Annotated in this window: 51 protein-coding genes, 1 tRNA gene and 2 pseudogenes (1 of these 54 running past the window's edge); 39 read left to right on the forward strand and 15 right to left on the reverse strand. The window is 44.6% G+C overall.

The features are described 5' to 3' along the window. The first annotated feature begins 561 nt into the window (after positions 1–561). The 4 genes from thrS to rnr all read left to right on the forward strand — a co-directional run bounded on the left by thrS (position 562) and on the right by rnr (position 7,320). The gene (gene thrS, locus JMX98_RS05925; RefSeq protein WP_201585287.1) at positions 562–2,496 is read left to right on the forward strand and encodes a threonine--tRNA ligase; all 1,935 of its coding nucleotides are present in this window, start codon (positions 562–564) and stop codon (positions 2,494–2,496) included. 23 nt (positions 2,497–2,519) lie between these two features. Continuing rightward, entirely contained in the window at positions 2,520–3,023 is a 504-nt protein-coding gene (infC, locus tag JMX98_RS05930) for a translation initiation factor IF-3 (RefSeq protein WP_105244391.1), read from the forward strand. A 634-nt stretch (positions 3,024–3,657) separates the two neighbouring features. Continuing rightward, complete coding sequence (locus JMX98_RS05935; protein ID WP_201585289.1) at positions 3,658–4,902, forward strand: toxic anion resistance protein; 1,245 nt, start codon at positions 3,658–3,660, stop codon at positions 4,900–4,902. Between the two features lie 141 nt (positions 4,903–5,043). Further along, a complete protein-coding gene (gene rnr / locus JMX98_RS05940; protein WP_201585291.1) occupies positions 5,044–7,320 on the forward strand; it encodes a ribonuclease R in 2,277 nt (758 codons plus the stop codon). A gap of 79 nt (positions 7,321–7,399) precedes the next feature. Here rnr and JMX98_RS05945 read toward each other — a convergent pair whose 3' ends face one another. From JMX98_RS05945 to hisA, 3 genes are all read right to left on the reverse strand, one after another. Beyond that, the gene (locus JMX98_RS05945; RefSeq protein ID WP_201585293.1) at positions 7,400–7,681 is read right to left on the reverse strand and encodes a hypothetical protein; all 282 of its coding nucleotides are present in this window, start codon (positions 7,679–7,681) and stop codon (positions 7,400–7,402) included. 258 nt (positions 7,682–7,939) lie between these two features. Beyond that, positions 7,940–9,595 (reverse strand): mechanosensitive ion channel family protein, encoded by a 1,656-nt coding sequence (locus JMX98_RS05950; protein WP_201585294.1) that lies wholly within the window; start codon positions 9,593–9,595, stop codon positions 7,940–7,942. Between the two features lie 257 nt (positions 9,596–9,852). Further along, entirely contained in the window at positions 9,853–10,590 is a 738-nt protein-coding gene (hisA, locus tag JMX98_RS05955; protein ID WP_201585295.1) for a 1-(5-phosphoribosyl)-5-[(5-phosphoribosylamino)methylideneamino]imidazole-4-carboxamide isomerase, read from the reverse strand. A 1,075-nt stretch (positions 10,591–11,665) separates the two neighbouring features. On the opposite strand from hisA, the gene JMX98_RS05960 reads away from it, so the two are divergent. From JMX98_RS05960 to JMX98_RS06015, 12 genes are all read left to right on the forward strand, one after another. Next, a complete protein-coding gene (locus JMX98_RS05960) occupies positions 11,666–13,018 on the forward strand; it encodes a Na(+)-translocating NADH-quinone reductase subunit A (RefSeq protein WP_201585296.1) in 1,353 nt (450 codons plus the stop codon). 5 nt (positions 13,019–13,023) lie between these two features. Beyond that, on the forward strand, positions 13,024–14,259 hold the full coding sequence (locus JMX98_RS05965) for an NADH:ubiquinone reductase (Na(+)-transporting) subunit B (RefSeq protein ID WP_201585297.1): 1,236 nt from the start codon (positions 13,024–13,026) through the stop codon (positions 14,257–14,259). After that, on the forward strand, positions 14,240–15,136 hold the full coding sequence (locus JMX98_RS05970) for a Na(+)-translocating NADH-quinone reductase subunit C (protein ID WP_201585298.1): 897 nt from the start codon (positions 14,240–14,242) through the stop codon (positions 15,134–15,136). The genes JMX98_RS05965 and JMX98_RS05970 overlap by 20 nt, the downstream gene beginning before the upstream one ends. A 1-nt stretch (position 15,137) precedes the next feature. Next, complete coding sequence (locus tag JMX98_RS05975; protein WP_075101260.1) at positions 15,138–15,809, forward strand: NADH:ubiquinone reductase (Na(+)-transporting) subunit D; 672 nt, start codon at positions 15,138–15,140, stop codon at positions 15,807–15,809. Continuing rightward, positions 15,809–16,417 carry an NADH:ubiquinone reductase (Na(+)-transporting) subunit E gene (gene nqrE, locus JMX98_RS05980; RefSeq protein WP_075101261.1) on the forward strand — a complete coding sequence of 203 codons (609 nt, stop codon included), beginning with the start codon at positions 15,809–15,811 and terminating at the stop codon, positions 16,415–16,417. The genes JMX98_RS05975 and nqrE overlap by 1 nt, the downstream gene beginning before the upstream one ends. 121 nt (positions 16,418–16,538) lie before the next feature. Next, positions 16,539–17,774: an NADH:ubiquinone reductase (Na(+)-transporting) subunit F gene (gene nqrF / locus JMX98_RS05985; protein ID WP_105244401.1), complete on the forward strand. Its 1,236-nt coding sequence runs from the start codon at positions 16,539–16,541 to the stop codon at positions 17,772–17,774. 301 nt (positions 17,775–18,075) lie between these two features. After that, positions 18,076–19,161 (forward strand): FAD:protein FMN transferase, encoded by a 1,086-nt coding sequence (locus JMX98_RS05990; RefSeq protein WP_227680055.1) that lies wholly within the window; start codon positions 18,076–18,078, stop codon positions 19,159–19,161. Between the two features lie 121 nt (positions 19,162–19,282). Beyond that, positions 19,283–19,528, forward strand: coding sequence for a (Na+)-NQR maturation NqrM (nqrM, locus tag JMX98_RS05995; RefSeq protein WP_075101264.1), 246 nt, complete (start codon positions 19,283–19,285; stop codon positions 19,526–19,528). Between the two features lie 377 nt (positions 19,529–19,905). Continuing rightward, positions 19,906–21,156 carry a CynX/NimT family MFS transporter gene (locus JMX98_RS06000; RefSeq protein ID WP_413786520.1) on the forward strand — a complete coding sequence of 417 codons (1,251 nt, stop codon included), beginning with the start codon at positions 19,906–19,908 and terminating at the stop codon, positions 21,154–21,156. Positions 21,157–21,255: 99 nt separating this feature from the next. Beyond that, positions 21,256–22,041 (forward strand): arylesterase, encoded by a 786-nt coding sequence (locus JMX98_RS06005; RefSeq protein ID WP_201585303.1) that lies wholly within the window; start codon positions 21,256–21,258, stop codon positions 22,039–22,041. Between the two features lie 67 nt (positions 22,042–22,108). After that, positions 22,109–22,810 carry an ABC transporter ATP-binding protein gene (locus JMX98_RS06010; protein ID WP_105244405.1) on the forward strand — a complete coding sequence of 234 codons (702 nt, stop codon included), beginning with the start codon at positions 22,109–22,111 and terminating at the stop codon, positions 22,808–22,810. Then, positions 22,800–25,397, forward strand: coding sequence for an ABC transporter permease (locus JMX98_RS06015; protein ID WP_227680052.1), 2,598 nt, complete (start codon positions 22,800–22,802; stop codon positions 25,395–25,397). The genes JMX98_RS06010 and JMX98_RS06015 overlap by 11 nt, the downstream gene beginning before the upstream one ends. A 306-nt stretch (positions 25,398–25,703) precedes the next feature. Here the strand turns inward: JMX98_RS06015 and JMX98_RS06020 are convergent, their stop codons facing one another. Both JMX98_RS06020 and JMX98_RS06025 read right to left on the reverse strand, forming a co-directional pair. Next, positions 25,704–26,327, reverse strand: coding sequence for an RloB family protein (locus JMX98_RS06020; RefSeq protein WP_201585305.1), 624 nt, complete (start codon positions 26,325–26,327; stop codon positions 25,704–25,706). Then, the gene (locus JMX98_RS06025; RefSeq protein WP_201585306.1) at positions 26,327–27,679 is read right to left on the reverse strand and encodes an AAA family ATPase; all 1,353 of its coding nucleotides are present in this window, start codon (positions 27,677–27,679) and stop codon (positions 26,327–26,329) included. Before JMX98_RS06025 ends, JMX98_RS06020 begins: the two co-directional genes overlap by 1 nt. Before the next feature lie 363 nt (positions 27,680–28,042). On the opposite strand from JMX98_RS06025, the gene JMX98_RS06030 reads away from it, so the two are divergent. Further along, positions 28,043–29,371, forward strand: coding sequence for a valine--pyruvate transaminase (locus JMX98_RS06030; RefSeq protein ID WP_201585307.1), 1,329 nt, complete (start codon positions 28,043–28,045; stop codon positions 29,369–29,371). A 78-nt stretch (positions 29,372–29,449) separates the two neighbouring features. Here the strand turns inward: JMX98_RS06030 and JMX98_RS06035 are convergent, their stop codons facing one another. The 4 genes from JMX98_RS06035 to hisB form a co-directional block, all read right to left on the reverse strand. Continuing rightward, complete coding sequence (locus JMX98_RS06035; protein WP_201585308.1) at positions 29,450–30,382, reverse strand: DJ-1/PfpI family protein; 933 nt, start codon at positions 30,380–30,382, stop codon at positions 29,450–29,452. Between the two features lie 281 nt (positions 30,383–30,663). Continuing rightward, on the reverse strand, positions 30,664–31,053 hold the full coding sequence (locus JMX98_RS06040; protein ID WP_201585309.1) for a hypothetical protein: 390 nt from the start codon (positions 31,051–31,053) through the stop codon (positions 30,664–30,666). A 127-nt stretch (positions 31,054–31,180) separates the two neighbouring features. After that, positions 31,181–31,816: an imidazole glycerol phosphate synthase subunit HisH gene (gene hisH / locus JMX98_RS06045; protein ID WP_201585310.1), complete on the reverse strand. Its 636-nt coding sequence runs from the start codon at positions 31,814–31,816 to the stop codon at positions 31,181–31,183. Positions 31,817–31,960: 144 nt separating this feature from the next. Continuing rightward, positions 31,961–32,620, reverse strand: a complete 660-nt coding sequence (gene hisB / locus JMX98_RS06050; RefSeq protein WP_227680053.1) for an imidazoleglycerol-phosphate dehydratase HisB — start codon at positions 32,618–32,620, stop codon at positions 31,961–31,963. A gap of 386 nt (positions 32,621–33,006) precedes the next feature. On the opposite strand from hisB, the gene JMX98_RS06055 reads away from it, so the two are divergent. Next, positions 33,007–33,429, forward strand: a complete 423-nt coding sequence (locus JMX98_RS06055) for a hypothetical protein (protein WP_198336293.1) — start codon at positions 33,007–33,009, stop codon at positions 33,427–33,429. A gap of 147 nt (positions 33,430–33,576) precedes the next feature. Beyond that, a tRNA-Phe gene (locus JMX98_RS06060) sits at positions 33,577–33,652 on the forward strand. An 83-nt stretch (positions 33,653–33,735) separates the two neighbouring features. Here the strand turns inward: JMX98_RS06060 and JMX98_RS06065 are convergent. Further along, a complete protein-coding gene (locus JMX98_RS06065) occupies positions 33,736–34,092 on the reverse strand; it encodes a hypothetical protein (protein WP_201585311.1) in 357 nt (118 codons plus the stop codon). A gap of 190 nt (positions 34,093–34,282) precedes the next feature. On the opposite strand from JMX98_RS06065, the gene JMX98_RS06070 reads away from it, so the two are divergent. Together JMX98_RS06070 and JMX98_RS06075 are read left to right on the forward strand one after the other, a co-directional pair. Continuing rightward, a complete protein-coding gene (locus JMX98_RS06070) occupies positions 34,283–34,783 on the forward strand; it encodes a DUF4385 domain-containing protein (RefSeq protein ID WP_105244414.1) in 501 nt (166 codons plus the stop codon). Between the two features lie 231 nt (positions 34,784–35,014). Then, complete coding sequence (locus JMX98_RS06075) at positions 35,015–35,698, forward strand: phosphoglycolate phosphatase (RefSeq protein WP_201585313.1); 684 nt, start codon at positions 35,015–35,017, stop codon at positions 35,696–35,698. Positions 35,699–35,769: 71 nt separating this feature from the next. Here the strand turns inward: JMX98_RS06075 and JMX98_RS06080 are convergent. Next, positions 35,770–36,483, reverse strand: a pseudogene (locus JMX98_RS06080) (ATP-binding protein); the annotation flags it as partial. Positions 36,484–36,553: 70 nt separating this feature from the next. Between JMX98_RS06080 and JMX98_RS06085 the strand changes: the two are divergent. The 18 genes and pseudogenes from JMX98_RS06085 (at position 36,554) to JMX98_RS06165 (ending at position 56,258) form a co-directional block, all read left to right on the forward strand. Then, positions 36,554–37,201: a TnsA endonuclease N-terminal domain-containing protein gene (locus JMX98_RS06085; protein ID WP_192518606.1), complete on the forward strand. Its 648-nt coding sequence runs from the start codon at positions 36,554–36,556 to the stop codon at positions 37,199–37,201. Beyond that, on the forward strand, positions 37,191–39,206 hold the full coding sequence (locus JMX98_RS06090; RefSeq protein WP_192518607.1) for a Mu transposase C-terminal domain-containing protein: 2,016 nt from the start codon (positions 37,191–37,193) through the stop codon (positions 39,204–39,206). The genes JMX98_RS06085 and JMX98_RS06090 overlap by 11 nt, the downstream gene beginning before the upstream one ends. Then, positions 39,206–40,099 (forward strand): TniB family NTP-binding protein, encoded by an 894-nt coding sequence (locus JMX98_RS06095; protein ID WP_192518608.1) that lies wholly within the window; start codon positions 39,206–39,208, stop codon positions 40,097–40,099. The genes JMX98_RS06090 and JMX98_RS06095 overlap by 1 nt, the downstream gene beginning before the upstream one ends. Beyond that, entirely contained in the window at positions 40,057–41,214 is a 1,158-nt protein-coding gene (locus tag JMX98_RS06100) for a TniQ family protein (RefSeq protein ID WP_192518609.1), read from the forward strand. Before JMX98_RS06095 ends, JMX98_RS06100 begins: the two co-directional genes overlap by 43 nt. Next, a complete protein-coding gene (locus tag JMX98_RS06105; protein WP_192518610.1) occupies positions 41,192–42,622 on the forward strand; it encodes a hypothetical protein in 1,431 nt (476 codons plus the stop codon). The genes JMX98_RS06100 and JMX98_RS06105 overlap by 23 nt, the downstream gene beginning before the upstream one ends. A gap of 133 nt (positions 42,623–42,755) precedes the next feature. Next, a complete protein-coding gene (locus tag JMX98_RS14290) occupies positions 42,756–42,881 on the forward strand; it encodes a DUF5131 family protein (RefSeq protein ID WP_225739088.1) in 126 nt (41 codons plus the stop codon). After that, positions 42,860–43,225: pseudogene (locus JMX98_RS06110) on the forward strand (DUF5131 family protein). The gene JMX98_RS14290 and the pseudogene JMX98_RS06110 overlap by 22 nt, the downstream one beginning before the upstream one ends. A gap of 90 nt (positions 43,226–43,315) precedes the next feature. Further along, positions 43,316–45,466, forward strand: a complete 2,151-nt coding sequence (locus tag JMX98_RS06115) for a type VI secretion system Vgr family protein (RefSeq protein WP_192518611.1) — start codon at positions 43,316–43,318, stop codon at positions 45,464–45,466. 12 nt (positions 45,467–45,478) lie between these two features. Further along, complete coding sequence (locus JMX98_RS06120; RefSeq protein WP_192518612.1) at positions 45,479–46,831, forward strand: DUF2169 domain-containing protein; 1,353 nt, start codon at positions 45,479–45,481, stop codon at positions 46,829–46,831. Further along, positions 46,821–47,174 carry a DUF4150 domain-containing protein gene (locus JMX98_RS06125; protein WP_192518613.1) on the forward strand — a complete coding sequence of 118 codons (354 nt, stop codon included), beginning with the start codon at positions 46,821–46,823 and terminating at the stop codon, positions 47,172–47,174. Before JMX98_RS06120 ends, JMX98_RS06125 begins: the two co-directional genes overlap by 11 nt. 6 nt (positions 47,175–47,180) lie before the next feature. After that, the gene (locus tag JMX98_RS06130) at positions 47,181–52,004 is read left to right on the forward strand and encodes an RHS repeat-associated core domain-containing protein (protein WP_192518614.1); all 4,824 of its coding nucleotides are present in this window, start codon (positions 47,181–47,183) and stop codon (positions 52,002–52,004) included. Positions 52,005–52,016: 12 nt separating this feature from the next. Continuing rightward, positions 52,017–52,517 (forward strand): hypothetical protein, encoded by a 501-nt coding sequence (locus JMX98_RS06135; RefSeq protein ID WP_192518622.1) that lies wholly within the window; start codon positions 52,017–52,019, stop codon positions 52,515–52,517. Between the two features lie 397 nt (positions 52,518–52,914). Then, the gene (locus tag JMX98_RS06140) at positions 52,915–53,691 is read left to right on the forward strand and encodes an RHS repeat-associated core domain-containing protein (protein WP_227680056.1); all 777 of its coding nucleotides are present in this window, start codon (positions 52,915–52,917) and stop codon (positions 53,689–53,691) included. Between the two features lie 2 nt (positions 53,692–53,693). After that, entirely contained in the window at positions 53,694–54,248 is a 555-nt protein-coding gene (locus JMX98_RS06145; protein ID WP_192518615.1) for a hypothetical protein, read from the forward strand. Between the two features lie 150 nt (positions 54,249–54,398). After that, positions 54,399–54,695 carry an IS630 transposase-related protein gene (locus JMX98_RS06150; protein ID WP_320157761.1) on the forward strand — a complete coding sequence of 99 codons (297 nt, stop codon included), beginning with the start codon at positions 54,399–54,401 and terminating at the stop codon, positions 54,693–54,695. After that, the gene (locus JMX98_RS06155) at positions 54,646–55,188 is read left to right on the forward strand and encodes an IS630 family transposase (protein WP_201585316.1); all 543 of its coding nucleotides are present in this window, start codon (positions 54,646–54,648) and stop codon (positions 55,186–55,188) included. The genes JMX98_RS06150 and JMX98_RS06155 overlap by 50 nt, the downstream gene beginning before the upstream one ends. A gap of 181 nt (positions 55,189–55,369) precedes the next feature. Next, complete coding sequence (locus JMX98_RS06160; protein ID WP_201585317.1) at positions 55,370–55,846, forward strand: Panacea domain-containing protein; 477 nt, start codon at positions 55,370–55,372, stop codon at positions 55,844–55,846. Then, entirely contained in the window at positions 55,839–56,258 is a 420-nt protein-coding gene (locus JMX98_RS06165) for a hypothetical protein (protein WP_201585318.1), read from the forward strand. Before JMX98_RS06160 ends, JMX98_RS06165 begins: the two co-directional genes overlap by 8 nt. 463 nt (positions 56,259–56,721) lie before the next feature. On the opposite strand, the gene JMX98_RS14070 is transcribed toward JMX98_RS06165, so the two are convergent. The 4 genes from JMX98_RS14070 to JMX98_RS06180 form a co-directional block, all read right to left on the reverse strand. Next, positions 56,722–56,844 (reverse strand): excalibur calcium-binding domain-containing protein, encoded by a 123-nt coding sequence (locus tag JMX98_RS14070; RefSeq protein WP_227680057.1) that lies wholly within the window; start codon positions 56,842–56,844, stop codon positions 56,722–56,724. Beyond that, entirely contained in the window at positions 56,792–56,914 is a 123-nt protein-coding gene (locus JMX98_RS14220; protein WP_263972656.1) for a hypothetical protein, read from the reverse strand. Before JMX98_RS14220 ends, JMX98_RS14070 begins: the two co-directional genes overlap by 53 nt. A 100-nt stretch (positions 56,915–57,014) precedes the next feature. Then, positions 57,015–57,419: a hypothetical protein gene (locus JMX98_RS06175; RefSeq protein ID WP_225739089.1), complete on the reverse strand. Its 405-nt coding sequence runs from the start codon at positions 57,417–57,419 to the stop codon at positions 57,015–57,017. After that, positions 57,412–57,671 carry the 3' portion of a hypothetical protein gene (locus tag JMX98_RS06180; RefSeq protein ID WP_201585319.1) on the reverse strand. The gene runs 1,450 nt beyond the window's last position, so 260 of the gene's 1,710 nt are visible here — the last part of the coding sequence; its start codon lies beyond the right edge, outside the window; it ends in the stop codon at positions 57,412–57,414. Before JMX98_RS06180 ends, JMX98_RS06175 begins: the two co-directional genes overlap by 8 nt.

Below are 57,671 nucleotides of genomic sequence, written 5' to 3' on the forward strand. Positions count from 1 at the left end.
ATTAAATAGATATTGATGATAAATTCGTCTATGGGCATCTCACAACTCCATTGTATTCTTGGTCGAAAACAATAGATTAGTGAGGTGCTCTTCTTTTTTCAATCACTTTCGAAGTTGAGAGTGGGGTTCAATAAATACTTATATAGTCAATCCGATATAAACATGATGCAGCGAGATAAAACGTTATTTTTCATAGCAGCGGTAATCAGGTAACTTTGAAGCATCAAGTGCTGCATCGATACTTGAACAGTCACCGTGCTGACGTCGCTTGTTATAATACTCTTGTCACTTTGTATCTATAGTCTCCAACAGTCTCCAACCTAGTGTTGCTAGGCAGTGTTTGCTATAATAGTGGCTTTTATGACACTACCTTGTAATGCTAAAGTGAGCCTTTAGATAAAGTGGCCAAAAGCCTGCTGTTAATATCGTCTCAACTTAGTACTTTGGGTGGTACTTTTCTTAACATATCACAGCAGTTAGATATAAATGATGCGGTCTTACGGTTATATGATTGATGGTTGCAATCATCACTGCCAACGGATCCAAAAAGGTGAATAGATTATGGTAGCGATTACTTTACCAGATGGTAGCGTAAAAAACTTTGAAGGCAATACCACCGTCATGGAAGTGGCGCAGAGTATTGGTGCAGGACTTGCCAAAGCGACGGTCGCTGGGCGCGTTGATGGTCAATTAGTCGATGCACACGATCCGATCACCCATGATGCCAAAGTTGAAATCGTGACGCCAAAAGACGCTGATGGTGTCGATATCATTCGCCACTCCTGCGCCCACTTGTTAGGTCATGCAGTAAAACAGCTCTACCCAGAGGTAAAAATGGTCATCGGACCGGTCATCGAAGATGGTTTTTATTACGACATCTATAGCGAGACGCCGTTTACCCCTGAGCATATGGAAGCCATCGAAAAACGCATGATGCAACTGATCAAACAAGATTATGATGTCATCAAAAAAATGACACCGCGCGATGAAGTCATCAAGATATTCGAAGCGCGCGGCGAAGATTATAAGCTGAAACTGATCAATGATATGCCGGGTGAAGAAGCCTTTGGTCTGTATCACCATCAAGAATACGTCGATATGTGCCGTGGCCCGCACGTACCAAACACGCGCTTCTTAAAAGTATTTAAACTGACCAAAATGTCGGGTGCATACTGGCGCGGTGATGCCAAAAACGAGCAGCTGCAACGTATCTATGGTACAGCGTGGGCTGATAAAAAAGACCTAAAGGCCTATATCCAGCGTATTGAAGAAGCAGAAAAACGCGACCACCGTAAAATTGGTAAAGCGCTCAATCTGTTTCATATGCAAGAGCAAGCGCCGGGCATGGTGTTTTGGCACCCTAATGGCTGGACGATTTATCAAGTGCTTGAGCAATATATGCGCAAAGTCCAATACGATCACGGCTATGAAGAAATTAAAACACCGCAAATCGTCGATCGTAGCTTGTGGGAGCGCTCAGGACACTGGGGCAACTATGCCACCAATATGTTTACCACTGCCAGCGAAAACCGTGATTATGCGGTGAAGCCAATGAACTGCCCATGTCACGTGCAAGTATTTAACCAAGGCCTAAAGTCATATCGTGACCTGCCACTGCGTATGGCAGAGTTTGGCTCGTGTCACCGTAATGAGCCATCAGGCTCCTTGCATGGTTTGATGCGCGTACGCGGCTTTACGCAAGATGATGCGCATATCTTCTGTACCGCAGCACAAATTCAGCAAGAGGTCGCTGACTTTATTAAACTGACCCTAAAAGTCTATGAAGACTTCGGCTTTGATAACATCATCATGAAGCTCTCCACCCGCCCTGAAAAGCGTGTTGGCTCTGATGAGTCTTGGGATTTTGCCGAAAAAGCTTTGGCCGATGCTCTCGACAGCTCAGGTCTCGATTGGGAATACTTGCCGGGTGAAGGCGCGTTTTATGGTCCGAAGATTGAGTTTAGTCTAAAAGACTCTCTAGGCCGCGTCTGGCAGTGCGGTACCATTCAAGTTGACCCCAATATGCCTGAGCGTCTTGATGCCGAATTCGTCAACGAACAAAACGAGCGTGAAACCCCAATCATGCTACACCGTGCTATTTTAGGATCGTTCGAGCGTTTCATCGGTATTTTGATCGAACACTATGCCGGTTGGATGCCAGTATGGCTTGCACCCAAGCAAGTGGTTGTGATGAATATCACTGACAAGCAAGCAGAGGCTTGTGAAAATGTGGTTAATGAGCTGAAAAACGTCGGTATTCGAGCCGTTAGCGACTTGCGTAACGAAAAGATTGGATTTAAGATACGAGAGAAAACATTAGAACGTATCCCCTATATGCTAGTATTAGGGGATAAAGAGATTGAAACGGGCAGCGTCAATGTCCGGACGCGTGAAGGCGAAAACCTTGGCGTGATGAGTATCTCTGACTTTATGGCATTAGTACAGACCGCTGTCGGTAAAAAAGGCCGACAGACCCCAAAAACAGATGAGGAGTAATACCTATTAAACAGTCCAACCGTTTGAACATCAACGAAGATATCAAAGTCAAAGAAGTCCGACTCGTCAAAGAAGACGGCGAACAAATGGGCGTGGTCGATATCGAAACCGCGATGAAAGCGGCGCGTGATGAAAACTTAGATTTGGTCGAATTGGTTCCTGAAGCAAAACCGCCTGTATGTAAGATCATGGATTATAAGCACTTCTTATATGATCAAAAACAAAAGGCCAAAGAAGCTAAGAAAAACCAAAAGCAGACTCAGCTTAAAGAGATGAAACTACGCCCTAGTACTGAAGAGGCGGATTATCAAGTTAAGCTGCGTAAAATCATTAGTTTCTTAGAAAATCAAGATAAGGTTAAGATTAGTATTCGTTTCCGTGGACGCGAAATGGCGCACCAAGATATTGGTCGCAAGCAACTTGACCGCATCATTGAAGATACCGCTGATATCTCAAACGTCGAACAATATCCTAAGATGGAAGGTCGTCAGATGGGTATGCTGCTCGGCCCAACTAAGAAAAAGTGATCGACTAACCAGATTGCTATTAGTTAGTGGCAGCTATTAATCGGCATGCTAATCCGTCGATGTTAGATAATGTCGATATTGATTAATATGGATACTTATACTGTTGACCATCAATATGCTACGGGATATTGATGGTTTTTTGTATATAGGCTTTCTGCCTATTTATCATAAGCGGCGATACTGCCTTTATTAGCTATGGTTTTTATCACCTATAGTGTTTATCAGTTATAGCGTTTTAAACGCTATTTTTGGTATCACAAGCTGACGCTATTTTACAAAACCTCTCTTCTCAAGCTTTTCATTACCAGTTAGTCTAAAGCTCAATGGCTCTGTATTTATTCGCCTTTGTATTTATTCGGCTTTATATAAACCACAGGCTGTGACATACAGGCCGCGACTTGTCTTTTAAATAAAACAATACCCGATATAGTCGACACTACATAAACCGCACGGATGATGTATAGTCGATACACTCTAAAAATGTCATAGCGCTACTGGGATGAATTTTGCGCAGCCTCTGGGAACGCAGCATGCAAGTAAAATTTATACCAGTAGCGCGTTTAAATCCATAACAGTTTTACATTCAGCTAACTATATTACTGATTTTTTCCCTTTAGAGATTATAGGAAACTTTATGCAAGAATTGACGCCACCAGAAAACGCCGCTGCGCCAAGTATTTCACTGACGCCGCCTGAGCCCGTCAAAGAAATACAAAAAAGTGAAGCCGACCAAATGGTGACTCTCGATAAAAGCCAAATACCAGAGCTCGATGCTAAAGTTGATGCTTTTGTCGATCATGTCATCACCAACTCTGTACATAGCCCTGAGTTTCAGCAAAACGTCCAGTCCATACACAACTTAGGCAATAAAGAGATTCGTGAGTCCGCGCAAGTCTCTAATCGTATGCTCGAGCTGCCAGCAAAGAGCATCAACGACAATTTGTTTGATAACTCCCCCATCGCCAAATCTCTGACAGAGCTGCGCGGTATCGTCGAAGATTTGGACCCTAGCAAAAAAGATTTGACCAGCTCACGCAAGCTGTTTGGCCTTATTCCTTTTGGCAACAAGGTTCAAGATTACTTTCGTCAATACGAGTCAGCGCAGTCACATATCAATGCCGTCGTGACCAGTCTCTATAACGGCAAAGACGAGCTGCTCAAAGACAATGCCATGATTGAGCAAGAAAAAGTCAATATGTGGGAGCTGATGCAATCGATTCGTCAGTACATTTATGTGGGCAAAAAAATCGATGAGCAGTTGGAGCAAAAAGTCTATGCCATCGAGGCGACTGACCCAGAAAAAGCGCGCATCATCAAAGAAGAGATGCTGTTTTATGTGCGCCAAAAAAACACCGACTTTTTGACGCAGTTGGCCGTCAACGTCCAAGGTTATTTGGCGCTTGATACCATTCGCAAAAACAATCTGGAGCTGATCAAAGGTGTCGATCGCGCGACCACGACGACCATCTCAGCGCTCCGCACGGCGGTGGTGGTCGCACAAGCGATGACCAATCAAAAACTGGTACTTGATCAAATCACTGCGCTGAATAAAACTACGAGCAGTTTGATCGAATCGACCTCTGCGATTCTCAAACGTCAATCGGGCGAGATCCATGAGCAGGCGACCAGCAGCAGTATCGAGCTTGATAAACTGCAAAACGCCTTCAATAATGTCTATGATACGATGGATATGATCAGCAATTATAAAGTTGAAGCGCTAGAGAACATGAAACAAACGGTCAACACCTTGACCACTGAGGTCGATAAAGCGCAAAAGTATCTCGATAAATCCAATCAGACCACGGTGCTAGAGGTCTCAAAGGAATTAGACAGCAAAAAAATCACCGATAAGTCTAGTGCGGTAGATATTGATATTTGATGGGTTTTTTCAGCTGTCTTCTGTAAAAGCAGACAGCTTGTTGCGACTTAATACAGATTAGACGATTGACGCAAGATATTGCCTCGTCGTTCGTGTTAAGATAGCCCTTATTAATAATTTTAAAAATAGATACGGTAATTTATGAGTTGGAACGATCCAAACGCCTCAAGTGAGGCAAAAAGATATGACAATCCTATCCCTAGTCGCGAGCTGATACTGAGCACGATTAATGAGCATGGCGAAGTCACTCACAAGCAGCTGGCGCAGATCTTTGAGATTGAAGATCCAGATCAGTTTGATGCGCTGGGCAATCGCCTAAAAGCCATGGCACGCGACGGTCAAGTAAACCGTGAAGGTCGTCCTTATCGTTATCGGACAGTGACCAAGCAAGATGTGGTCACCGGTACTGTGTCTGCGCATCCCAAAGGTTTTGGCTTTGTACTATTAGAAGACATGCCCGATTTGTTTTTGCACGAAAAACAAATGCGTTGGGTATTTAACGGCGATACAGTAGCCGCAATCGGTACCTCAACAGACAACCGCGGTCGCACCGAAGGCCGCATCGTCGATATCATAGAGCGTCGTCAAAACACCTTCATCGGTACGCTAACACGTGATGACGAAGGTTACTGTGTCGAGCTTGGTAGTCCAAACCATCACCAACCCATTACTGTCACTGATGAAAACGTACAGGCTCTAAACGCCAAGCAAGGCGCACCCGTTAAAATCGACATCATCGATTGGCCAAACCAGCACGAGTTTGCTACTGGCAAAATCACTGAAGTTCTCTCCGATGACAACGACCGCGAGCTGATCATCGAAACGACTCTGCTCAATTATGATATTCCATCAGAATTTAGTGAAGCGGCTCTCAAGCAAGCCAATGATTACGAGGAGCCTACTGACAAAGACCTAAAGGGCCGTACTGACTTACGTCATTTACCCCTAGTCACCATCGATGGTGAAGACGCACGCGACTTCGATGATGCGGTATATGCCGAAAAACGTTCAGGCGGTAACTACCGCGTCTTAGTGGCTATCGCGGATGTCAGCCACTACGTCACGCCAAACTCGCCGTTAGATAAAGACGCGTATGAGCGCGGTACGTCAGTATACTTCCCGCATCGTGTCATTCCGATGCTCCCTGAAGTATTGTCGAATGGTCTTTGTTCGCTAAACCCTGATCGTGATCGCCTATGTATGGTGGCTGATATCAAGATATCGCGCGCTGGTAAAATCACAGGCTATGAGTTTTATCCAGGTGTGATGCACTCACAAGCACGCTTGACGTACAACCAAGTCAACGCGTATTTTGACAATCCAAAAGACAAAAGCGTGCCTGATTCTTTGACAGGCAATAAAGACGTTAAAAAATCAATTGATACACTGCATCAACTCTATAAGCTGCTTTTGAAAAAACGCGAAGAGCGTCATGCGATGGAGTTTGAGACAGTAGAGACCTATATTAAGTTTGATGAAAAAGGTGGCATTGAAGCAATATTGCCACGTACGCGCGGCGATGCGCAAAAGCTGATCGAAGAATGTATGCTACTGGCCAATACTTGTGCGGCAAACTTTGCTCTCAAGCATGAGCTGCCTGTCTTGTATCGTAACCACGATCGGCCAGATAGCGAAAAATCCATGCGTATCCACGAGTACGCCAAAAACTTTGGTTTGAGCTTCCCAGAAGAGAGCCCAACGCAGGCCGATTATCAGCGTATCATCGAAGCCACCAAAGACAGACCCGATGCCATTAGCATCCACAGCATGCTGCTGCGCTCGATGATGCAGGCCAACTACGCGCCTGACAACATCGGTCACTTTGGCTTGGCGTATGACGAGTACAGTCACTTTACCTCGCCTATCCGCCGTTATCCTGATTTGATGCTACATCGTGCGATCAAGGCAAAAGTCACGGGTAGCAAACAGCCAGTGATGGATTTTTCACTCGAAGACGCAGGCACGCAAACCTCAGATACCGAGCGCCGCGCCGAAAAAGCCTCGCGTTTTGTGGAGTCATGGCTCAAATGTCACTACATGAAAGATCATGTCGGTGAAGAGTTCAATGGCGTGGTGACCACCGTGACGAGCTTTGGCTTATTTGTCACCTTGACTGACTTGTATATCGACGGTCTGGTGCATATCTCAAACGTCGGTGATGACTTCTTTGTCTATGATGAGACGCAGCAGCAGCTTATCGGTAAAGACAAAGGTACGCTGTTTGGTCTGGGCGATTTGGTCAAAGTCAAAGTCGCAGGCGTTAATATGGACTTGCTACAAATTGACTTTGATTTACAAGCCAAGCTACAAGCCAGTGAGATGAACCAAACCAAAAAAGACCAAGCTAAAAAACCACCAGCCAAAAAATCGCCAGCTAAAAAGAGCAGCAATCGCAAAGGCTCAAGCAAAAAAAGCTAAGCTACATAAGATGTAGTAGATAAAAAGGTATTGATAAAAAAGGCTAACTCAGTGTTAGCCTTTTTTTGTGCCCGCTACGCTATTGGGCTTTAGCCACTTGCGCGACTCGCTGCTGCTCGGCTCGCTGTGCTTGCTCTATCTGCGTGGTGGCATCATCCAAGATGGCCTTGGGCTGCTGACCTAACGGCTGACTGGCAATATTTTCGCCAGTGTTTGCATCTGTCGCAGTCACCGACTCAGCGCTATTATTGTTTACTAGTATCTCTCTGTGCTTATCACGCTGATGCCCGCTTATCAGATTAAAACCCAATAATACCACCATGCCCACAAGTGCAAAGATAATCAAATGTTTCATTTGCATAAAAGTGTCTCGTCTCTAGATAGTCATCAAATATCTATTTTATTGCACTTTTTATGCCGTTTTTTAGGGCGTGTTCGCATTTTAAAAATGGTGATAAAAATGAGATAAACTGCCACTAAACATTTGCCACTAAACAAGGAAGATAGTGCAGATAATCTCGAGATATTAGTCAGCTATTTGACCCTGTTTGGCCAAATTTAGCCACTTTTCACTCACTTAGATGGCTATCGATTGAGTTGAGGACAGGCGCTAAGCTGATTATTCTTGCGGGCTATTGTTATTTAGCAAGTCAGTCTCATCTGAGTTTTCGGCGATTTCTTGCTCGACCTTTTCCATCAGCTTATCATCGGGGCGGGCATCGAGGACATCGCTGGCACTGCGGCCTTGCAGAATAGTTTTGGCACGGGCTTTTGCTTGCTCTTTATCTTTATCATCGGTGGAGCTTGGCGCTTGATTGCTTGAGGTAGCGCTGGGCACGGTGGTCGTAAGGGTAGCACCCGAGGTAGCGTTGTTTTGTGGCATCTGCTCAAAAGCTTGCTCTAATTTATGGTTAAAACGCAGTCGATAAATGGGCTCAGGTAAGCTAAAGCCTTCATTTTCTAGCGCATGCTTAGTCTCGCGAATAGCGATACTACGCGCTTTAGAAAAATCGGTCTCGGATTGATCCACCCATACCTGAAACTCTAAAATGATATTTGAGTCGCCGACATTGGTAATGACGGCAATCGCTTTTGGCTCATCTAAGACAAACGCCAACTGGTGTATCGCATCTAGTCCAACCTTGATGGCTGCCAGCGGGTCATCGTTGGCGTCCACACCCAGCTCAAAAGTAAAGCGGCGCTCAGGGTTTTTGGTGTAATTTAGAATAGTACCTTTAAAGACCTCGGCATTCGGAATGCGCAGCTGGTTGCCATCTAAGGTCATCAAAATAGTCGCCCGCGATGTCAGGCGCACGACGATACCCTCTTGCCCATTGATGACAATGTGGTCGCGCGCGCGAAACGGTTGCCTGATGCTAAGCATGAGTGAGGCAATATAGTTTTCAATTGTGTCTTTGACCGCAAAACCAACCGCGATACCGATCACGCCTGCCCCGCCAAGTAGCGTACCCAAGACAGTCTCTGCGCCGATCAGACTCAGCGCCAAGATCAGACCAAAAATGATAAAAATAACTTTGATGGTTTGAGCCAGTAGCTCTGCCACAAATGGATTTGGCGTCAGACGTTGCCACATGTTTTTGCGATTGGAGAGCCAGCTGCCAAACCAAGTCACCAAGCCAAACAGCACTATACCGACCAATAGTAGCGGCACTGCCTTCACTAGATTGGTCACCTGCGCTTTTAGGCCTTGATAGACAGTGGTAACGTTGTCTTGTACATCAAGGGTACGATTGATTCGGTCTTCGACCGTGACCACATCTGTCAAGCGATTGGTCAAGTTGATGGCTTGCTGTGCCTTTTTTTCATTGGGCGTCTCTCCCGTCAGGGTAACCACCCCTTGCGTCACGCTGACATTGACCGCTTGCAATCCGTCTATTTCTGAAAATATGCCAGTGATACGTTGGCGGATATCATTGTCTTTTTGCGGAGTCGGCGTGGTCTCGATTTGCGCGTTATTGGTGCTCTCACCACTGATGATAGGCGGCGGGTCAGGCTCAGGTGATGGCTCTATGATCTCTGGCGTCTCAGCTATGCTGTCAGAGGTAACAGGTGCTGGCTCGGCATTGTCTTCATCAAGCGCTTCTGCATTGTCAACATTGTCACCGCTGAGCGCAGCGCTAATGGAGGCAGCATCTTCAATAGCTGCATGAGCTGGCAGCTGACCAAGCAGCGCCAATAGCAACAGCAGCTGACCACACAGACTGGCCAGATGGCGGATGATGTTGGGCGTTTTTTGCGTGAGATAAATCGACATAAGCATCCTTTGCTTGTTGCATCATTGCCAAAACCTCAAGGTCTTATGCAAGCGTGGTTCCTGCTCTTTGTCTTACCTTATCAGCTAGGCGTAAGTCTATCTACGATAAAGCAAACAAACATATGGCTATTTGCTTGACGCCGCCGCTATGGCGCAGCAAACAGATAGCCGTAGCGCGTTGCCTATCCTCGCCATTGAGCGCTGAGCCCAGCAAGTAAGAACCTAGCGAGTAATTTTTTAGCAAATCTTAGGTGAGCTTAGCTGTCTAGATATGCTTGAGCAGCACGCAAATCGAGTGTGCCTTCGTAGATGGCGCGGCCGGTGATGATACCCTCGATACAGTCGCCATAGGGTTTTAGTAGCTCGATGTCTTTTATGTCGGTCACGCCGCCTGAGGCAATCACAGGCAGGCCACCTTCGCGAGCTAGATTGACTGTCTGTTCGACGTTGACGCCTTGCATCATGCCGTCACGGGCGATGTCGGTATAGACGATTGACGATACGCCTACATCGGCAAAGCGCTTGGCCAGCTCGGTAGCGCGAGTATCAGTGACATTTGCCCAGCCATGGGTCGCCACCATACCGTCTTTGGCATCGATACCCACGATGATATGTCCTGCAAACTCACGGCAAGCTTCAGTGACAAAGTCGGGATCTTCGACTGCTTTGGTGCCGATAATAATATACGTCAAACCTGCAGTGATGTACTGCTCGATGGTGTTCATATTGCGCACACCGCCGCCCAACTGGATAGGCAGAGTTGGATAAGCCTTGGCAATGTCATTGACCACTTGTCTGTGTACTGGTACCCCATCAAACGCCCCGTTTAAGTCCACCAAATGTAAGCGGCGCGCACCTTCTTCTACCCAGCGCGCCGCCATGGCCACAGGATCGTCAGAAAACACCGTATTATCCTCCATACGGCCTTGCTTTAAGCGCACACATTTACCATCTTTTAAATCAATCGCCGGAATAATGACAGGCACAGCACACATAGGACATTCCTTATAACGCACAAATAAAATAAGTAATCTAACATATCACTGATACTAAAATACTACCGCAGACCATTTCGAAATCAGTGGCTGACAAAATCAGTCAGAATATAGTATCAGTAAATTCTCTTCGTGTTGGCTCAAATCTGAATAATTCAAACAACGAATAATGCCAAAAACTTAACAATCATAACCATAAGTTTTAGCAAACGGAATCACTGGCAACATTAGGTAAATTCACTTACCGGCTGGCAATTTTAGGTCAATTTAGCGTATAATCCTAGGTAAATTTGTATTTGTTTCTATATGATAGCAACCATGCGCCACACTTTTTTCAGTTAACCATCACTGAAGTGCTCATGGCGGTCAGGATGAATCGAGCAACAGCTAAATGAACCAGTACAATATTGGCTGACAGTTGGCTAAAAGGGTTAACGTAACAATCTTCAATGCCAGTCTGAGAGCAGACTGCGCTACGCCATTACCCTTGAGACGTCTGTTTATACATCTCCCTTACATCCCTATCATGAGATAACGCCTTAGACAGTCACTCCTATATTCCCAGCGGCAGATGGTCATATACCGTATGTCTACCAGCGGCAGGGCTAGTGTGACTTCGACCAGTTTATCTATCTTTGTAGATTACTTGGCTGCGTTTTTATGTCATTGGCTCTGCAACAAAAAGCCAGTTCATAAAGCGACAATCGTGCTGGTTTACAGGTTTTAATTTTCAATGAAACGTATGATGGAGCTGTTTACGATCAATGCAGTCGCTTTTGGCCAACGCCCAAAGTGAGTGCGTTTGGTTTGATGGTTTTAGCATACACCTTGGTAGCCAGTCGCCAACTTTGGTAATTCGAATAAGACATTAACGTGTTGTTAAGGAGTCTAAGGTCAGCGTTAATACTCTTACTAGCAGTGATATTCTTGCGTTGTTTTCAAAGCCTTATGTATCTCTATCCTACTATAGGAATAGCGAGTTGAGGGCTTTATTAAATGACGCGGATGTTCATGCTACCGATATACCAAACAGGACGTCTGGTATCGTTTTAGACTATGGACTAAGTTTTCGCTTATGATTACCATCAAAAAAGGTTTGGATTTGCCCATCACCGGTGAACCCTCCCGCGAGATATCTGAGCACCAACCAACACATGTAGCAGTCATTGGCTATGATTATGTGGGTATGAAACCCACAATGAATGTCAAAGAAGGTGATGTCGTAGCTAAAGGCCAGCCCGTTTTTGAAGACAAAAAACGTGTTGGTGTTATCTACACTGCCCCTGCTGCTGGTAAAGTCGTCGCGATCAATCGCGGCGAGCGCCGAGTGTTTGAAAGCCTTGTAATTGCGGTCGACCCAAACGGTGAAGAAGTAGACTTCGAGCGCTATGACTCCCAGCAACTTGCTGACCTAGACTCGAAGGTCGTTGAAACCCAACTGCTGGCCTCTGGCGAATGGACTGCGTTTCGTACGCGCCCCTATAGCCGCGCACCAGAAATCGGTGCCCGTCCGCATGCCATCTTTGTCACCGCGATGGATACCAATCCACTTGCGTTTGACCCGATGCTGCTGATCAATGAGGAGCTGCAAGCGTTCAATGACGGCCTCGCAGTATTATCTACCCTCAGCCCTAAGACTTTTGTCTGTCATCATGGTGATGCTAGCCTGACGCCCGTTGCAAAAACTGCGGCTAATAATGTCACTGAGTATCATAGTTTTGTAGGTAAGCACCCAGCAGGACTCGCCGGCACGCACATTCACTTTTTGCATCCAGTCATGCGCGGCGTGACCGTATGGACGATTGGCTATCAAGATGTGATTGCGATTGGTAAGCTGTTCACAACTGGACATCTATATACACGTCGTATGCTAAGCTTGGCTGGCCCTGCAGTCAATACGCCACATCTGATCGCAACCGAACGCGGTGCTGACATCACAGCATTGACCAAAGGCCAACTGGCCGCTGGTGAAAACCGTGTCATCTCAGGCTCAGTGCTGTCAGGACGCAAGGTGTTTAGCAACGTCGCTTATCTTGGCCGCTTTCACAACCAAGTCAGCGTCCTACCTGAAGGCCGTGAGCGTCCAGCATTTCACTTCTTTACCGTTGGTAAAAACCGCTTCTCTAAACTGCCGATCTATATTTCGCAGTTTTTTGGTGGCAAAAAATACAACTTCACCACCACCAGCAACGGCTCACCGCGTGCGATGGTACCCATCGGTGTCTATGAAGAAGTCATGCCGCAAGATTATCTGCCAACACAGCTACTACGTGCCTTGATTGTTGAGGATATCGTTAGCGCCGTTGATTTGGGCGCACTCGAATTGGACGAAGAAGATTTGGCATTATGCACCTTCGTCTCTCCTGGCAAATATGAATTCGGTGATATCTTGCGTGATAACTTAACGCGCATTGAGCTGGAGGGCTAACCACGATGAAATTTTTACACAATATGTTCGATCGTATGGAGCCGTCTTTTACCAAGGGTGGCAAACACGAAAAGTACTATGCCATCTTTGAGATGTTCGATACGTTTTTGCGTCAGCCAGGTACCACTACCTACGCCTCGTCACACGTGCGCGATGGTATCGATCTAAAACGCATCATGATTACCGTCTGGCTCTGTACCTTCCCTGCGATGTTTTGGGGTATGTACAATATCGGCCACCAAGCATTAACCGCCATCGCTCAGCTAGGCTTGCAGCCTGAAGGCTGGCGCACGGTCATCACCAGCATGGCAGGCTACAATCCAGATAGTATTTGGGCCAGCTTTGTCTATGGGGCCATGCAGTTCTTACCCATTTATATCGTCACCTTCGCGGTTGGTATTCTCTGTGAGATTATCTTCGCCGTGGTGCGCGGCCATGAAGTCAACGAAGGTTTCTTTGTGACCTCAGTGCTCTTTGCGCTTTGTCTACCGCCAGATATCCCATTATGGCAAGTCGCCTTGGGTATCATCTTTGGTGTGGTCGTGGCAAAAGAGGTCTTCGGTGGTACGGGTAAAAACTTCCTAAACCCTGCCCTATCAGGTCGTGCCTTCCTCTATTTTGCCTATCCAGCGTATATGTCAGGTGACTCAATCTGGACGGCAGTGGACGGCTTCTCTGGCGCGACACCGCTTGGTCTTGCAGCGCTTGGCGTCTCTCCACAAGATTTCGTTGATGTCTATGGCAATGCCATCACTTGGAGTGATGCGTTCTTGGGCAACATGCAAGGCAGTATCGGTGAAGTCTCTACGCTCGCTATCCTCATGGGTGCGGCCGTACTACTGTGGACGCGTATCGCCTCATGGCGCATCATGGCAGGCTGTGTGGTCGGCCTCATCGCCACCTCGCTGGTCTTTAACATGATTGGCTCAGAAGACAATCTGATGATGAATCTGCCGTTTTATTGGCACTTGGTCATCGGTGGCTTCGCTTTCGGTGCGGTATTTATGGCAACCGATCCTGTCTCTGCTGCGCATACCAATAAAGGCCGCTGGGCGTATGGCATCTTGATTGGCTTTATGACCGTATTGATTCGCGTCGTCAACCCAGCCTTCCCAGAAGGCATCATGCTGGCCATTTTATTCGCCAACTTATTTGCTCCATTGTTTGATTACTTTGTTACCCAAGCAAACATCAAACGCCAAACTGCTCGGAGGGTTCGTTATGTCCAAGCCCAAAAGTAATAACGCAAAAACCATCAGCGTTGCACTGACGCTATGTTTGGTGTGCTCTGTATTGGTCTCGGCAGTTGCTGTTGGTCTAAAACCAGCACAAATCGAAAACGCTCGCTTAGACCGTAACAAAAACATCCTCGTTGCCGCCGGCATGTACAATGCTGAGTCAGATACTGCAAGCGATGTGGCTGAGCGTTTTAAAGATTTTGATGTCGAGATCATCGACCTAAATACAGGTGACTATCTCGATGATGAGGCGCTAAAAGCCGCTGGCATCCCTGATCGCAACGCCTATGACGCCAGTCAAGCAACCAAAAACCAAGCTTTGAGTGAAGACTTGGGCGACAACGATCCTGCTGGTATTGGCCGTAAACCCAAATATGCCAAAGTCTACGTAAAAAGCGACGACGCTGGCAATCCTGAAGTGGTGGTACTACCGATTCAAGGCTATGGCCTATGGGGCACGATCTATGGTTTCTTAACGCTTGAGAGCGACATGAATACCATCAAAGGTATCAGTTTTTATGAGCATAAAGAAACCCCAGGGCTCGGTGCTCGTATCGAAGAGCCAGAGTGGCGCGCCCAATGGAGTGGCATCCAGTCGTATGACGAAGATGGCAATGTGGCTACTGGCGTGACCAAAGCTGGCACACCAAAAGATAACTGGGTCGATGGCATCAGCGGTGCAACCTTAACGGGTCGCGGTGTCAGCAATATGATTCAGTTTTGGCTGGGTGAGCAAGGCTACAAGCCTTATCTAGATAAGCTGCGCCAAGACAGTGGTCAAACGATTGACAATGCAGACACGCAAGCCAGTCAAGCGACGCTGACAGCTGAACCGAACACCGAACTGGCAGCGCCAGTAGTAAACGGCAAGGAGGCATAACATGGCTGACACCAAAAGTATTTTAACCACGCCTATCTTTGACAATAACCCCATTGCCCTACAGATCCTAGGTATCTGCTCGGCATTGGCAGTCACCACCAGCATGGCCAACGCCATGGTGATGTGTGTGGCCTTGACACTGGTAACAGCGTTTTCGAGCTTTTTTATCTCTATCATCCGTAAGCAAATTCCATCGAGCATCCGTATCATCGTCCAGATGACGATTATTGCCTCGTTGGTTATTTTGGTCGATCAGGTACTAAAAGCGGTGGCTTATGATGTGAGTAAAGGTCTATCGGTCTTCGTTGGTTTGATCATTACCAACTGTATCGTGATGGGCCGTGCCGAAGCCTTTGCCATGAGCAATCCGCCTGTCCCTAGCTTTTTGGATGGGATCGGTAACGGTCTTGGGTATTCAGCGGTATTGTTATTTGTCGCAACCATCCGTGAGCTACTCGGTGCCGGTACCTGGTTTGGTATCACCATCTTGCAGCCTGTCACTGATGGCGGCTGGTATATTCCAAACGGTTTGTTATTACTACCACCGTCAGCTTTCTTTATCATCGGTTTGTTTATCGCCATCGTGCGTATCTGGAAACCAGAACAAGTTGAAGACGCTGAGTTTGTCATGAAGCCGCAATCTAAAGGCATGGTACATGGAGGCGGTCACTAATGGGACACTATGTTAGTTTATTTATAACCTCAGTCTTTATCGAGAATATGGCGCTGGCCTATTTCTTAGGTATGTGTACCTTTTTGGCGGTGTCCAAAAAAGTCTCAACGGCCATAGGCCTTGGGGTCGCGGTCATTGTCGTGATGGCCATCACCGTACCGTTAAACAATCTGTTGTTTCAGTTTATCCTAAAAAGTGGGGCGCTGGCATGGGCAGGTTTTCCTGATATTGACCTAAGCTTCTTAGGCCTACTCAGTTATATCGGTCTGATTGCTGCGACCGTACAGATTCTAGAGATGTTCTTAGATAAGTTCGTTCCAAGCTTGTACAACGCGCTTGGGGTGTTCTTACCGCTGATTACTGTCAACTGTGCCATCTTGGGTGGTGTTCTGTTTATGGTGGAGCGTGACTACAACTTTAGCGAATCGGTCGTATATGGCGTGGGCGCAGGTTTTGGTTGGGCATTGGCGATTACCGCATTGGCTGGCATCCGTGAAAAGCTCAAATACTCAGACATCCCAGCACCGCTGCGTGGTCTTGGTATTACCTTTATCACGGTTGGTCTGATGTCACTTGGCTTTATGTCTTTTGGCGGTATGTCAATCTAAACCGCTACGCTGAAAAGCCTAGTTAGCGATTTGACCTATTTAATTCATTTATTCGGTAGGGGTAGCAGTAGACGCTAGGCGTCCTGTTACTCCCCTACTCCATAGATTAAGGATACATATCATGGATTATGCTACGGCGATTGGTGGCGTTGCTATGTTTACCTTGATCATCATGAGCCTTGTCGCCATTATTTTGGCGGCGCGCTCAAGACTGGTCAGTTCAGGTGATGTTACCATCCATATCAATGATAATCCCGATAATGACGTTGTGACACCAGCGGGCGGCAAGCTACTGCAAACTCTAGCAAGCGAAGGTATTTTCTTATCTTCAGCTTGTGGTGGCGGTGGTACGTGCGCGCAGTGTCGTTGCCGCGTTATTGAAGGTGGCGGTTCTATCCTGCCCACCGAAGAAGGCTATTTTACACAAGGCGAGATTCGCAATCACATGCGCTTAGCCTGTCAGGTAGCTGTCAAGCAAGACATGAAAATCGAGATCGACCCTGAGTTTTTTGATGTACAAAAATGGGAATGTGAAGTTATCTCTAACGATAACGTGGCAACCTTTATCAAAGAGCTGGTACTTAAGATTCCAGAAGGCGAGGAAGTCAACTTCCGCGCTGGTGGCTATGTACAGCTAGAAGCGCCGCCGCATGAAGTACATTACAAAGACTTTGATATCGGTGAAGAGTACCGTGAAGACTGGGAAAAGTTCGGCGTCTTCAAATACGTCTCAAAAGTCGATGAGCCTGTGATTCGTGCGTACTCGATGGCCAACTACCCAGAAGAAAAAGGCATCATCAAGTTTAATATCCGTATCGCCAGTCCACCGCCGCGTGGTCCTGAAGGTATCCCGCCGGGCAAGATGTCGTCTTGGGTATTTAGCCTAAAACCTGGCGATAAGGTGACGGTATCAGGTCCGTATGGTGAGTTCTTTGCCAAAGATACCGATGCTGAGATGATCTTCGTCGGGGGCGGTGCTGGTATGGCACCGATGCGCTCGCACATCTTCGATCAGCTAAAACGTCTAAATTCTAAGCGTAAGATTAGCTTTTGGTACGGTGCGCGCTCGATTCGTGAAATGTTCTATGTCGAAGACTACGATCAGCTCGAAGAAGAGTTCGATAACTTTGAGTGGCATGTGGCGCTATCTGATCCATTACCAGAAGATAACTGGGATGGTCCGACCGGCTTTATCCATAATGTGCTACTTGAAAATTACCTAAAAGACCATCCAAACCCAGAAGACTGTGAATACTACATGTGTGGGCCACCGATGATGAACGCGGCGGTAATTGACATGCTCCATAGTTTGGGCGTGGAGGATGAAAACATCCTACTTGATGACTTCGGTGGTTAAGTAAAAAAGCAACACTAAAAGCGATAGTAAAAAAAGAGTCTCAAGTGAGGCTCTTTTTTTGTCAAAAGATTTACCGCTAAGAAAAGCACTGACTCAAAACTTGAACTAAAATCTGAGGCAACGCTATTGGCCTTATAAGTGATAAGGAGTGTAAAATAGGAGAGGTTTAGCGCCGTTATTCGTTGACGCTCCATTCACCCCTTTGCCTTATCAAGCTGTGATGACTCATATGACAAATGTAACCTCGTTTTTTGCCGCGTTTTTTGCCGCGCCTCAATCCATACGCCCGACCTTACTGACGATGACCACTGTAGGCGCTATACTGAGTCTCAGTGCCTGCCAGCAGCTCCCTGACTATGACTACCTAAGCGGAGAAACGATGGGCACCAGCTATCATATTAGCTATCAGTTACCAGCAGGGACGGATGAAGCGGCCATACAAGCAGCCATCGATCAGCGGCTGCAACAGATCAATGATAGCATGTCGACCTATCAATCTGACTCTACTATCTCTAAGTTCAACCAACTAGGAAAAGACACACCCATAGCGATCGATGCCGATTTTGCGCATGTGCTTGAGGTGTCGCGCACCGTCTATCAGCAGTCCGGCGGTGCCTTTGATCCAACAGTGATGCCCCTAGTAGAGACGTGGGGTTTTGGTAGTACCATGACCGTCGAGCGCTTACAAAATCCGCCCACTGCGCTCGAGATCGCTCAAGCAAAAGCCTTGGTCGATTTTGACAGTATCGTACAAGATCAGCAAAGCATCTACAAAACCAAAGAAGGCGTGGGGCTGGATTTTTCTGCGGTGGCAAAAGGCTATGGCGTCGATGTCATCGCTGATGTGCTCAAAAACAACTATCAAATCAAAAACTATATGGTGGAGATAGGCGGCGAGATTGCGACCTCTGGTGTCAACAAACAAAAACAACCTTGGCAAATCGCTATCGACGCCCCTATCGAAGACAGCACTGTCAGTGAGCGCGAGACCATATCAGCGATTCGCCAACCTATCAGCACGGCCAATCAAATGCATCTGGCGACCTCTGGCAACTACCGCAACTATGTGGTGTTCGATGGCGAGCGCTATAGCCATACCATCGACCCCACCACGGGCACTCCCATCGCGGGCGGCGCGCCTTCTGTCACTGTCGCCGCAGAGTCTGTGGCGCTGGCCGATGCGTGGGCGACGGCGCTGACTGCCATGCCGTATCAGCAGGCGCTAGACGTCGCTCAAAAGCAAAACCTAGCGGCGATGTTTGTGGTATTAGCCGATACCGATAATGATAGTGATAAAAAAACCATCAAAGACGCTGACAATATTGGGAAATGGCAAGTGGTACAGACACCAGCGATGCAAGCATTACGCGCCGACAAACCCTTGTAAACTGCCAGCTGCATGCGCCAAACATCTTGATACACTCAAGCGGCATCTGCAAAAATCTGCTATACTATAAAGGTGTTGTCTTTATAGATGACAGCCCTATTTTTAATACGAGGTTTCCTCTATGTTTACTCAATTGCTCCCCATGCTTGCGATTACCTTTACCGTATTTGTGCTGTTTTTTGTCTTTATGGGTATTGGATATATGGTGAAAAAAAAGCCCCTAAAAGGCTCTTGCGGCGGGGTGGCCAAACTGATGGGCGACGAGCATTGCTCATTTTGTGGCAATGACCCAAACAAGTGCGACTCACTCATCGCCGAGCAGCAAGAAACCGCGCTTAAAGCCGCTCAGTTAGGCAAATCTGTCTAGAGTAGATATAAATACCGCGTCTGTTACCATACGCTGGTAGTATTTAGTCATCAATTGTTCTTATAATAGCGTCAAACTCTACAAAATAGAGTTGGCGCTATTTTTCTTGTGCCATATTCGTTTTGATAGCTTTTATAAGCCGCTGATGTTTTATAAATCTAGAATCAAACCTTCATCGTTATCATCCATATACTAAGTTTGCCCTGCTTGAGAGGGCAGCAAGTTCATATGACAGGCTTTCTGCCCGTGTTGTAAAGCCCTAACGGCTTTTCTAACTCATCGTTTTAATGAGACTTTTCTGGTGTTATTTGGTAAGCGGCGCTGCGGCGACGCTATCTAATGACGTGTTTTTTATTTTATATAATAGTCGTGCTACCATGTCTACCTCCGCAAATATGTCTGCTTCTCAAACAAAAGCGTCAAAATCCTCCATCCCGCCATCATCACGCTTTACTTTTTGGCTGGTGTTATGTGCGATCGTATTACTTGCGACCAACATGCGCGCACCTATCGTGGCGCTTGGCTCTATCGCACCTGTGGTGCAAGAAGCGCTCGGTATCTCTGAGACTGAGCTTGGCTGGCTGGGCGCAGTGCCGATGCTGACTTTTGCCTTGGGCGCGCTTATCTCGCCTGCCATCAGTAAGCGCTTTGGGCTTGAGAACACCTTGATTGCGATGATTGCCCTGCTGACAATTGGCATGGTCATCCGCTCGGTGATTCCGACTTGGATTGGCTTTTTGAGCGGGACGGTATTACTAACGCTGGCCATCGGTTTTGCCAACACCTTGGCCGCGCCTGTCATCAAACAGCGCACGCCCAATCACATACCGCTGGTAACAGGCTGCTTTAGCTTGACCTTGACCGTCGCCGCAGGCATCGTCGCAGGTGTGGTGCTGCCGTTATCTGAGCAGTTTGATTGGCAGTGGGCGCTTGGCGGTTGGGCGCTTTTGGGCTTTTTTGCCTTGGTTTTGTGGGTGTTTTTGCGGGTGCGGCTAGGCTCATCGACACGGGTGGTGGCGCCGCTCGCTACCGGCTCATCAGACATTTCGGTATGGCGCTCAGCATTTGCTTGGCAGATTGCGGTGTTTATGGGTCTGCAGTCTTTGTTGTTTTATACCGTTGCCAGTTTTTTACCGTCGATTTGGCTCAGTAAGGGGCTGTCTGCGGTGAGTGCTGGACAAATGGGATCAGTGTTTCAGTTTATGGCACCGGTGGCGATTTTGAGCCTGACGTGGCTGGTCAATCGCGGTCGACCGATTCAGGCACTGGCCGTCTTTGCCGCCGCCTTAAACGTGTTTGGTGTATTGGGCATCATGTACCTATCGACCGACCTTGCTTGGCTGTGGTCTGGGCTCATGGGCATGGGCTGTTCGGCGATTTTTACCTTAAGTATGATGCTGTTTTCGATGCGCACTTATACCGCCAACCAATCCAGCGAGTTGTCTGGTATGGCGCAGGCAGTGGGGTATCTACTGGCGTTTTTTGGTCCGCTTGGTACTGGCTGGATCCATGATGCCACAGGCAGTTGGGACTTGGCGCTGTTTATGCTGCTGATCTTGATGATCATCAACGTCGTGATGGCATGGCTGGTCAGTCGCCCAATCATGGTCGATGGTAAGCACGCTTAACATCGGCTTAACCCTAAATCACGGTAACCTTATCATAATATTGGTCGCGATCTTATTTTGCTACACTGGTTTGATTGCTTATAGGACAGACTACGTATTATGAAACCATCTTCTCGTTTGACTTCGCACCTACCGGTGGCGGCCTTCTTAGCCATGGTGATGGCCACCACTGGTTGTCAAAAATCGCCTGATAATGCTGATACCACGCCAGCCGACAGCACACAACCAACCCCGCCTATCAGCCAAACTACTCAAACCAGTCAGACTGCCGACACATCATCCACCTCACGGTTGGATGAGCAGCAAGCAGCGCTGACCATCTTGGCGCTGGGCGACTCCTTGACCGAAGGCTTGGGTGTGTCGCCTGAAGATAACTACCCTGCCCAACTAGAAGCTCAATTAAAAAAAATGGGCTATTCCAATATCACTGTCGTCAATTCCGGCTTGAGCGGCGAGACCAGCACAGGGCTGGTCAATCGCTTGGATTGGGTGCTACAGACCAAACCTGATATCACCATATTGACCATCGGTGCTAATGATGCCATGCGCGGTATAGAAGTCGCCACTATCGAAAATAACATTCGTACCGCCATCAAACGCTTGCAAGCAGGTGGCAGCGAAGTCATTTTGGGCGGCATGCAGATTTATGACAATCTTGGCTCAGACTACGTAGAGTCGTTTGCCGCGATTTATCCGCGCATCGCCGAAGACACGGGGGTTACGCTGATTCCGTTCTTTTTGGAGGGGGTGGGCGGTGATGCCACTCTCAACCAAGCGGATGCCATTCACCCGACTAAAGAGGGCTATCGCATGATCGTTAATGAAAATATTTTGCCAGTGCTTACGCCCAAGCTAGAAAAAATAGTCGAAAGTGAGCGTAATTAAAGGCGCTTATCTATAGCTGCTTCACTTCGATACCTTATGGCCTTAAACCAACCAACCGGAACTGCCCATGACCGCCACACTTACCAGTAACGCCATACTCAGTGCCGAGCATTTACATAAAACCGTGCAAGTCGGTGAGCAATCGCTGGCCATCATCAAAGACGTCAGTATCCATGTCGATGCCGGCGAGTTTGTGGTGATTATGGGCAAATCAGGCTCAGGTAAATCCACCTTACTGGGTCTACTGGCCGCGCTTGATTATCCCGATAGTGGCTCGGTTACGCTGGCTGGACAAACGCTAAGTGCTCTTGATGAAGAGGCGCTAGCGGTGATTCGTCAGCGCGAGATGGGTTTTGTCTTTCAGTCGTTTCATCTACTGCCGACCTTGAGCGTGCGCGAAAATATCGCTTTTCCGCTAGATATCGCGCGGCGTCCTGATCCTGCGCGGGTCGATGCCTTAATCGAAGCAGTCGGGCTCGGCCATCGACGTGATAGCTTGCCCAGTCAACTATCCGGCGGTGAGCAGCAGCGCACAGCGGTGGCGCGCGCGCTGGTCGCCCAGCCAAAGATTGTCTTTGCCGATGAGCCGACAGGCAACTTGGATGAGCAAAACGCCGAGCAGGTCATGCAGCTATTGCTAGATTTGCGTGCGCAGACAGGCTCGGCGCTGGTCGTCGTGACGCATGATCCAGCGCTCGCTGACATGGCCGATCGAGTCATCACCATGCATGACGGTACGATAGATGGGTCAAACGCTGATGAAAAATAAACCAAGCGCTGCTACAACTCAGTCTGCTACAACCCAGTCTCATGGCCTGATAGGTCCGCTGTTTACTCGCACGTTAGGCGCGCAAGCCCTCACCCGTAGCTGGTGGCGACGCTGGGTGTATCCGGTATTATTTTTATTGACGCTGACGCTATCACTGGCCACTTATCTGACTCTGGACTCTATCCAGCAGTCCGTCGATCACTACATCACTGACAATCAGCGAGCGCTGGTCGGCGGCGATCTGATACTCAACAGCAAACAAGACTGGCCAAGCGAGGTCATGGCACAAGTCAACACCCTGCCTGCCAGCCAAGTCGTCTACGATCATCAGTTTAGTGCGATGGTGGTGAGCGCAGAGCAGACATTGCTGACGCAGCTCAAAGCCGTCTCTCCCGCTTATCCATTATATGGTGACGTCGAGCTGGCCTCCGGACAGCCGCTGTGGCAACAGCTGACAGCCGATAGCATCATCGTCGCGCCAGAGGTGCTAAATGGTCTTGGCGCTACCGTCGGCGATGTCGTCACCATCGGTGATGGGCGCTTTACCATCCGCGATGTACTGACCAAAGAGCCAGATCGCCCTTTAAGTGCCTTTGGCTTTGGCGGGCGGGTCCTGATGCAGCAACAAGCGCTGGCAGCCACCAACCTATTGGGGCAGCGCAGCCGTGTCAACTACCGTATCGAGATGGCAGGAGATGCCGAGACGATAGCGGCGCAGCATGCAACGCTTGAGCAGCTACTCGTAAGCCACCCTGATATCGAGCTGTCTGACGCTCAGTCAGCGGATACGTCTGTCTCGCGTATTTCTGATAATGTCTTGATGTTTTTAAAGCTATTGGTCATCGCCGTCCTCCTGCTCTCGGCGGTGGCGATGTATGGGGTGATTAGTGCCTTTGTCAGCAAAGAGCAGCCAAACAACGCCATTCGCCTCGCCTTAGGTGAGCCGCTTGCCTCGCTCAAACGCAGCTACTACCAGCTACTACTTACGACCACCGTCATCGCTTGTATCGCAGCGAGTATCCTTGGTGCCGGCTTACTACAGGTCAGTCAGCCCTACCTTGGCGCTATCTTACCTGCCGATGTGGCGCTAGCGATCAACCCCATTAGCATCCTAAAAACCATCATCATTGCGCTGCTCTTGAGCTTTGTCATCGCCCAGCGCGGTTTACGCCCGCTGAACCATACCAAGCCTGCAACCTTGCTCAATCAAGGCGCAAGTCAGTCCAATCAAAACCTGCCATGGTATCGACGCCTGCCGATACTATGGTACGGGCTAATGCTAACAAGTCTGTATGTGTTTTTTGCTTATGAAGTGGGCTCGTGGCTACTGGGCGCGCAGCTGCTGATCGGCCTGATTGGCTTTGTCGCGATATTTTGGCTGCTTGCTCGTGGCTGGCTATGGCTCTTGGCACAACTGGCCTCGCGCCGCCGTATCAGCTGGATGCAGCGTGTCGCCATTCATAATTTGGCGCGCAAAGGCAACCAATCGGCGCTGTTTTTTGTCACCTTATCGCTGTCGGTCGCCGTCCTAACACTTATCACCACGCTTAATCACAGTATCAACGAGCAGTTTATCAACACCTACCCTGCAGATGCGCCCAATATATTTTTGCTCGATGTGCAAAGCGAACAACACGACGCGATTAATAACATCATTGGCGCACCGGTCAGCTATTACCCCGTTATTCGGGCGCGGGTGGTGACAGCAGGCGGCGTGCCTGTACAAGATATCGAGCCTACAGAAGGCTTTGATGATCCGTCGCGAGTGTTTAATTTAAGCTACGCCGACACGGTGATGGATACTGAGTTCATTGTTGACTCGCTCACAGACGATGCGCTGTATACGCCTATCGAGGATGCCGATCAGCAAGTCAAACCTTTATCTATCTTGGACACTGCCGCCAGTTTGCTCAATGTCGGCATGGGCGACGAGATTGTTTTTAATATCCAAGGGATCAAAATCATCGGGCAAATTACCAGTATCCGCTCGCGCTTCGAGCGTGGCCCGAGTCCGTATTTTTATTTTTTGTTTGAAGCATCGGTGCTGTCCAGCGCGCCACAAATCCAGTTTGCCACCGCGCATATCCCTGAGGACCGTATCGCCGAAGTACAAGGTCAGCTGGTACGCAAGTTCCCTGCTGTCACCACCATTGACGGTACCGCTATCGCTGAGCAAGTCCAAGATTTGGTCGTGCAAATGAGCCGCTTGGTCTATGTCTTCACCCTATTAGCATTGCTAACAGGCGTCATGGTATTGATCAGCTCGCTGCTGTCCACCTCACAGGACCGTATGACCGAGAGCGCCTCATTTCGCCTGCTAGGTATGCAAAAGCGCGACTTGTATATGCTTAATATCTTAGAGATTGGCGTACTAGGGGTGAGCGCCGCGGTGTTTGCGATGACGATTGCCAGCGCTGGCTCGTGGTTTGCGATTACCAAGTGGTTTGATTTGCGCTTTAGTGTGCCATGGATGAGCTTAGGTATTGGCGGCGGGCTGCTGCTCGCCCTGCTGCTGGGTATTGCTATTATTTATGTACGCTTGGTGATTGGACGCGGGATTATGGCACGGGTAAGGGCGATGGTTTGAGAAGCGTTAAAAAATTGCATTGCAATTTTAGCTTCGCAAGGAAAAACCCCTTAAAGGGGATTTTTTGATTGTTGAAAGTTTAGTAAGAATTGGGGGGGGGGTTAGTTGTAGCTAATCCTGCTATTCGCTATTAACTGACAGCCTAGTCGAGGCGGGTGTTATCGTTTAAGCCGTTCCTATTTATCTCGATAACGTCTCAAAGCCATATGCTCGCAACTCTTCTAAATCGTCAAGATAACCGCTACTATTAGGGCTAAAACGCACTTCTAGTCAACTTTGACTAATGATATATTACCAATAAATGAATCATGGTTTTATCTTTGTAATTTTCAGCATTTCTTCAACTAATTTATGTACATCAGTATAAGGATTATCAATATTTTGTTTAGAATTATTTCTAGCATTTTCGATAGCTTGATCCGTTCTATCAAAAAGAAATTCCAAATATTTACTACCAGCACTCTTTAAAAGCTTATTAGCTTCTGATTTAACTTGCTGACTTGCAGTCTTACTACCTGATTTCATAAAAGGTTTAGTTAATTTACTATCATGAAATAAATACCAAACCTCAAAACAAGGGTTAGAAAAAATTAAATTAAAATCCTTCTGTTGCTTTATCTTGTTTTTTACATCTGCATGTTGACTAAACTCATCTTGATCGTAAACGCAATATACTGCGTCATATGCGACCTGATTTCTTTCTAGACTCTCATTATATAAATACAAAGCATCTTTAAATACACTGTTAGGCGAAGATCCACCATCTTCTTTTATTTTCACTTCTGCTGTAGTTAAACGATATTTCTTTTTAAGATACTCAAAATACTCTTTTTCAGTCTTCTGTCCTTCACATACTATCAGTATCTTAGCTCTAAGTTTTAGTTTCTTAGGTTGGCGTTTCAAGTATCTTTCTGGCTTTTTCCTTGCCATTACTTATCTCCCATTTGAAAGAAATAATTTTCATCTATAAAAGGAGTAGCTCCAAAAATACCTTCAAGATACTGATCCTCATATTCAGCACCTCTATCTTTCCTAATGCTAAAATCATATAAAGAGTAGATATGAGATGCATAATCATGATCTTTTTCTACTAACCAAATTTGATCACGTCTGAAGAAATCTTTTTTCATCATATATGTGTCATGAGTAGTAAATATTAATTGAGCATTGTTTATATTTACTTCTGGGTTATGAAAGCTTTTGACTAGAAACTCAATAAGTTTAGGATGTAAATGATTATGTAACTCATCAATGATTAGTACATTACCTTCTTTTAGAGAATCGATTATTGGACCCGCCAAAGCAAAAAGTTTTTTTGTTCCTTCAGACTCTTCATCAAAATCTAGATATTTTAGTACTCCATTAACTTTTCTAATAGATTTCAGATCGATAATATTTGCATCAGAGACTTGTTCTATGATTTTTTTCTTAAATAAGTCAGGCATATCAGGTGGTAAATCAAGATCGTCAACGTTTAACTTTTTCTTCTCAACGAAAAAATCGTCAATACCTATATCAGCAGACCTTAAAAAACTTAATATCCCTTTTTTATACGATTCATCATCACATACAGATCGAGTGAAATTTTCACCAAAATACATTTTTGAATCTGTGCCAACTTGTAATATATTATCAAACCAATCATATACAGGTTTCAGCTGTTCACTATTTAGATAAACTGCATTAGATAAAAAAAGAACATTAGAGCGCGTATTACTTTCCCAGTTACTTTTACTTCCCTTAAACAGGTTGCTAAAGGAATATTCATAGTCGCTTTCTAGTTTTTCGTCACGTCTACGATAGAACCACTCTTGCACCTTTCCTTTCGGATAAGAATGCAACCACTCCTCAATAATGAAGTTTTTATCAAAAACAACTCCATAGTCGTAACGAACTAGCTTTTTATTATTTGAATTATATTCTGTTGAAAATGTTTCAACTTTTGATGAAACCGCAGCAACAAACGAAATATTTAATTCCGTAGGTGTACTAATACTTTCATCATCAAACATAAAAACATCTGTAGGAATTTTTTGATTAGGCTTAAATTCTGTAGATTTAGTAACTAAAAACTTTAAGTATCCTAGAACATTTATAAGGTTCGACTTACCAGAAGAGTTAGCACCGTAAATTACAGCCGATCTTAATAAATCAGGCGTTTTAAGCACATTAGATGAAAGAGTATTTGTTTTCCTCAGTTCATCACCTTGGGAACTAACCATCGAAAAAGTGTTACTTTCTTTGAAAGAACGATAGTTTTTTACTGTCAACTCGATTAGCATAAGGTATCTCTTCTACTATTTAAGTAGCTATTCTTGGTCAAAATCGACCGAAAAAGCGCTTTAAAGTAATGATAACTTAGTTTATGTAGATTGTATATATTTCATTTAATATTACTAGATACCGTAAAACTGCCTAAATTCTTTAATAAGTTACGTCTAGCCTTCATTCTCTATGAAATTTGACAAATCTAACGCCAGCCTACACCAGATCTAACGCCCCACATTTTTTTAATTAATTATCACTATATGAACTAATATCAATCACGTAGTTTACTTACCCCAAGCCCCTCATTTGCTATACTAGCCCCACTTTATCGGTTAAATACCCACTTATAACACCCTCCCAAACAGCATGGTAGTCTTATGAAATTCTCAAAGTTCGGTCAAAAATTCACCCAGCCCACTGGCATCTCACAATTGATGGATGATCTTGGCGATGCGCTCAAAAGCGATGAGCCAGTCAACATGCTGGGCGGCGGTAATCCGGCGCGGATTTATGCGGTCAACGAGCTGTTTTTGGAGACCTATCAAGCGCTGGGTAACGATGGTAGCTTTCGTGAGGACATTAACAGCACGGCCACAACTAGCATGGCAAACTACTCAAACCCGCAAGGCGATGCCGCCTTTATCGATGCCTTGGTGGGGTTTTTTAATCGCCATTATGACTGGAATCTCACGGCGGACAATATCGCGCTGACCAATGGCTCACAAAATGCTTTTTTCTATTTGTTTAACTTGTTTGGCGGTGCGTTCGTTGATGAAAAGAGTGAGTCTGTCGATAAGTCTATTTTATTGCCATTAACGCCTGAATATATTGGCTATAGCGATGTGCATGTCGAAGGTCAGCATTTTATGGCGGTGTTGCCGCATATCAATGAAGTGACGCACGATGGCGAAGAAGGCTTCTTTAAATATCGAGTGGATTTTGACGCGTTAGAGAACTTGCCAGCGCTCAAGGAAGGTCGTATTGGCGCGATTTGTTGTTCGCGTCCGACCAATCCAACGGGTAATGTCTTAACCGATGAGGAAATGGCGCATTTGGCGGAGATTGCGGCGTGCTATGACATTCCGCTGATTATCGATAATGCTTATGGTATGCCCTTCCCTAATATTATTTATTCAGACGTCACCCTTAATTGGGATGACAATACCATTCTGTGTTTTAGCTTGTCAAAAATTGGTTTGCCAGGAGTGCGTACCGGTATTATCGTTGCCGCGCCTGAGGTGATTGCAGCCGTCAGTGCGATGAATGCCGTGGTTAATCTCTCGCCGACGCGCTTTGGCGCATCTATTGCCACGCCTTTGGTTGAAAATAACGCTATTAAAGACTTATCTGATAACGATATTAAGCCTTTTTATCAGCAGCAAGCCAAGACAGCAGTTACCTTACTTAAAAAGGAGTTAGGCGATTATCCGCTAGTAATTCATAAGCCTGAGGGCGCGATATTCTTGTGGTTATGGTTTAAAGATTTACCGATTAGTACCTCTGAGCTATACGAGCGTCTTAAAGAAAAAGGTACGCTTATTGTACCAAGCGAGTATTTCTTCCCCGGTGTCGATGTCAGCGATTACCAGCACGCACACGAGTGTATTCGCATGAGTATTGCCGCTGATGAGCAAACACTGACGGATGGTATCAGAGTGATTGGTGAAGTGGTACGTGAGTTATATGATGAGGCTCAAAGCAAGTAATCATCAAGTCAAATAGCAAAACGAAAAACGGACTAATAAATAGTCCGTTTTTTTATATGATGACTTTATGAAAACGATCTAACCAAACTCTTTTAGTAAAGCTTTAGCACTCATTTTACCAAAGTCATTTGCCGCGAGTGGCCCATCACCTGAGATCAGCTTTCTATCTTGATGCGTCTGCCCTGAGGCCAGTTTATTATCAATAGTAACGCCCAAATCTTCTAACTTTTCTGCAAAGTACCACGGCATAGGTCCCGGCAGATAACCAATTTTTGGCATTTGCTTATCCATAACCGTCGGGAACGCTACCATCTTATAGCCTTTAAAAATAAAGTCTTTATTAGCGTTATCGTCTTGCTTAGAGCTGTCAGGATTATTAAGGTCAGCCGCCAATAACGCTGCAGGCCCGTGACAAATCGCTAAGGTAAAGAGATCATTATCGTGTCCCCAACGTAGCAATGCGCCAAGGTTTTTATCCTCCGGCAGGCCGAGCATCGCGCCATGACCACCGGGAATAAAGATCGCCGCGTATTCAGTGCTTTCTGCCATATCGTTTTTGACGAAGTCAGCGATGCTGTTTGGACTCTTAAACTTGGACTCGTACTCACTATAAATTTGTTTAACGTCGTCATCGTCTTCTGGCATCGCCCACTGCTCGACCTTGACCGCCTCGCCTGTTGGCGTAAACACATCGACATCAAAGCCTGCTTTTTTAAAATGTAATAACGGCACCATCATCTCCACCGGATGATTACCGGTATCAAATTTATTGCCGTTCTCCATAGTCATATACTGCTCTTCGGTACAGACCATCATGATTTTCTTATCGCCCGTATAGGGATTATCGTAATTAGTATGATCGTAATTGGTTTTATTCGGCGCAGCTATCTTTAGCGATGATGTTGAGGGAATATAAATGCCTGCTTCAGTTTCTTGCGGCTCTAAGCCTAGAGTATTTTTGGCGTTGTCTAAGGTGTCTTTGGCTTTATCTAATAGATCTTGCATATTCATAGTGGCTTCCTTTTTTATTGCTTATAGTTTTATGACTTGTATTAGCTCATCAAGAAAGATGACACCTATAAAGTAGCAAAATAAGGAAACGTGAAATAGACGAGACTTTTTATGTTTCGTAAGCTTTGTAAAGATAAGGCCGCTTATAAACCTGCAACTGGCACAATTTTTCTTGCGTGCTGTGCCTGCGCCGCGCAAGGCTAAGAAAAACCACGTGTCTTCTCGCTGTATCGTTTTTATATCGGATTGACTACAGTGACGGGCGACAGCAGAAGCTAGCTTTAGCCGTCCATTTTTTTATGGCGCTTAAGCAAAACTTTGGTATGGGGGGTGGGCTGAAATATTTTTAGCCATTTATTGGCCGCATACAGCACCAAGGGCAGAAGGCAGGTGTTTATCAGGTCGTGTAGGCTGGCTTTGATATCCAAGACTCCCAGCGCAAACACCCCTTTTGGAATGATGATATGGCGATTATCCAGATACTCCCCGAGCAGCGCCACGCTCATCACCACCAGCAGGGCCATAAAAGCTCTGAGATTTTGATTTTTGATAAGAGGGCGCAGTATCAGCAGGCACAGCAGATAGACCCCGACACCGACATAGATGTGCAGCGCATCTTTGGCTAGGCCTGTGACGTCGATGATATTGATTTTAAACGCGGTAAAATCCACTGGTGTTTTCCGTATATAACAGCAAGCAATAGCTGCGGCCTATAAGAAGTGAGCAACGCCGTCGACTCACCTTTCAAGCTGATATCTGTTCAGCGTGACTACTGATGAAAAAGACAGCGTTGTCTGGCTATATATCCCACTCAACGAAGTTCTTTAACAGTTGCAAGCCAGCGGTGTGGCTTTTTTCGGGGTGAAACTGGGTGGCAAACAAGTTGTCTTGAATTACGCTGGCACAAAACGGCTGGCCATAGTCGCAAACAGCGGCCACTTGTGCGCTATCGGCAGGCACGCAGTAAAAACTGTGCACAAAATAAAAATACGCATGGTCATCGATACCGCGCCACAATGGATGGTGAAAGTCCATACCGCTAATGGTATTCCAGCCCATGTGCGGCACTTTAATCGTCGCGCCTTGCTCGTCTTTCCACGCCGGATCAAAGGCTTCTACGCTACCATTTAGGATGCCTAGGCAATTTGTGCCGCCATTCTCGCTTGATTGCTCAAACAGCGCTTGCATACCGACACAAATGGCCATCACGGGTTTGTTAAAGATCGCGTCGCGTACGACATCATCGATACCCGCAGCGGCCATACCAGCCATACAGTCGCGCATGGCACCGACACCGGGGAAGACGATTTTGTCGGCAGCAGCGACGACTTTTGGGTCATTGGTGATAGAGACGTCTGCCCCTACCGCTGACAATGCTTTGCCAGCTGAGTGCAAATTACCCATGCCGTAATCTAATAAGGCGATTTTGGTCATTGATTGGTTCTCATTTTTGAATCGTTTTTATTATATTTGATAACAGCGGATGAGGTACAGATAAAATCCTGCTACGAGCAAAAGCGCCAACTGTACAAGCCGTGCAATAAGCGCGGCTGTGACCGTAGCAGCACCGCACTATCCTTAAAACGCCTCTTTGGTCGACGGTAAGGTATTTAGCGCTCGCTCATCATATTCACAGGCCATACGCAGGGCGCGAGCAAAGGCTTTAAAGGCCGACTCGATTTGGTGATGGCTGTTTTTGCCTTTAAGATTGTCCAAATGCACGGTCATCCATGAGTGGTTGACAAAGCCGTAAAAGAATTCGCTAAACAGATCGACATCGAATGTGCCGACATGTGAGCGGGTAAATGGAATATCCATATGCAAGCCTGGACGCCCTGAGAGATCGACGACCGCGCGCGTCAACGACTCATCGAGCGGCGCATAAAAATGCCCATAACGGCGGATGCCTTTTTTGTCACCCAAAGCTTTGTTAAACGCTTGGCCCAAAGTAATACCGGTATCCTCGACACTATGGTGATCATCGATATAAGTATCGCCTGTGCATTTTATATCTAAATCAAAGAGACCATGACGCTTGATCTGATCGATCATATGATCCAAAAATGGCACCCCTGTGTCGACGACGCCTTGACCGGTGCCATCGAGATTGACCGTACATTTGACTTGGGTCTCAGCGGTATTGCGCTCAACGGTGGCGGTGCGCGCTGGACGGCCATGTAGGTTTGGGGTTTGAGGCAAGGACTGTTCAGGGGTATGGGTGGTCGAATTGGCGGTCATGGCTACTCTCTATCAATAAAAGCGGTCAATAAAATAGGACGACAAACGTCCAATAAACACTCGTACGTTGCGAGCGGTGTCAACAAAGTCTGTCAATGACAAAAGATTAAAAAAGACTAAAATACGGCTGGCGCGCACGGGCTAAATACAGTCTGTCTGCTAGAGACAATACGCGGCCTACCTGCATCATAGCAAACCCTAACCACGACCGCCACGGCCAAGCGCCAAACCACGCACAAAATCTGCGTATTCTGCTAAAATAGTGCATTGAGTTTTATCAATCATCAATGCTGTGACGCTGTGATGCCGCGTGCTATCTTGTTTATACCGACCTGACCTTATCACTGTCTATTTATAACATTCCATTTTTGATAGGAACAACTGCCATGCCTTTAGAAGCCATTGCCATCAACCGCTTAGACGCCCCGCTGATCAAAAAACCTGCACGCGACAATGAGCTGGCCGAGCGCTTGGCGGCACTATATGACAGCGATGAAACCCAGCCTAGTGGTGCAGAGGTGCTTCGGCTCGTTGAGCAAGGATTTAGCCGTGGGCAATATCTATACGTCGGCATGTTTAATGATAAGCCCATCGCCGCAGTGGCTTGCTTCGATGACGGACAAACCAATGCCAAACGCCTACAGTACCTCACCGTACATCTAGAAAACCGCAAACGCGCGATTGATGCCAAGTTTATCAAACTGGTCTATGATGCTGAAGTCAAAAAAGGCGTGCGAGAGTTCGTCCCTGCCGATGATGCTATTCATCGTATCATGAGCGAGTATGAGCTGCTGCGCGTCAAAGACTAGGGCGTGTCCTCAATTCAATCACTCAAAGTAAGACAAAACCCGATTATTTCGCTTATATTGACGGATATAGAGACTTTTATCACATAAAATGCAAAAACCCCTTGACAGCAGCGGCGATATTTAGTTTAATAGCGCCTCAACGAAGACGGCTCGATAGCTCAGTCGGTAGAGCAACGGATTGAAAATCCGTGTGTCGGCAGTTCGATCCTGCCTCGAGCCACCATTCGTTTACTAGATTCTAAAACCCCAAACATTGAGAAATGTCTGGGGTTTTTTTATGGCTGACTTTTATGGATTAATACTCACTTAACGCTGGTATAGCCTACCGCGCAATAACAGCTCACAGCGCTCGCGCGAATCCAAATCATACACCGTCGCGCGGTAATCAATACCATGACGCCCCTCAAAAAACACCACCCGATCCCCCACCGCCAAAAAACACGACGTGCGCGCATCATAGATAAAACCATCTATCACAAAGGCCAAGTCACGGTCTATTTCACGTACGGTATAGGTCTCACCCTGCGGGATAAAACGCTCAAACCACACGCCATATGCCGCCGTGGTACTGAGTACACTGATGAATAGCGCCGCGACACCCAACCTATATTTTGAAAATAAAATCAAGGTGATGCCAAATGGTTTTATACGTTTTATTGTCATGGTTTTGACCTACTCAGTAATCATCAAACACTATCTAATGCTGGCCTTAGCGATAAAGCCAGCAGCGGTGATTCATATAGTAATCGCTCACTGTCACGGTTGTATAACACTTTTGCGCTGTTTTTTAGACAGCTGCACTCAGTATACTCGATAGTAGCCGTAAACATCATACAAAGGATAAGGGCACACGATGCGAGAGTTTGATTATGACTTAGATTATAAAAACCTAGACCTGCGCGCGCAGCCTGAGCTATACCGAGTCGGGCGCGGCGAGCAAGGAGTGCTGTTGGTCGAGCCTTATAAGTCTGAGATTTTGCCATACTGGCGCTTTGCCACTCCTGAGGTTGCCAAGCAAAGCAGCGAGACGATTTATCAGATGTTTTTGGATTACTTGGCAAAGGATGATTTTGTTGGTGCTGACATGGCGCGCAAATTTATCCAAATGGGCTACACACGCGCGCGGCGCTATGCCAATCACAAGGGCGGTAAAAAATACAAAGGGGCAGTACCTGACGATAAAAAAGGCCAAAGCGGCGCGCATGGCCGCGAAGAGTTACCGCGTCAGCAAGAGGACCCTATCAAAGCAGAGTCCGCTCGTATTTTTAAGCAAAAATGGGACGCGTGCCGTAAAAATGACACCTATCTACAAATGAAAAAAGCGCACCGCGAGCGCTATAAAGATGTCGACTAGCGATATTTAAGCCTGCATAAAAGTGGGTGCAAAAGCTTAGCTGTGCTATGGTAGCACAGACGATCAAGATAGCTATCCTTGTATAAAATAGATACAGCGCTTGGCTCGCTTGCAGCGCCCCCCACTCATTGCACACTGTCGCTTGCCTGCCTTGGCCTTATATTGCTTGGTATTGTTTGGGCATCGAAGCTATCTTAAATCCGCTATAGCAACACAAAGCCGAGAGGAATAATGGATAAGCAACTGTTGATTTTTGATTTTGATGGTACACTCATCGATAGCGTACCAGACTTGGCCGATGCCGTAAACGCCATGCTGAGCACACTTGGCAAAGACACCTACCCTATTGATACCATACGTAATTGGGTCGGCAACGGCTCACGCATGCTGGTGGCACGTGCCTTGGTCGGCAAAATAGAGGTGCTAGAAGACGAGCTAAATACAGACACTCTGGATCACGCCGAAGCGGTGTTTTTTGCAGCTTATAAAGATATCAGCGGTAGCAAAACGGTCGCCTATCCAGACGTCGATGATGGTCTCAAACAACTAAAAGCAGCGGGCTACACACTGGCTTTGGTCACCAACAAGCCCATTGGTTTTGTCCCAAAAATCTTACAGTCTTTCGGCTGGCAAGAGCTGTTTAGTGCTGTGCTCGGCGGCGATAGCTTAGCGCAAAAAAAACCAGATGCCGCGCCGCTGCTACATGTCTGCCAAACGCTGGGCGTCACGCCAGCACAAGCCATCATGATAGGCGACTCTAGAAATGATATCTTGGCCGGCCAAAACGCCGGTATGGACACGCTGGGGCTGTCTTATGGCTACAACTATGGACAAGATATTCGTAAGCTAAATCCCACCCATGCGTTTGATGACTTTGCCGCCTTAGTGCAATGGATCCTGCAAACCGATGCATAAGCGATAAAATACAGTCTATACATTGATAATACAGCCTATAGACCTTTAACTTAGGCGAGCCTGATTTGCTCTTATGCTTTGCCCCGATAGCTGAGCGCCTCTGACAAATGAGCGCTGGTGACATCATGACTAGCGGCAAGATCGGCAATGGTACGAGCAACACGTAAGACTCTATGATAGCCACGCGCCGATAAATTAAGTCGCTGCTGCGCCAACTGCAACAGTTGCTGCTCGCCCTCGCCCAGTGGCACATACTTATCGATCTCGCTTGGGCTCAGTGCATTATTGACCTTGTGTTGCCGCGTTATTTGGCGTTGATGCGCGGCGGCAACACGCTCGCGGACTTGGGCGGAGGTTTCGCCTGTCTGCGCGCTCTGCAAGTCTGCGATGGGTAGTGCAGGTACAGTGATGTGTAAATCAATACGATCAAGTAGCGGCCCTGAGAGTTTGTCTTGATAGCGCTTGATCTGCTCAGGTCGACAGCGGCAGCGTCCCGAGCCATCACCGTCATAGCCACATGGGCAAGGGTTCATCGCCGCTACTAGCTGAAAGCTGGCCGGAAAGGTCATTTGTGAGTTGGCACGGCTGATGGTGATTTGCTTGGCCTCCAACGGCTGACGCAAGACCTCGAGCACAGTACGATCAAACTCTGGTAGCTCATCGAGAAATAAAACCCCCTTATCAGCAAGTGTTATTTCACCAGGTTTCGGACGTGAGCCACTGTCAATTCCAACAATAGCTGTCATAATTAGAGCATTTTTTTTAGCCTGAAGCATATTGCTACCTAGAATAAATGTCATATATTACCAGTAATAGCTGTCATAAACTTACAAATTACCAGAAATAGGTGTCATAATGTTCAAACATCAAACTCGTAAGATAAAACCGACTAGACGCAGTGTTTCAGGTGTCATTTCTTACAAGAAAAAGCCACTTGCTTACGAATCGACTTTAGAAAGAGATTTTATCATCTATCATGCTTTTCGAGAGGACGTTAAGAACATAACCCCTCAGCCTGTGAAAATACCTTTTACTAAAAATGGTAGAACCTATCATTACACGCCTGACTACTATGTGGAACTAGATGCCAAATTAGGTAAGTCTTTTATTGCAGAGGTTAAGCCAAAAAGTGAGTGGAAACTAAACTGGCGGGACTGGTCTGATAAGTGGAAAGCAGCTAAGCGATACTGCAAAGAAAAAGGTGTTAGGTTCATCATATTCGATGAGGATAGGATTAGACATGAGGCTCTTGAAAATATCAACTTTCTGAGGGCTTATGAGTCCTTAAGCGTAAGTAAGGAAGAGATTGAAGTAATACTTGCTGATATCGAGCAACGTGGTATTACCACTGTTGACTACATCTTGGCGAGATACTTCAAATCAGCACTTTATCGGCCTGATGGACATGCACTAGTTTGGCACTTAATGGCAAATAAGCAAATCGGGTTTGATGTTTGGAGCGACGTTCGAGATCTGCAAATGGAGGTCTGGCATGTTGAATAATGAAGTAGTAACCAAACCAATAGGGTTAAGAATGAGCACTCATTTCGATACCAGTAGTCCATATAGTCGTGATCATATTCAAATGGTGCTTGGTGGCATTTATCGTAATAAAAGCGATGACGATGAATATCAGCTTATCGAATACCTTGATGACTTAAATCAGGCGGTGTTTAAAAACTTAAAAACACTGAGCAATCAGGTTTTATCCATCCATGACTTTGATAATGTAACTGATGGTGCAAATACTTCGTTTGTCATTGACCTTAATGACATTGGTGATGATGAGTGGCAAGAAGCTCAAAAGAAGTACCTAGCTATTACCCCACTCATTTTGGAAGACGACTGGTATGGTGAGGATCACTATCGAGGTGAGCAAGGCTATATAAGAAGAGCCGAGGAAGTAGGTGTTTCCACTCGTACTCTTAGACGATGGGTTGATTCTTATCAATCAACAGGATCAATCGGCTCTTTAATTGACCAAAAAAGAGGGTGGAGAAAAGGGGCTAAACGTCTAGATGACAATATAGAAAACATCATTGGCGATGTCATTAATGACTTCTACCTTACGGTTCAAAGACCTAATGTACAGGCTACTATCAGAGAGATCTTTAGGCGTTGTCACTTAGAGGGGATCGATAAACCTAGTAAGAATACCATCCGTAACCGTATCAGCGAGATTAAAGAAAAAGACTTATTGCGCGGTCGTGGTCAAAGAAAGCGTGCTAAACAAAAATTTACCCCTAAAGCAGGGCAATTTCCTGATGCCAAATACCCTCTTAGTGTTATTCAGATAGACCATACACCAGTAGATTTAATATTGGTTGATGACAAGCATAGAAAGCCTATTGGTAGGCCATTCATTACAGTGGCTATTGATGTTTATAGTCGCATGGTCACAGGCTACTACATATCATTAGATGCACCCTCTGTTACCTCAGTGAGCATGTGCATCTCACGAAGTATTTTACCAAAAGATGAGTTGTTGCTTGAGTTTGGATTATCCGATGTGAAATGGAATGTCTTTGGTGTGCCAAAGAAAATTCATGTTGATAATGGATCGGATTTTAGAGCGCAAAGCTTGCAAAAATCTTGCGCCTTTCATGGTATTAATCTTGAATTTAGACCAGTAGCAAGACCTGAGTACGGTGGTCATATTGAGCGATTGATTGGCACTATGATGAAGCGTGTTCATGAATTGCCGGGCACTACATTCTCTAATATCAAAGAAAAAGACGAATACAACTCTGAAAAGCATGCCAGTTTGACCTTGCATGAGTTTGAAACGTGGTTTCTTACCTATGTCACAATGGATTATCACGAAAGCATACATTCAAGTATTGATCGCAGCCCTAAAGAACAATGGCGTATCGGTATATATGGTGATGGCTTTGAGAGTGGTGTTGGGTTGCCATCCATTCCATCAGACCCTCATACACTGGTACTAGATTTTATGCCTAGTATTGATCGTACCATTCAAAGAAATGGCGCAACAATAGATGGCTTGCAGTATTACGATGCTTGTTTAAACAACTTCATTAATCATACGGACGATAATGGTAATAAGACTAAATTTATCTTTAGACAAGATCCGAGGGATATTACTCGAATATGGTTTTATGACCCTGAGTTACTACAATACTTTCCTGTGCCGCTGGCAAATCAAGTTCTGCCACCTATTAGCCTTTGGGAATATAAGAGTATTTATAAACAAGTTAAGCAGGAGTCAGGAACCGTTAACGAGGCGCTGATATACCAAGCATTACAAGACATGCAAACCCTAGTTGATGAGTCTAAAAGTGCAACAAAAAAAATGCGTAGAAGTGAGCAGCGTAAAAAAGCCCACATTAAATCGCAGGTAATGTATGAGCAGTTGAAAACAGACGAGAGTGAAGAGGTAGTTGTATTAAATGATTTGCCCGAATCAACTAGGGTTTTAAGTAAAAGCGTAAACCTTGATGAGTCTGATGACAACGATGACGACCTATACTTTGAGGATATTGACTGATGAGCGAATCTCTATATACCCACATTCATGAGAAGTTTAGGCATATCGCTCATCTACCCGATAAACAGAGGATCGAATTTATCTATTCTCCAAGATGGGTAGGTTACAGCACTGCTAATGAGATTATTGATGTTATGCAGGGGCTGATGAATCATGTAAAGCAGCATCGTATGCCAAACTTGCTACTTATTGGTGATTCCAATAATGGCAAAACCACAATCATAAACCGTTTTTATGACAAGTTTGGAGATAACTATACGGCTGATGAGGAATTAATCATTCCTCTGATCAAAATACAAGCACCTCCAACTGCCAGTGAGAAGGATTTGTATATCTCTATTATTGAAGCGTTTCAGTTACCATACAGACCCACCGATGCTGCTAGTAAATTGAGATACCAAGTTGTTAACGCCTTTAGACACACCAACGTCAAAATGCTCATTATCGATGAAGTCCACTCAATGCTCACGGGTACTGCTAGACAGCAACGAGCCATCATGAATGTCATTAAATTCTTATGCAACGAGCTACTCATGCCTATCGTGCTATGTGGCACTAAAGACGCTATTCGCATTCTACATACTGATCCGCAACACGCCAGTCGCTTCGATGTAGCTGAACTGTCTTTGTGGCGCAACGATAAAGAGTTTAAACGTCTGGTTGGTAGTTTTGAGAAGATTTTACCGCTTAAAAGGCCCTCTAAACTTATTGAGACTGAAAAAGTCAATCTAATATACAGCATTAGCACAGGCAACCTTGGTGATGTTAAGCGCTTAATTAATGATTGTGCTATTAGCGCTATTGAATCAGGTGAAGAAGAAATTACCGTTGAGAACATTAGGGGTAAGTCATGTTTAAAACCAACCAAGGGGCTACGCAAAATTATTGGGTAAAACCACTAACTTTTGCCACACCTTTTTTATATGGTGAGAGCTTAACGTCATGGTTGGTACGCGCCGCGCTTAAGCATGGCTGTAGTCCTTTGACCTTTACTTACTATTATTGGCCCCAGTATCGGATATGGACGTATGACGCTGATAAAGGCTTTAATCATTTTGACGAGCAAATAATTTCTGATATAGCGGTGCTAACAGGTCATAACGTCGATACTTTTGATGATCAGATACTCATTGATTTCTCAAAGGACACATCCGTTGTATTAGATAAAAAAACACCCTTACAATGGACAGCACCTTTATCAAAACGCAACCGCTATTCGAGACTAGGCTATCCTTATTGCCCTGATTGCATGGAGGACGATAAGGAGGCTTACCTTAAATTGCAGTGGCGCTTCACATGGTCTGTCTGCTGCGCTAAGCATAAGACATTTCTACAAGTAGACTGTGGACACTGTAATCAGCCCTACCAACCCCAGCTTTTAAGCCCAGAGCAGCAGTTTATCAATCGCTGTCATGCCTGTTATGATAAGTTGGATCAAGCTATATCAGGTATTAAGCCAAGCGAAACTCTTTATGAGTTTCAGAAGCTTGCGGATCAGGCCTTTTTTAGCAAGCAAGGCATTGTTTTAGGGCAAGTGGTTAGCATGTGTCAGTGGTTTGAGTACCTGTTATTTTTAATTAATCTGATTAGACGAGGACTGAAAAACCCTAACTATATGTTTGGCAAGCTTATCGCTGCATTAGGAATTGATACTACTACACTATCCCTACCTAAAACAGCGCTTAGGTTTGACTACCTACCAGTTGATGAGAGAACAGTACTACTTGAATGCGCCTATCACTTACTACAGGTAGATACTGATAATTGGATCAAGGTCTGCTTAGATCTTGATATCACCCAAAATAGCTTTCAGTGGTCGAAAAGTACAATTACCCCTAAAGCTTTTAGTGATGTATATGATCAACTCCATAGAGTACCTACACGGCGGTATGAGGTGCAGTCAGAAGATATAAAGCCTGCCTCACCTGAAGTTGTGATGGCGTCATGGAATAGACTCAAGCGAAAGATGCAGATGAGGGAGAATTATGATAAACATAAAAAAAGCTAAGCATCGATGCGACTCCTGCGGTAATAAAGATGTTGAAATAAAAAGACGCTATAAAAACGATACTTACTGCGCGAATTGTTATCGGATATGGTTTATCAGAAAGCCTTGCAGTCAGTGCGGCGAGATAAATCGTCTGCACAAAAAAGAGGCTTTTGCCGTCTGTCGCGCTTGCCGTATGAATCAGCCTTGCACTCGTTGTGGTGGCGAGGCGGTTAAGGATGGAGCCAATACGGAATACGGGCGGGTGTGCCAAACCTGTTATCAGGGCTATTTTAAGACCAAAAAACAGTGTTTTGAGTGCGGTAAGTTTGAAAGAGGGGTTTGTAGCTATTCAAAGTTGTCTCATGATCATGGGGTATGCGTAAGCTGCTACCAAAGTCATTTTAGAGAAACTTGTCCTCTTTGTCACAAATATAGAGAGCTTGTCACTACTGATACAGGTGTTATGTGTCGCAAATGCCATGAGTTCGGTGAGATACCCTGCAAGAGTTGCCATAAGCTTATGCCTGCTGGTATGGGTAAAAAATGTGATAGTTGTTATTGGTCACAGAGACTCAAGCATGAGGCCGAGATTAATACTTATCTTTTGACTGATGGTGTGATGAGACAAGCTTACACTGCTTTCACAATATGGTTTGAGGCTGAGCTTGATAGCAAGACTGCTGCGCTTAAACATCATAACTATATCGATTTCTTTGTTCGCTGTGATGGGTTATGGGGCGTGATACCCGATTATGAATCATTGGTGAATGAGTTTAAGCCTAATGGTCTGCGTAAGTATCTAACAGCACTACGATGGCTGATCAAGACCAAGCAAGTTGTAGTAGACCCTAAGATTAAAAATCAGATTGTAGAGGAGGAGCGTATTGTTAGTCTTTTGGCTAAACTTGATGGTGATGCACCTCGCTGCATCAGTGAATACCATACATACTTAGAGCAGAAACTACTCAATGGCAAAACATCGCTTAAATCAGTCAGGTTGGCCTTGCAGCCTGCAATAGACCTATGTACTCAATTTAGACTTGAAGGCTCAAATACGCCAAATCAGGAACAAATAGACGGGTATTTGTTGATTAAGCAAGGTCAACGTAATGCGCTTTATGGTTTCGTGATGTTTTTGAATAAAAAATGTGGGTCAAGCTTAGTTTGTGTAAAACCCTCTAGAGATGCGGTTTTAAAAGCCAATCGAAGTGAGATCGAAAGGCAACTGATGGCGCTCAATAATCAGTCTAAGCCATTATCGGACAAAGATCAGTTAATATGGTTGCAGCTTGGTATGGCGTATTTTCACAATACTCAAATTAGTCTTAAGACATTAGCAACCATAACTATAAAACATGGAGGCGACGAAATGAATATTTTAACTTATAAAAAGCAAGACTATTGGATACCAAAATATATAGCTTGAGTCTAAAGCTAAAACCCTGACTAGGTACTAATATAATATAAGTATGATAATACTACTGGATAGAACAAAAAATTATGTAGAAAAAACGGCCTCGAAAAGTAAGTTTGAATGGACGGAAAGCACTTGAAATTCTATGACTGGATGTACAAAAGTGCCAGCAGGATGTAAATATTGCTATGCTGAAGTTATGGCTAAAAAATTAAAGGCGATGGGAACCCTTCTTTTTTTGGAAAGCAAGTGCCTAAAAATGCGTGGCTAGGTGTGTCGGTAGAAAATGAAAAACCTGATGTACCACGTATAGACCATTTAAGGCGTGTTGATGCTACCATTCGATTCTTATCTGCTAAACCACTACTTGAAAATGTAGTGCAACTAAATCTCGAAGACATACATTGGGTAATCGCAGGTGGTGAGTCAGGAGCAAAAACTCGCCCTATGAATAAAGAGTGGGCTGAATCTATCCAATTACAATGCTAAGTGGCGGATATTGCATTTTTCTTTAAGCAATGGGGTGGTTGGGGAGCAGACAGTGTTAAACGGTCTAAACAGTTCAATGGTAGAGAGCTAAATGGAAGGACTTGGGATGGAATGCCTAAATTATAAATTTAACCAGCATTAATCGACAATCTATATCAACAATAGTACAATCCAAGCACTACAGATACTATCTAACCAACTATTAAGGACACTCCCATGCGCACCATCGCCATCCACACCCCCTTTGGTCGCGCGTTATCCTTTGTTGAATTAAAGGGAGTGGAAGCCCTCTCCAGTCTCTATGAGTATCGCCTTGTTCTCACCAGTAAAAATCCCAACCTAGCCGCTACCGACATCATCGGCCAAACTATCGCCGTCACCATCGACACCAAAGGCGGCGAGCGGGTTTTAAACGGTCTGGTTACCGACTTTGGCTACCTTAGTGAAGATGAGGACGAACAAAGCTATCATCTCTACACTTGCATCATGCGCCCTAACATGTGGTATCTCACCCAGCGTCATGACAGCCGCGTCTTTGTTGACAAAGACATCCTTGAGATTACCCGCACCATCCTAGATGAGTTTGGCTTCCCCTATGAGATACAGTGCTTAAACAGCTACCGCAAGTACGGCCATAGCACCCAGTATCAAGAAACCAGCTTTAACTATCTCAACCGACTGTTTGAACAAGAAGGCCTGTACTACTACTTCACCCATACCGAGGGTAACAACACCCTCATCATCGTCGATGACAATAGCGCCCATAGCCCCATTCAAGGCCGCGCCACCATACCCTATCACTCAGCCGTCACCCCAGGCACCCCCGACAAGAACTACATTGATGTGTGGCAACAAAGTGACCGCTTAGCTACTAAAAAGATGAGTGTCAACGACCACAGCTACAAGCTGGCTAACCGCAAACTTGATTACAACATGAGCACCCATGAGCTTGGTGGTATTACCACCGAGCACTATGACTTCTATACTGGCTTTGCGACCAAAGACGATGCCGCAAGCTACGCGCAAGTGCGTAGTCAAGACTACAACGCCCAAAGCAAACGCGTGAATGCGGCAGGTAACGTGCTCACCATCGCCCCAGGCCATACTTTTACTCTAAGCCGTCATCCGCACGATGCCGCTAATACCGAACACCTCATCATCCATAGCGAATACGACTTTAAAGAGGCCGGCTATGCCAGTGGCACCGAACAATCCCATTACCGTATCAGCTTCACCGCCATACCGATAAGCTACCAGTACCGTGCGCCAAGAGTCACGCCTAAACCGCAAATCATTGGTAGTCAAGCGGCTACGGTTACCGGCCCTGCCGGAGAAGAAGTCCACACCAATGGGTATGGCGATATAAAGGTACAGTTCCACTGGGACAGATACGGTCCTAAGAACCAGAAAAGCTCAGACTGGATACGCGTCGCCCAAGGATCAGCAGGGGGCAGCTTTGGCTCCATCAACACCCCGCGTATAGGGGAGGAAGTCCTCATTGACTTTATCAACGGCGACTCAGACCGTCCCATTGTCATCGGCAGGTTATACAACAGCGCCAACCCGCCACCATGGGGCTACCCGCAAGCGGCTAAGCAATCAGGCATCAAATCCAAAAGCTTTAACTCCCCGCTCGATAACTACAATGAGCTCATGTTCAATGATGATGCTGGCTTTGAGCTGGTCAACTTGCAGGCCCAGCGCGATCTTAACTCACTGATCAAGAACGATGAGACCCGCAGAGTCAACCGCGACCGAACAACGACGATTGATAAAGACGAGACCGTCACGGTTCATGGAAAGCGTACTGAGATCGTCGATCTTGATGAGCACATCACCATCCACAAGAACCGCACTGAGATCGTCGACTTGGATGAAACCATTACCATCCATAAGAACCGACAAGAGCGCGTTGATGAGAATGAGACTATTAGTATTGGGGGGAATAGAGATGAGACGGTTAAAAAGAATGAGTCTATATCAGTGTCAGGCAAGCGCAAGCTGAGCGTCAAAAAGAATCAGTCGATTACCGTGAATGGTATGCAGACAGAAACAGTAAGACTCGCCTCTATTCAAAATGTCGGCTTAGCTAAGATGACCAACGTAGGCGCAGGGTATAGCATTAATGTGGCAGGCTTTACCTCTATTGTCACAGGTGCAAAACGTAATGACACTACAGCACAGACTCATGAGATGAGCGCAGGAAAAGACTTTACTATACAAGCAGGTGACGTGATAGAACTAAAAGTAGGTAAGAGTGTGCTGCGCATGGATAAATCAGGCAAAGTTACTATTCAAGGCACAGAGTTTGTCTTCGAAGCCACAGGCCCTGTGCAAATCACAGGTAAAGATGTCGATCTGAACTAAAAAGGCATCATTATGGAATTTACCAACCTTACGCCCTTTAGCACTTTAAACTATCTTGGCTACGATACTCATGATCAAGAGTATGAAGTCGTGACGATGTGCGCACAGTATAAGCTAATACCCAGTAATCAAGAGATAGCAGATAGTAAAGACTTCAAGCAAATACAAACGGTTTACATCGCAGAGGTCAATGATGACGACCCTATTAATCTTTGCATGGCAGACGAGTTTTATGATGAGCCTGGTACTAGCAGCATCGTACAAGAGAGCGATATTATCCCCTTCAAGCCTAAATGTGATGTACTCGTCCAAGGTCACGCTTATGCTAGTAAACCCTCTCAAGGGTTTAAAGCGTCTATTGCTCTCTACAGACAGGCAGATGATACGCTAGACTCACCTCTTAAAGAGCTACTAAGTAAAGAGATTTGGCTCACAGGCTCAAGGCAGTGGCAGCATACAGGTAGTCGTAGCCATATTGACTCTATTCAATTTACCGATGAATATAGTTTAACAGCGGTAACCCACACACAAAAAGTACCACTCAGGTATGAGTATACCTTAGGGGGCAGCTGTCAAGCGACTCATCTTAAAAATATAGACAACAGCAGTAAAAAAGATAGCAATGAAGACGATGACAAAAACAGTCTTAAGCAAAGTTATCATGAAGTCTGCTATAGCAATCCGATAGGTAGAGGCTGGTTTGAGCAGGGCTACTTTAGTAAGCTAAGAGAGTACAAGCACAGCTTACCAGAATTCTTTCCAGTACCGCAGATTATGCCTAAAGGTGTTATCTATGAGACGCCGCTGATAACCAAGCAACAAGGGGCAATGACTGCGTTTGAGATGGCAGAGCTGGACTATCAAGGAGCGCCTGCAGGTCTCAGTGCCTTGCATCGATCTTGGGCACCAAGGCTTGCAAAGGCGGGTACTTATGATGAGCAGTGGCTAGAGAACCGCCATCCTAATTTGCCCAAAGACTTTGACTTTGGCTACTGGAACTGTGCCCCTGAGGATCAGCAAATCGACTATCCTGATTTAACTAAGCCGCATACTTTATTAGTCAATAATTTGACCGAAGGCGGTGGTCAACAGCTCATTCTACTACCACGGCATCGAGCTTTTGTGTTAGCTAGTATTGATTATGAGCATCAAGTAAAGCCTATGAGCTTAGATACACTGATTTTTAATACTGACAATATGTCATTGAAATTAGTTTGGCGGTTGTTTTTACCTACTAATTTAAACCCGACTAAGTTAGAAGTTAGATTCACTACCGACCCTGATGAGCCATATATTACTTACGAAGATCCAGAAAGCCTTCGAGCGAGAGCATTAGCTATATGGAATGAAAACTATGCCAAATAATACAATAGCGAAGAAGCAATCAGGCTGGACTGTAGTATCAACGCTACCTGATGTATGTAAAACGCCTATGGGTAGTAGTATGGTGCCTGTTCCTTATCCAGTGACGGCCAAACTTATAAACTCAAGTAATGTCTCACCAAATGTCCGCTCTAACGATCACCCTGTATTTTTATTCGATGCAAGTACAGTAGTCAAAACGATTGGCGATGAAGCAGGTGTCGGTAAAGGGGTTAAGAGTGGCACAGTAAGTGGTAAATGTTATCCCATTGAACATAGTAGTACAGTGCGAGCCAATGGCAAGTATGTGGTTAGACACAGAGACAAATTTGGGATGAATGGGTAATAAATTATGGGTACATTTGGTAATTGGGGTAGACCAGTTAGTTCAAACGGCAATACAACTGGAGTTGTTGTAGGTGATGGTAAAACAGCAGCTGAGATAGCTAAAGCCCTAAAAGTAGCAAAAGATTCGAAAAAAAGCTTGGCTAAGCTTAGTAAGGATGAGCTTGAAGCCATATTATTCGTACTAGATGTCGCTGGTGTGATTCCTGGCGTTGGTATGGTTGCTGATGGTGCGGCAGGTATCGTTAGAGCATCTACAGGGGATTGGGGCGGCGCTTTTTATAGTTTATTAGGTTTTGTTCCAATTGCAGGCGATTTGTTAAAAGGGTCTGACTTAGCTTTGAAGATTGCAAAGAACCCTAGTTTTTATCTCAATCAATTAAAAAAAGCACAAAAGGCTGTTGAAAAACTAGGAAGTGGGTATGAAAAAGTAGCTACTTTTTTTAAGAATCAATCTAAAAAAATTGAGGACTTTATATATAGCAAAGATACTAAAGGTAAACTGCCTAAGAGAAAGAAAGAAGATAGTGGCTCTAAAAACAAAGATAAAGACCAAAACAATAATAAAAACTGTCCTAAAACCTGTAAGCCTGTCAATCCTATACTAGGTATCAAGATACTACTAGATAATGAAGATATTGATTTTATCTTAACAGGAGACTTACCCTTATTATGGAATCGGCACTATGCCAGTGATAGCCTTGTAGGTCGAGGCGAAACAGATGATCCTGATGGTTGGTTCGGTCAAGGCTGGGCTAATAGCTGGTCAGAACAATTAAACGTCATTCCAGATGCTGACTTGATTGAGTACATTGACAGTAGTGGTAGAGCCATTAACTTCCCTTATATTGCCACTGGCAAAAGCTTCTACCTTCGTAACGATGATATTCGGTTGCATCATGATGTTAATGGACAATACCGCATTACCTCAGGCACCAGTGACACTGGCGATGGTATTCAGTTGCACTTTGGCAGTCCAGTCAGTGAAGACCCTCTATTACCTATCCGTAGACAGCGCCTATATTGCACAGGCCAAAGTGATCACTATGGCAACCGTATTACTTTAGAATATAATACAGACGCCAGTCTCTCTCATCTACCTCGCTATATAAAAGACAGTGCGGGTAGATTATTGCAACTAGACTTCAATTTAATTAAAAATGATGAGGATAAAGGCTTACGCTTACAGCAAGTGGTTCAGCTTACAAGTCTAACAGACGATAAGCTATCTCAGCTCCTACCTGCTTTAGATAGAAAAGTTCAGCAGCAATTACAGCAATCTTATAACACCAGTATTCACACTTTCATCAGCGAAGTTCAGACGCTTATTAAGAATGGCGTGCTGTCTAAGAATTTACTTGTTGCAGATACTCTAGTGACTTATAGCTACAGTAAAGAAGGTGACTTAATTGAAGTTAACCCTTATCTAAATCCAACTCGTCGCTTTGACTATAAAAACCATATTATGATCGCGCATCATATCGACGGCGGCATCAGCAGCTATTATGAGTACGACGACTACCTACCCACAGGCAAAGTGCTCATCAACCGTGTTAGCAATGGTCAGACCTATCATTTTGACTATCAAATAGATCAATCTATAGTTACTGAGGCAAAAGACACTGCAAATGAGCGGCAAACGATTTATCACTTTGATCAAGACAAGCGTTGGACAGGCATTACTGACGCTCTTGGCAACCGCACTAGCTTTGTTTTAGACGACTATAACCGTCCTATACAAATTATTAGTCCAGATGGCAGTATTACCGAAAACCAGTACTCTGGTAATCATCTAACCGCAGTTAAACAACTGATCGACTATGAGGTGATGACTAATTTACCTCTATGGCGGTCTCAAAAGTATTTATACGATAATAATCAATTAACCGAATTACTTGATCCTCTTGGCAATGCAACGCAGCTTACCTATGATGCTGCTGGACAAATTAAAAAAATTACTGATGCTAATGGTAACAGCACACATATAGAGCGTGATGATAAAGGTCGTACCATTAAGCAAATACTTGCCAACGGCAGCAGCTTCAGTTATGAGTATAACCATCAAGGCGAGCTGATAGAACAAACGGACTGTAGTGGTAATCCTACCTATTATAAGTACGATAACCTAGGACGTGTCATTATTGTCACTGATGCACAAGACCAGCAAACCACACTCACCTATGACCAGAAAACCGATAGCGCCACTAACAGTAATGGTATTCAGCACACCCAAGCGCCTACCCATATTCGCTACCCTGATGGCAGTAGCGAGCGCTTTGTCTATGACGCCTTAAATCGTCTGCTCAAGCATACGGACGCCAAAGACCAATCCACCGAGTACCAGTATACTGATGACAGCCTACCCATACAGCGCATAGACGCGCTAGGGCACACGCTTGACTACGACTATGACAATCTACGCCGTCTGATTAAACTCACCAATGAGAACGGTGAAGCGTGGACATTTGAATATGATAAAGCAGATAATCTCATCAGCGAGACGCGCTTTGATGGTTATATCAGTCACTACGAGTATGACAAAGCAGGGCAACTGGTACACCAAACCGACAACTCACAAGCCAAACGCGAAGAGCAAAAGCACACCTACCTGCAACGTGACCTGCTCGGACAGCTGACGTATAAGCACAGCCTAGATATCGTTAAGCCTAACAGCAACGTAAGCAATCAAAGCCAACAGCGTCATCACAAGACCCAGTATCAGTACGATATTGCAGGACAGCTCATCCGAGCGACCAGCCCTGATGCCAGTACCCATCTGGCGTATGACGACATCGGGCAGCTGATTAGCGAGCGCTTAACCCGTCATCATAAAAACAATTCTCAAGGTCAATTGACCCAAAACATCGAACAAACCCTAACTCACAGCTATGACGAGATAGGCAACCGCATTGCCACAATACTGCCCGATGGCAAAGTCATCAACCAGCTGTACTATGGCTCAGGGCATTTATACAACCAAAGCGTGCAAGACGGCGACAGCATCACCGAAATACGCCATAGCGAACGCAATGCACTGCATCAAGAAACGACAAGGCAACAAGGCGAGCTGCTATCGAGCTTTGGCTATGACCCCATGGGACGGCTCACCAAGCAATACAGCTCAGATCATAATAAAGGCCGTATCGTCGTACAGCGAGATTATAACTATGACGTGTTAGGACAGCTTACCCATCTATCAGGGCAGACGCAGCTCAATCATAAATCGAAAAATAGTAGCACGGCAAGTAGTCTGTTCCAGCGCAATCATCAGTATCAATACGACAAAGTCGGACGACTGACCGAGCATATGCTCACCGACTTCGCCAAGCAATCAGGCACGACAGAGCGCTTTGCCTTTGATCCTGCGAGTAATCGCGTGCCTGTATCTACAGTTGATAAAGATAACAGCGAAACTAATAACGCTGTAAACAACATCCACAAATCAGGCAGACCGACTAAGCTTATTACCGCTGACAAAATAATTACTTACACCTATGGCATACACGGTCAAGTCCTGTATAAAACAATCACTCCAGCCAAAGACGGTAAACCACTAGCTCAAAGTAGCAACGCGCTAGTGAGTAGTCGCAAGTCCATACAGCACTACTATAATCCCAATAATGAGTTGGTGAAAACTATCACTAATATCGAAGAGGGATTTGAGCTAACCGAAATAACAGCGACTTACTATTACGACGCTTTTGGACGACGCATCGCCAAAACCAGTGACACAAAGGTAAAAACCAAATTCATTAATAGTAAGCATTCAAAAACGGTTAAGTACCACCTTCAACAGCAGAAGACTAAAAATAAGCAAACACACTATCTATGGGATGGTAATAGACAAGCACAGGAATATACTGATACTCATGTGTTTACCACCGTGTATGAGCAAGACAGCTTTGAGCCAGTCGCAAGACTGGTCTGGCTCAAAGATGCGCTATTAAAATCAGCTAATGATGAGATTAAGAACACCGAGCGTGAATCTTGGGAAGATGAACCGACCCTCATCCCAAACATGCAGGTGTATCATTATCACAATGACCATCTAGGTACGCCGAATGAGCTGACCAGTCAAGACGGTGAAGTGGTTTGGTTGGCGGATTACGCGGCATGGGGCAATACTGCTCAAGTCGTCTACAAAGAAGTACAGCTTTATAATGTGATTGTTTCTGCTGATGAATTACAGCCCATAAGATTTCAAGGTCAGAGCTTTGATGTTGAGACAGGACTGCATTACAATAGATTTCGCTACTTTGATCCTGATTTAGGGATGTTTATCAGCCGTGATCCTATAGGTCTTTTAGGAGGCTTCAACATTTTCTCTTATGCACCTAATCCAGTTATGTGGGTAGACCCTTCTGGATTAGCGGTCTATCATACAAACTGGAGTAAAGCTTATAACTCTAGTAAAGGTGTTCCAACAAATTATCAAGTCCATCATATAATACCCCAAGCTGTAGCAAGTGAGGCAAAGAAACTGTGTGCAAGCTTTGACGTTCATAATAAAGATAATCTTATTGCTTTACGTAACAGTAAAAATGTTAATTTAGTTACAAAAAACGGTTATGGTGCAACCATACATTCTGGTCAACATCGTGGATATAACTTAGCAGTTACAAATTTGTTAAAAGGCGCACAAAGAATAAATATTCCTGGACTTAATGCATGTATGAAATTAAAGGCTGTTCAAAAGATGCTACGTAGTCAACTTGTAAAAGGAGACATTCCATTAAATAACTCAGGCTATGACCCCAATACTTTCAGCACGGGTGATATTCAAAAAGCATTTACTGAAGCGATAAAAAGTTCAATACGAAATCAACAATAAGGATATTTAGTTATGAAAAAGTGGAACGACATACTTGAGTCAGCGCAAGAATTTGTCGATTTTTTAGAAAGAGATACATTCTTTGATAAGCCTTTTGTTAATACTATAAATGCATTAGTAATCAGTGATCCCCTGTTAGGTTTTAAATATGCTAATCAAGATGATGAAGTGCAAAGCTTTCCAGCTTGGGAGTCAATTAGCCGAGGAGAGTATTCATTTCCAGATTCTTTTGAGTTATATGGTTATGTAGGTCATCAACTTCTGAAGAATAACTTTTTCAACATTCAAAGCAAGAACTTTAGTGGATTTAATGAGCTTTGGGATAGTACTATGGCAGAGCTAATAACTGATGATATGTATTATATATTCCAATGTTACGCTAATAATTATTTTCCACCTTTATGGAAAGATATTCTTACTGCTTATTTAAACAATGGACTACCTTGTGGCTGGTCTGATTTTCCACCTAAAGGTAAGCTAGTCGTTTTTTCTAATGAGCTGTTAGAGCCATAGCTATTTATTTTGGTAAAAAAGAGGGTTAGCTGGGCATTTTGCTCAGCTTTTTTACACCTGAATAAAGACCACCTATCACTACGACAATTTTGGCAGACGCATTGCCAAACAAACCCAGACGAAAGACAAAACCAAGTTTGTAAACAGACAATCGACCAAGATTATCACGTTCCCTGTACAACAGCAGAAAACCCAACATAAACAAATACACTATCTATGGGATGGCAATAGACAAGCACAGGAATATACTGACACCCATGTTTTCACTACCATCTATGAACAAAACAGCTTTGAGCCTATAGCTAGACTGGTATGGTTAAGAGATGGACTGACCCTAGCGGCAAATGATGAAGGCTGGTATGGCAATAATAAACCTGAGCCACCGTCCGCTATTCAAATCTATCATTATCACAATGATCATCTAGGTACACCAAATGAGCTGACTGACCAGAAAGGTGAAGTTATTTGGCTGGCGGATTATGAGGCGTGGGGTAATACCGCTAAAGTGGTATGGCGAGAGGAGAAGCTTGAGCAATTACAAGTATCTGCTGATGAGCTACAGCCTATTCGTTTTCAAGGTCAGAGTTTTGATACGGAAACAGGATTGCACTACAATCGGTTTAGATATTTTGATCCTGATTTAGGGATGTTTATCAGCCGTGATCCTATTGGACTCATGGGCGGCTCAAACGTCTTCCAGTATGCGACGAATCCTACGGGGTGGATCGATCCTTTAGGTTTAAAGAACTATAGAGACAAATTTTGGGATAGAGCAGGTGGTGCAGATAGAAGTAAATATCAAGTTCATCATATGTTTCCCCAAGATCTTTATAGCGATAATAAGCCAAAGACTAAAAAGATACTAAACTGTCATGGCATGGGTAAAGACGACTTAAATAACTTAATAGGTTTACCTAGAAATGAAAATGATAATCCAAGAAAAGGTAGTCCTTGGTTTGGCGCTTCAAAACACAACTCAAGTCACAGAGCATACTCTGATGCGTTAGAGGCTGCTATTATAAGAATAGGAGCAAAAGGCAGCTGCGTACAACAAAAAGCTAAACTTGTACTATTACAAAAAACATTAAGACGAATGCTCAATAATGGACAAGCCATTATGAGTAAACAAGGTGCAAGTACCACACAGTGGGAAAATATATTTAAAGGATACTAACTATGAATAATTTTAATTATAGAGATGTTTATTTAAACTATCTAAAAGTCTTTGAATGTATTATAAAATCAAATAACTTCTTGAGACCTAACAACACTTTGCCTTCGGATAAATTTCATATTATAAATGATTATCAAAAAGCTGATACTTTATACACTATGGAGTATCCTTTAGAAGAGCTAGGAGAGAAAGAAGGCAGTAAATACGATATTTATGCTGACTTAATGAACGAAAGGATTGATCTGCACTATGGTTTTTTCGATACTTTCACAGATACAGATTATCTAAATCATTTAGACTTTAAAGGCAAGTTTTTAGAAAAATTTTTCGATATAGTTGTAGCGGCTGAACAAAAAAACTCAAATTTTCCTGAAGAATTTACAGATTTCGTTCTGAATCACATTTTATCCTATATATCTTATCTGACATTTTCCAATACTGCTGATAAATTGCTAGATTTAGAGATTGAGGCATACACCAACGGAGCCATGCCATGCGGTTGGTACGGCAAATATCCTAAGGGAAAGCTTGCGGTCTATGTTCCTTTAGCTGAGTAAAAACTGCTATCTCAACTCAAATAAGTTAATCTATAGTCAAGCCCACCTAAAAGTGTTATAAACTAATTATCAAATACAATTGTTATTATAAAGACCATGACTTACTCACTAGATTTTCGCAAACAAGTTCTTAAAAGTATAAATGACGGTATGACCTTTGCCGAGGTGGCTGAGTTTTACAATCTGAGTCCAACCACGATACAGAATTGGAAGAGACGTATTCATAGTAAAACAACCAGACAAACTAAACCGTATAAAATACCAGATGACGTGCTACTTAATGATGTCAAAGAACATCCTGATGATTACCAGTATGAGCGAGCACGTCGTCTAAACTGTAGTAAAACAGGCATTTATCATGCTCTAAAGCGTCTTGGCATCAGTCAAAAAAAAGACTTTGGAACATCCAAAAGCATGTCCAGTAAAAAGAGCGATATATCTAAGTAAGCTTAATAACTTTATACAACAAGGCTATCCCATCGTCTATATGGATGAAAGCGGCTTTGAGCACGAGACTATTCGCTCTCATGGCTATGCACCAATTGGTAAACCCTGTATCGATAGCTACAACTGGCAAGGTAAAAAGCGAACCAACGTCATCGGTGCTCTGTATGAAAAGATGCTGTTTGCGCTTGATTACTTTGAACAGAATATCAACAGCAATATATTTTATGACTGGTGCAAGTTCACGCTTATTCCAAGTCTCAAGACTAAATGCGTGATTGTCATGGATAATGCTCAGTTTCATAAAAATAAACGTATTCAGAGATTACTGAATAGACATGGTCATCGTATTCTATGGCTACCACCCTACAGTCCTGATTTAAATCCTATCGAGAAAAAGTGGGCACAGGCTAAGTTTCTACGACAAGGGTGGATGGAGAATAATTTACCTAAACTCTTTCATGATATGGGTTGTATCTCTTTTATTCTGGATTGACTATATGCGACACCAACTGACGTTTTAAAATATTGTTTATAATATAGTCCTGACTATGTGCTTGCATTTATACTCTTATGCGACCATTATATAGTTAAATACTAAATCTATTCAAAAACTCGATCTGTGGATGTCATTGTACGCCCATGGATTTTTTGTCCCTAAGGTAAAGGAGCGAATCATGGTCAGCGCGATATCTGTTGCCAATGAATTAATTCGTTTGGGTAAGCAGGACAACAATTACTTCACACCAATGCAGTTGCTGAAACTTGTGTATATTGCACATGGCTGGATGTTTGGTTTTTTTAGCAAACCTTTAATTAATGATAGTATTGAAGCGTGGAAGTATGGACCAGTCATTCCAGAGTTGTATCATAAAGTAAAAGCATATGGTGGTAATCAGATTCCACAAGAAATAAATTCTTTATTTTCTTTTAATAATGAACAGTTAAATGAAGAAGAAAAAAGTGTTGTGAATTTCGTGTATCGGAAATATGGTAATCTTAGTGGTGTTAAGCTATCTATGATAACGCACCAGAATGATACTCCATGGTCACGTATATTCAGTCTTGACGGTCGAGGAGATATCATACCTAATGATTTAATTCGTCAACACTATGCTGAGCTAAGCTCTAAGGTATTAGCGGAGAATGGATGAGCCAAGTCAGCTTGGAATACCAAGAGTAACTATTCAACAAATTGATAATCTAGCCAATGGCACTAAGACACTCGATGAACTAGGATTGAATAATGAATTTAATGGTAGTGACTCTTCTCTAGCTTTAAAAGAGAGAACACTTTTCGATGAAAAGCAGCTTGAACTAGCTGGTAAAAACAACGATCATGACCGAGATGAAGATTGGAAGTATCTATTTGATAGAGGTTTCAAGTTTTTATTTATAATAGCTTGTGTTCTCTTTGCTATTATGATGGTTTCATTAGTAGGTTATTGGATTCTACCTGACCAATGGCAGTGGCTATCATATGATCAAGCAACCAAGATTGAAGCAGTTGTGATTGCAGTTATTGTTTCTAAGGCAGTAACAGTTAAACAGAACAAAATTAAATAAGCAGCTTTCCATTGTGTTGCGCTTTCTATTATCTCTGGATTCAGACGTAGTAAGACAATGTTTAAATAAGTTTTCTAATGTTATCAAAGCTGTTCATACCACAAATCATTTACTCAGCTAGCTTTTTAAGGTCTGATTGTTTAGTCATGGCTTATTCTCCAGTTAGTAGGATTATAAGCAATTACACAGTTTTTAGGAAAGGCTCGCCAGTCAATACAAATGGAATGCCTGATTATAATTATATAGAGGAATTTATTAAATCTGTTAGCTATATAGAATTACTATAATTTAGAAAGCCGCCATACTTAGGTGGCTTTCTTTAGGTTGAATATGACAAATTAAATTGAATGATTTTGGTCGCGTATAGCCTTTATTCACCCCGTAGACGCATGAGGTTAAAATCTGGCTTTTAATACGAACTTGACTTCATGTTAGGCAACAAAGTGCTAGTAGTAACCTCACCCTAACGCAACGCCTCACATGCAATACCATCTTTATCGCGGTCTAAGCGCGTATATCCTGCTTTTTTTGCGTTACTCAAAGCATTCGGCTTCCGCTTGGCTACCAAAGTCAGCGCATACCACACCTCCTGCATTTGCTGTGATAGCAGTAAGCAACATAATAGATGAGACTACAAAAACAATAATATTTCTCATAAGTTAATCCTTTAAGGTTAATTGTTTTTAAATCTAACCCTTACTGTCAAACCAGATCAGGACGTATACTCCAAACAACTACCTATTAATAGCTTTTACTTTAGACGCCATTATCAAGCCTATCTTGGTACTCATCACACACCCTCAAACCCGCTTTAATAGCATCACTAAGGTCAGCACCCTCTTTGACACTGTAGGGCACGTTTGGGCGCATATTAGCTTGATTAAGAGCATCTACGGATGACTTGTTAAGCGGCGTACCGATATAAGATTCATCGGTAAAGCCCTCTGGTGCAAAATATACTTCACGCCCAAATTTTGGATGAGAAGTGCAGGATATCTCGCCATAAGGCACAGTGAATGGATAAGGTGTTGCATACTCAGTAGGCCATAGTGCTTCGTTTACGCCGATGTAACCTGCACCGTAGTATTCGTCGTATTCTGGTTCGACAGGCGTACAAGCTGTTGTCAACAATAAGGTAAGTCCTGCTATTAATTTACTCATCCTCATCTTTATCCTTATTCAAAACCCCTTTCTCCAGATTATCTATAGCTGTTTTAACCCAATTAACATCCTCACCATTGGTATGTTTAAAGTATTGGATGATGCCAAACTCAGATATTGCGGCTATATCGGACAGACGACCATTACCCCTAAATAACCGACCTACAACTTGTCTTATAACATCCTCTGTAAAACCATCTTGATCTATTACTTTTATAACAAGACCGCTAGTTTGACTGCCCTCTTTCTTGC

This window comes from Psychrobacter sp. HII-4, assembly GCF_904846595.1.
GTDB classification, from domain to species: Bacteria; Pseudomonadota; Gammaproteobacteria; order Pseudomonadales; family Moraxellaceae; genus Psychrobacter; species Psychrobacter celer.

Excerpts from the sequence above, each read along its gene's own strand:
- JMX98_RS06165 (WP_201585318.1), top strand. The coding sequence starts at position 55,839 with ATGGATGAGCCAAGTCAGCTTGGAATACCAAGAGTAACTATTCAACAA.
- JMX98_RS05970 (WP_201585298.1), top strand. The coding sequence starts at position 14,240 with ATGTCCAAGCCCAAAAGTAATAACGCAAAAACCATCAGCGTTGCACTG.
- hisA (WP_201585295.1), bottom strand. The coding sequence starts at position 10,590 with ATGTGTGCTGTGCCTGTCATTATTCCGGCGATTGATTTAAAAGATGGT.
- JMX98_RS06125 (WP_192518613.1), top strand. The coding sequence starts at position 46,821 with ATGCCAAATAATACAATAGCGAAGAAGCAATCAGGCTGGACTGTAGTA.
- JMX98_RS05990 (WP_227680055.1), top strand. The coding sequence starts at position 18,076 with ATGACCACTGTAGGCGCTATACTGAGTCTCAGTGCCTGCCAGCAGCTC.
- hisH (WP_201585310.1), bottom strand. The coding sequence starts at position 31,816 with ATGACCAAAATCGCCTTATTAGATTACGGCATGGGTAATTTGCACTCA.
- nqrM (WP_075101264.1), top strand. The coding sequence starts at position 19,283 with ATGTTTACTCAATTGCTCCCCATGCTTGCGATTACCTTTACCGTATTT.
- JMX98_RS06070 (WP_105244414.1), top strand. The coding sequence starts at position 34,283 with ATGCGAGAGTTTGATTATGACTTAGATTATAAAAACCTAGACCTGCGC.
- JMX98_RS06015 (WP_227680052.1), top strand. The coding sequence starts at position 22,800 with ATGAAAAATAAACCAAGCGCTGCTACAACTCAGTCTGCTACAACCCAG.
- JMX98_RS05960 (WP_201585296.1), top strand. The coding sequence starts at position 11,666 with ATGATTACCATCAAAAAAGGTTTGGATTTGCCCATCACCGGTGAACCC.
- JMX98_RS06175 (WP_225739089.1), bottom strand. The coding sequence starts at position 57,419 with ATGAGTAAATTAATAGCAGGACTTACCTTATTGTTGACAACAGCTTGT.
- JMX98_RS06000 (WP_413786520.1), top strand. The coding sequence starts at position 19,906 with ATGTCTACCTCCGCAAATATGTCTGCTTCTCAAACAAAAGCGTCAAAA.
- JMX98_RS05965 (WP_201585297.1), top strand. The coding sequence starts at position 13,024 with ATGAAATTTTTACACAATATGTTCGATCGTATGGAGCCGTCTTTTACC.
- JMX98_RS06085 (WP_192518606.1), top strand. The coding sequence starts at position 36,554 with ATGTTCAAACATCAAACTCGTAAGATAAAACCGACTAGACGCAGTGTT.
- JMX98_RS05945 (WP_201585293.1), bottom strand. The coding sequence starts at position 7,681 with ATGCAAATGAAACATTTGATTATCTTTGCACTTGTGGGCATGGTGGTA.
- JMX98_RS06145 (WP_192518615.1), top strand. The coding sequence starts at position 53,694 with ATGAATAATTTTAATTATAGAGATGTTTATTTAAACTATCTAAAAGTC.
- JMX98_RS06135 (WP_192518622.1), top strand. The coding sequence starts at position 52,017 with ATGAAAAAGTGGAACGACATACTTGAGTCAGCGCAAGAATTTGTCGAT.
- JMX98_RS06030 (WP_201585307.1), top strand. The coding sequence starts at position 28,043 with ATGAAATTCTCAAAGTTCGGTCAAAAATTCACCCAGCCCACTGGCATC.
- JMX98_RS06055 (WP_198336293.1), top strand. The coding sequence starts at position 33,007 with ATGCCTTTAGAAGCCATTGCCATCAACCGCTTAGACGCCCCGCTGATC.
- JMX98_RS06105 (WP_192518610.1), top strand. The coding sequence starts at position 41,192 with ATGATAAACATAAAAAAAGCTAAGCATCGATGCGACTCCTGCGGTAAT.
- JMX98_RS06090 (WP_192518607.1), top strand. The coding sequence starts at position 37,191 with ATGTTGAATAATGAAGTAGTAACCAAACCAATAGGGTTAAGAATGAGC.
- JMX98_RS06025 (WP_201585306.1), bottom strand. The coding sequence starts at position 27,679 with ATGCTAATCGAGTTGACAGTAAAAAACTATCGTTCTTTCAAAGAAAGT.
- JMX98_RS05935 (WP_201585289.1), top strand. The coding sequence starts at position 3,658 with ATGCAAGAATTGACGCCACCAGAAAACGCCGCTGCGCCAAGTATTTCA.
- JMX98_RS06120 (WP_192518612.1), top strand. The coding sequence starts at position 45,479 with ATGGAATTTACCAACCTTACGCCCTTTAGCACTTTAAACTATCTTGGC.
- JMX98_RS14220 (WP_263972656.1), bottom strand. The coding sequence starts at position 56,914 with ATGAGAAATATTATTGTTTTTGTAGTCTCATCTATTATGTTGCTTACT.
- hisB (WP_227680053.1), bottom strand. The coding sequence starts at position 32,620 with ATGACCGCCAATTCGACCACCCATACCCCTGAACAGTCCTTGCCTCAA.
- nqrF (WP_105244401.1), top strand. The coding sequence starts at position 16,539 with ATGGATTATGCTACGGCGATTGGTGGCGTTGCTATGTTTACCTTGATC.
- JMX98_RS06020 (WP_201585305.1), bottom strand. The coding sequence starts at position 26,327 with ATGGCAAGGAAAAAGCCAGAAAGATACTTGAAACGCCAACCTAAGAAA.
- JMX98_RS06160 (WP_201585317.1), top strand. The coding sequence starts at position 55,370 with ATGGTCAGCGCGATATCTGTTGCCAATGAATTAATTCGTTTGGGTAAG.
- JMX98_RS06005 (WP_201585303.1), top strand. The coding sequence starts at position 21,256 with ATGAAACCATCTTCTCGTTTGACTTCGCACCTACCGGTGGCGGCCTTC.
- JMX98_RS14290 (WP_225739088.1), top strand. The coding sequence starts at position 42,756 with ATGACTGGATGTACAAAAGTGCCAGCAGGATGTAAATATTGCTATGCT.
- JMX98_RS06010 (WP_105244405.1), top strand. The coding sequence starts at position 22,109 with ATGACCGCCACACTTACCAGTAACGCCATACTCAGTGCCGAGCATTTA.
- JMX98_RS06095 (WP_192518608.1), top strand. The coding sequence starts at position 39,206 with ATGAGCGAATCTCTATATACCCACATTCATGAGAAGTTTAGGCATATC.
- nqrE (WP_075101261.1), top strand. The coding sequence starts at position 15,809 with ATGGGACACTATGTTAGTTTATTTATAACCTCAGTCTTTATCGAGAAT.
- JMX98_RS06065 (WP_201585311.1), bottom strand. The coding sequence starts at position 34,092 with ATGACAATAAAACGTATAAAACCATTTGGCATCACCTTGATTTTATTT.
- JMX98_RS06075 (WP_201585313.1), top strand. The coding sequence starts at position 35,015 with ATGGATAAGCAACTGTTGATTTTTGATTTTGATGGTACACTCATCGAT.
- JMX98_RS05975 (WP_075101260.1), top strand. The coding sequence starts at position 15,138 with ATGGCTGACACCAAAAGTATTTTAACCACGCCTATCTTTGACAATAAC.
- rnr (WP_201585291.1), top strand. The coding sequence starts at position 5,044 with ATGAGTTGGAACGATCCAAACGCCTCAAGTGAGGCAAAAAGATATGAC.
- JMX98_RS05950 (WP_201585294.1), bottom strand. The coding sequence starts at position 9,595 with ATGTCGATTTATCTCACGCAAAAAACGCCCAACATCATCCGCCATCTG.
- JMX98_RS06035 (WP_201585308.1), bottom strand. The coding sequence starts at position 30,382 with ATGAATATGCAAGATCTATTAGATAAAGCCAAAGACACCTTAGACAAC.
- JMX98_RS06115 (WP_192518611.1), top strand. The coding sequence starts at position 43,316 with ATGCGCACCATCGCCATCCACACCCCCTTTGGTCGCGCGTTATCCTTT.
- JMX98_RS06100 (WP_192518609.1), top strand. The coding sequence starts at position 40,057 with ATGTTTAAAACCAACCAAGGGGCTACGCAAAATTATTGGGTAAAACCA.
- JMX98_RS06150 (WP_320157761.1), top strand. The coding sequence starts at position 54,399 with ATGACCTTTGCCGAGGTGGCTGAGTTTTACAATCTGAGTCCAACCACG.
- thrS (WP_201585287.1), top strand. The coding sequence starts at position 562 with ATGGTAGCGATTACTTTACCAGATGGTAGCGTAAAAAACTTTGAAGGC.
- JMX98_RS06130 (WP_192518614.1), top strand. The coding sequence starts at position 47,181 with ATGGGTACATTTGGTAATTGGGGTAGACCAGTTAGTTCAAACGGCAAT.